Genomic DNA, 57,671 nt, shown 5'->3' with positions numbered 1-57,671 from the left:
GTTTTACGATAGGAAATCCCATGAACAAACCCAAAGTCCTGCTTAGCCGCCGGTGGCCGGCAAGTGTTGAAGCCAAATTGCAAGCGCTTTACGACGTCACACTGAATCTCGACGACCACCCCTTGAGTGCTGACGAATTTAGGTTAGCTTTACAAAATTACGATGCGGTGTGCCCCAGTGTTTGCGATTCCCTGCCGGCCGAGGTGCTGAATGTCGCGAACAAGCGCTGCAAAATCCTGGGTAATTTTGGCGTGGGTTATAACCATATCGATATTGCCGCCGCCAAACAACAGGGGCTAATCGTCACCAATACCCCGGGCGTGTTGACACAAAGCACGGCTGATATTGCGATGACTTTGTTACTGATGTCTGCACGGCGCGGCGCCGAAGGCGACAGACTAGTGCGCGCCGGCGCATGGGCCGGCTGGTGCCCAACGCATATGATGAGCAGTGACGTGACCGGCGCCACGCTCGGACTAGTCGGCTTCGGCCGCATCGCCCAAGCCATGGCGCGCAAAGCCCATCACGGCTTTGGTATGAAAATTTTGTATCTCAAGCCCAGTCCGGCAGACCCCGCCGTCGTTGACGAACTAAAGGCGGAGCGTTGCGATACGCTGGAAGCACTATTACCGCGATGCGATTACGTGTCGCTGCATTGTCCGGGCGGCAACGAGACTCGGCATTTAATCAATGAAAAAACCTTGAATTTAATGAAACCCACTGCGCATTTGATCAATACCGCGCGCGGCGATGTGGTAGATAGCAAGGCCTTGATCAAAGCCTTGCAAGAAAAACGCATCGCCGGCGCCGGCCTGGATGTTTACGAAGGCGAACCCAACATAGATCAGGGCTTTTTGGCGCTGGAAAACGCCACACTGCTCCCCCACTTGGGCAGCGCCACGATTGCAACGCGCACCGCGATGGGGGAAAAGGTGCTGGAAAATCTTAAGGCTTATTTCTCCGGCAAAGACATACCGGATCGTATAGCTTAGAATCAAATTATTTATTCTCGAAAGTAAAGTATCCTCCGGGAAAGCGCCCGTGGGGGCTGTTGTGAACGGCTAAAAGCGGTGCTCAGAGGTAGGTTTCCCTCGCGAGTATATGAAAGCATCAAATCACACTCAATTTTAGGCTGGTGCCGTCATTATCAAAATGCCATTGTCGACCTGTTGGTAGTTGAGGCAAAATCAGGTTGGCTTGGTTAAAATCATCCGTGCGAATGTCGTTAGCGGTGATTATGGTGAAACTGTTGCCTATATTAGGCATAAAGCCATTTTTCAGGCTGATGGCGATTTTGGCGCTACCAACAATATAAGCCTCGCCGTTAACGTGCAGCTTGCTGTTATTGTTCAAGCCACCAATTACAAAGTTCAGTGTACCGTCACCGAATACTGAATAACCCATTTCAGGGGTTAGCGTCAATTCACCGAAAGGTGATGTGGAATTGCCGGGCGATATACTAAAACTGGCGTTCCATAATTGTTCAGGAAACTTCAATATCGTACCTGTTCCGGTCAGAATTCCTCCCTGGAAGTCAAGTAAACGTGATCCGAAAGTACCGTTTACCTTAGTTTCGCCTTCAAATTGCTTGTAACTGCCAGATTTGGTAGATATGAAATTGCATGTGCTACCCTGAGCAATCTCAAAATATCCACGATTTTCTATCTCAGGCGCCTCAGAACCCTGCGATTGGCATAGATTTACTCCATTATTGCGGTCTATTATGAATTTGCCGGTAACCTTGTTATCAATTTTGCCCCAGAATATATATGTCCAAGGCATATAGTCCTTTGCTGGGCGAAGTTGTCCACCAATTGTTCGTGGATCTAAGGCGATATTTTCACCAACAGCGTTAGTTACAGCAATGGTACCGGAGTTTTCGATCAGCGCTTGGGCTCCCTGTTTGTAACAATCAAAATATCCGCCGATAGCAATATATCCCTTGGCATAGTTGACCAATTTTTGCCCAGGACAAGTTATTTTTGACGGCAAATAAATACTTCCATAGTTTTCTAGTAATAAAGGTAAGTAATCATCAGTTTCACCAATTACTAGTCCACGATTTATTATATTATCAAAGCCTGGGCTTGATAAACCAGTTATGGTTTGATTGGCTTCAATAGTATACGGTGATGCAAGAGCTTGGCTGCCGGACAATATTAAATTCGCAATTATTAACATTGATTTTATATTGTCATTTAAATGTTTTGATTTTTTCATTAAATTTTCCTTATTTATTGATTAAGCTCAGCTCTTGATGGGGGATGCATAGTTATGACTAAATGTGCATCCACTTACAGTGGCAGTTTAAAGGCTTGTGAAATTTAGGTATTGTTGGATTTCGCAACGAAACTTTTTTCTTTGCTACAAACTTGATAAATGAATAAGACGCAGATACAACTGGTCAGCAGAAGTTTGCCACTAAGTTAAAGCAATATTCAGGCCTATTCCGTTATAAGTTCTTGGCTGTGCAAACTTGCTTCCTTCAAACATACTTAGAGAGCGTTGCCATCCAAATGCAAGACAACATCATCAACTTTAGGTGCGGGTAATGCCCCAAAGTGCGGCAAATGCCTTAGAGATAGAAAGGGTTACTAGGTGTGTAAATACTCAATTCCAAGTCAACAAAATTCCATCGCTTTTTACTCACTGATGATCGGTATCGGAGTGGCGTAAAAACCGTGTGTTATTGAATGGCTGATCGTGTTTTAAAATGCCGTGAAATCGCATGCAGTAGTTTACGCATGATAGCGCAGGCGACTTGTAACGGCTTCCTGCCATTGTCGACCAAGTGCTGGAAATAAGCTTGACCTAGGGATCATCTTGTTTGGCGCTCAGAGCCGGCATATGCATGCCTAACCAATATGCCTGTTACCCACTTTGGATGGCGGCATTTTCTTGTGCATACTTTTGCCCGGTTCAAAGGCCTTGGGATCTAGCCCGGCAAACTGACCCACTCGCGCTAGGACAGGTTGGCCGGTAGTAACAACAGCTCGCCCATCAAAGCAATGGCGCTGGTTTGGTTAATGCCTGTTGCTGGTAACAAATTCAAAATACGCGATAGCTCCGAGTGAGCCTTGCCCCCAATCATCACTTCCGCAGCCAACGCAGTAATGCGTTTTTCCAATTTACTAATCGCCAGCTTGGCATCGCGCAGCAACGCCTTCGGTTTTTTTTGCGTCGCACTCAGCGCGTGCAGATGTTTTTTCTGACCGGGCAGAGCATCAATGCGACCAACAAACCCACGTAAAGTCAGGCGTTGATTGATGGTCGTGCCCAAGCGACAAAACCCATGCGCTCCACATATTTCATCAGGGTATTGGCATCGACAGCATCGGTTTACTGTTTTTCACTAATACCTTGGTAAAGTGTTGCGAGGCCTAGGGATTGCCCCAAATCTCGGGAATACCGGCGTCATGCGACGAAATCGCCAGATCGAAGTGGTAAATGCCGGCACATCCAGGCAGCCCTTGATACCGGCTAATTGACGCTGGACAATGCGTCACATCTGCCCCATCTGGGCAGCGCCACGATTGCAACGCGCACCGCGATGGGGGAAAAAGTATTGGCGAATTTGCAGGCTTATTTTTCAGGCGAGGAACTTCCGGATAGAGTGATCCAATCCGGCACAACAAACCATGAATCGGCTTATCCCTAACGCTTTAAGCAATCGTGGGCTGTTTACGTTTTTTAAAACCCAAAATTCCTAGCAAGCCTACTAAAAACGACCAAACCGCAGCGGGTAATGGCACTGGTGCAGCCAGCATAGTACTCGCAATTTTAACGTCAGCCGAAAGCGTTTCCGATTCACCGGGATTGAGTGAAAAACTAAATACTCCGGAACTGCCATTGACCGTAAACTGCTCGGAAAAAGGCACTGAAAGCGTGGCGTTAAGGCTATCGAAACCATTAAAAGTGTAGTCTGAGTTGTAATAATCAAGATAGACATCGCTGTCGGCAGTTTCACCGGCAACTGCAGCATGAAGTATATAGTTCAGCGTTAAATCCACATTGATTACAGCCGTGCTGGAATTAAAAAAATTCAAACTGAATACACCGTAATGCTGCGACTTAAACTCACCGGCATTGTCTTGACCGCTCACAGAAAAACTTAAGGGTGTGTCCAGAGTTAAAGGAAACAAACCGGCACCGTGGCTTGGCGTTACCGTACCATTGTCGGCAATCAAGAAAGAGTCTGGACTACCCAACATTTCAAAAGATCCGTCGATATCGAGTCCGTCAGCGCTCGAAGAAACACTGTAAGTAAGCGTGGCATAATTACTAAATACGCTTACCGCATGGGCCTGCTGCCCGTAAAACACCGACAATATTGCGACGACCGTCGGGTAAAAAAATCTAGCGCTTCCGTTATTTGCAAATCCCATGTTGAGAATCCTAAAATCTAAAGTTCAAATTGAATGTGGGCTAGCGCAAAATCTGATCGCCCCAGCCCACATCTTTAACACCTTGTTTACATACAGCTAAGGTGCCAAGTAAGTATCGAAAGGCCGAATCGGGTCTTGCAACCCATTCGCCCCCACTGCCGGTATGGTCATGGTTTCTTCTATCGCCAGATTGCTGTTCAATGGATTACCTGGAGTCACAGCGACATTGTCCCCGGCATGTCCGTGCGGTACGACAATTTCCGGATGATCGAACGGTGCTTTGTCGTAGCGAACTCGTTCATCGGTGAGCGTTTTCAGAAACTCAATCAAATCGGCTCGTATCGATGCGGGCTGGCCGGACAGAGCGATCTGATTGACAACGATATGCTTGTTATCATTGTTGAAGTTACCCTTTCTGGAATAAAACTCAAGGACTTGCTCCAAAGTAGACATGCTGCCGTTGTGCATATAGGGCCCAGTCAATTCAATGTTACGTAAAGTTGGGACTTTAAACGCAGCCTTGGTGGCAATACTCATTTTCTCTGTCGTCAAGTTCGCTAAAGCCGCAGCGGCTGTGGGAATGTAAGCCGAGCTGGCAACGGTACAGTTTTGGTTTCGCAGCAGCCCTTCTTTGCTACCATCTGCGATAATTCCATCAGCTACGCCAAACCAACGAGAAAACGGTATCGCGTTATCCGCCAAAGCTTTAATGAAGTCACAGGCTTGCAAAGTCGAGACTCCCGAATCCAGCACACCAGCTGGATTATCGAGCAAGTATTGGACATATTGCTTGGTAAATGACAAAGGATTACCAAAATCGTCCACGCCATCAACACCCACATCAGAGTCCGGGTCCGCTACGCCAGTGTTGGCAAAACCTAAGTCCATCAATTTGTAATAGCTGGTAGCGCCATTTCGAGTAGTGTCCCGAGTCACAACATTCGCGGCTGGTGTGATACCGCCGATTCTGCCGCCGTCACCGTCACCGATAGCATTCGGACCGTAAGGAATGGGTTGACTAAGCGGTCCGTAATTCATGCCCGGCGTAGGCGTCACCAAACTGGCATTGGTAGCTACCGCGGCAATGCTTAAGGTCGGCCCCCCATGGCACAGTTGACAATGGTTGCCGGTAAAAGCCTCAAACCCGCGTGTCAGGGTATCAATTTTTTCCTGATCGTACCCTAAGTTAGTCCAAATAGGCTCCAAGCTATCGGGATCGCGTGCGGTCAAATCGATTGGGGCCTGGTCCGAAATTAACGTGCCTTGGTATAACTGTAATGCGATACCGAAAAACATCGAAAAATTGGCTTCCATTTGGTCGTAAGGTACTTGTCCCTGACGCCCCCCGAAAGGACCGATACCGCTGTAGGACCAGTATTTCTGATTAAAAGCTTGCTTGATTAGTGCTTTATAAGTGGTATTTAGGCCGGGCCGCAAATTTCCAGCGCTGCTTAAACTATACGGACCAAGCACGCTATCTTCGTTGTGAACCTTTTGGTTCTGCAGCGGCTGCCTTAACAATAGTTTTCTTCCGATATCGGGCCAAACTCGCTGCCGGCATCCCATTTCCGAATCACTCAAAGGCGGAGCAACCGCAAGAGAGGCCAATGAAGAATTGACCAAATGTAAACGTGATTTTTGAACATTCCGCGCATTGACTTTCTCCCAGACACCGGCCGTTGGGTCACGGTCGCCCCATGGACTACTGCCGTTAAACACGTTATTGGCTCTGCCGTCCCAAAAATTGCGATGATTAAAAACCGCGTTGATCACGGTTGGCGCGTTACGCGGCTCAACCCGCCGCGTCCCAATACCATTCACGTGAAACACCGGATCAGCGCCTCTGCCGCATTGATCGTTATTGCCACTAAACTGTGGTGCACTAATGAAGGTTCCGCTAAAAGTACCTGCCGAAGACACTACATCGTCGGAATTAAAGGTGACCTGACTCGCTGAATTTAGCGGATCGCTATATCGACGTAGCGGAAAGTCGGCAACGCTGAGTTCGTGATTGGGACCACCCAAGCCGGTTGGCAACGCTTCGAAGGTCTGCCCGCTGGCTTGAGTACTTTTTTGACCAGGATTGATTTGATTTTTGACACGGCTATCCGCGCCGGCATGGAAATGACAAGAACCGCAAGCCATGCCATCGCTGCCGACGTTGACATCCCAAAATAACGCTTTACCTAAAGCGATCGCTTTATTCTTGTCCACAACAATTGGATTTGGACCATCGGTAAGTCCCGGCACGGGCGGAACCGGCACACGTTGCAGCGGCATAGGCATAGGCCCATGGGCAACTGCTGCCTGCGACACGACCAAACAACACATAATAACAATATCGGTTAATCTCATTTTTTGCCTCTAAATTAATCCTATCCGTCGCTTGATCAAGTATGCCGCAACATTGCCACCAACAGCCAACTCGCCAAGTCGCCAAGTCTCGTTGCAAGAGCGGCGAATTCACTCTTGCAACAGTAGCGTTTACCGTGAAAACTTACTCGAATTGCGCTTACCAAAGCCCAGCAAACCGACCAAAGCACTACCAAACAGCCAAACAGCACCAGGCAACGGGACTGGAGCGGCAGTGCTAAGATTCAATCGATACCCAGCGTGCGGGTTAAAGTTACCTTCTCCCGAGTTACCACCCAGATATATTGAATAAACCTGTCCGGCAACTGCGGTAAACACCAATGCGTTCGTAGCATCTACGGTCGCGTCATGCGTCAAATAGGTTAGGCCGGTGGTGCCCATGGGGTTGTCCGCGGTAAAACTGGTCTCGTTCCAACCCGCATGGTGGCTATAGTTGGGGGTTGTAGCCTTGGATGTATCCGTATCCATGCCGGTAAAAACCGTAACACCAAAATTGCTCCACGACTTATCGGGCTCAGAAACATTAAACAGTGGTGTTAACCTGATGGATACTTCGGTGGTAACGTCGGATTTGAACAAGCCTATATCGGTATTGTGCGCCCAGCCGGTAGAGCCATCGAACCAAGCACCTTTAGCAGTATCGATATTGGCCAAGTACGATGTACCCGCCACTGGACCCCATGCAGTCCCGTAGCGCGTCGCGGCATCGGCTTGCGAAATCTCCAAAGAATCTCCCGCAGCCGTGACATGCGCCGCCCAGTTCGCTATCGACAAACCTTCGTAGCCAAACGGCCTTACCGCACCAACTGTTCCCAACCAAGGCAAAGGGGTTCCGGTATTAGTACCATTATTATTGCGAGTCCAGCCGTCGGTAGATAAGGCCGCCGCATCGGTAGGATTACCATTGGTAATGGGCTTATTGGTGTTATACATCGTGGTGGAGGCTGAAGCATTTGATACGCCAGCGAGGGTTATTGCGCCGCCAGCGATAGCTAAAGAAATAGCTTTGGCAAGTGTGTTTCTTATCATCAGATTTATCCTAAAAAATATGTCCTAAAAAGTTACTACTGAACTAGACTGCTAATTACAAAAAGGTCATTGTTGATCCCTTACGCTAAGCATCAACCGAGAATTAGCAAAAACGATGCCATAGCGAAAAGCCTTATAAAGCCTCGCCTTAACCAACAATAATCAGACCCCAGGAAGAAAAAACAGGTTAAATCACTTATTTAAATACGGGAATTGGCGCCAAAGAGCGCCGGTGCGAACGCAAGACCAACACCGAAAGTATGGTCAGTCACTTGTGAACAAAATAATGCCGTTTTTGGTTAGATCGATAGCGGACCAAAAAACGTCCTTTGCGAATTAGACTTCATATTTTTCACAGTCAACGCGACAATTATAAGACTTTGGTCTAATTTACTTTTTACCAACAGGCGCGTTGTTGGTCGTAAATGTTCCATAAATTAATCTATGTTATATACAGCATAGATTTACTGGCATTTACCCTATTTTCGAGCTATTCAGGTAATGGCGAGCAAGCCATTTTCAGGGACTAATTTATAGCCACCACTTCCATTCCGCTACAAACAAAGAAGGGCAAGACGAACTCGCCTTGCCCTTCAGTTCAAGCAGAATTTCAAATAACCAGCTTAAATCATGGCTTTTCTGCGGCCTTGCGCAATCATGCCCAACAAAGCGGAACCGAACAACCATACCGCGCCAGGCACCGGCACACTTGAAACAGGCGCATCCAGAGTGATATCGTCAATACGAATATCCCAGTCCGGATAACTGCCCAAAGCATAGTTTACAGTTGGGCTATGATTAAAGCCCTGGAAAGTCAGCCAGAACGCACCTATATCACCCCAATCGGAATCGGCAGCCAACAGGTCACTTAAAGTGACGTTCTGATCGAAAGTACCATCGTTAGCTACGACATAGCTAGCGATAGGTGCAGTATTACCGCCTTCCGGGTCACTGCTTGAACCGGCACCGCCACTAGTTCCACCGGCAACAGTCAGCAAGCCGTTGTTGATAGCATTGCTGTAACCGTACAGCACGAAATTGCCACCCGCCTCGCCATTGGTTACGTTCAGGTAGATATTTTGCAAGCTGAAGTTGGAAAGATCGGCCATACGCACATATAGGCCGGTGGAATCCGGATGGTACTGCGCTTCGCGATCACCTGAAGTACCTTGACGATGATAATGAGCGCCGGAATCAGTAGGATCGCCCACAGTACCCACTACGATACCGTTTTGAGCGAAGCAATTGGAATCTGGACAGCCACCGATAAAAGCGCCAGTTGTTTCATTGGCGTTACCATAAGTAGCCGCTGTCATTCCTTGGAAATCGACAGTCGCCGCTTCAGCATTAGTCGCTAAAGCCGCCGTGCCAACCAAAAATAAACCACCCAAGGTCTTGAGTGTAAAAGCTTTGTTCATCATCGATAAAATCTCCATCAGATAAAATCTTACGCAACAGACCGATGGCCTGTCATTCAGTTTGAATGTCCGGATTTCGGGGGATTGGACATTTACATTCAAAAGCGCTGGTCAAATCTATTTTCCACTCCACCAACGGCAATCCATGGGAGGCTAAAACCTGGCTTACCGAATTCTTGAGGTGTACGACGATTTGTTCAGCACTTGCATCAGGGAATTCCGCCTAGAAAGCGGGCTTAGCCAGCAGATTTCCCGACAAAGCTAAAGCAGTTATCATGCCATCCTTAGGAAATCATATGTTCTGCGGGCTCCACGGCTTTCGCTCTGGCGAAAAAATCGAATAATTGAGCCATATCACTTATTTTCTGAAAAACCGAGGCAAAGCACTTACATATTTGCTGAGTGGCTAAATACCAGGCCTTTCTAAAACGCATAATTCCAAGTAGCCGACAACACACCTTCGCGCTCCAGCTGGAAACCGTTAAATTTGTCGGCGACAGGCTGCTGCCATTCCACACTAAAGTTGTGACCTGCCATCGCACCATCCGGCACGTTCAGATTTAGACCGAAGCCAACATCCCAGAATTTACCGCCGTAGTTGGCTGGACTGTCAACCGTCGCACCCGAAGAGCTTATTCGATTAAACGCACCGCGTATTTTGCCCTGGTCGGTATAAATACCGCGCAACGTGGCCGAGAGCCAAGTGGACACGCTATAGCCACCCCAAGCCGTGGCCTGAAACATGTCACCCAAGGCGTAACCCGATGGATTTCGGTCCTGTAAACGCTTGGTACCGCTAAGTTGAGCACCCCAACTCCAATCGCCAATTTGACCGGTATAAGTTAAACTGGGCTTGAAGTCCCAGGTACCGCTGCCAAGTTGCATGCCGTAATCTTGTAACTCGCTGTCCGGCTCGTCTCTACCATCCAGCGTCACGTCCACATCGCCGCTAGGCGCACTAACGCCCACGCCGGCATGCACATGATGACCGGGCGCATCGAACACCTTGACCATCGCCACCATCAGCGTGTCACCTAAACCGTGACTTTCGTGCCCGGACCCGTGTGCAGTCTCTGCAACCGCTCCCGGCAATTGTTCCAGGCTCATGTTCATATCCATCAACTGCGGCATCAGCATCAGATTCAGCCAATCAGTAGGTGCGTACATCAAATCAAGCATATGCATGTGCATACCCATTTCGGTCGGCCTCGAGATACAGCTGGTTGTACCGCAAGCATAATTCAACACAGCGCTGTCACCGGCGGCATGCGAGCCTTGATACATACCACCGGACTGATTGGCGTACATGTATCGGTAACCTACCATGATGTCGTCCGCACTATTCATCATATGCGCGAACATCACGCCAGCCGGGGCCGATGCGCCGTGATTATGGTGATGATGGTGATCGCCGGCGCCACCGCCGAAAATTTGTCCCGGTGCCGATAGCGCGATATTGAGTCCTGCATGCGCCATCCAATAACTAAAATCGGCGTAATCACTTTCGCCACCCCCACCCAATTTCAGATTACCTTGATGGGTGTAATACTCCATGCCCAATTCCAGTTTGATACCACGATTGAACTGCTTGGCTACGGTAACACCGCCGCTCAGGGCTCCATAGCCGGAAAGGCGGAAATCGCTGGAATACATCCCGTCGGCGCGTGGCGCCAAAAAATACGGCGCGAAAAAATCGGCCTGGGATTGCGAGTAATAGCGCAGACTAGGCGTAACAGTGAGACCGAAAGGCAGTTTTTGCAGCCACTTCATTTCCATAGTGTGGGAATCAATGCCCCAGTCATCCCGAAAATAACGATAATCCATGTGCAAAGCGGCGTCGACCGCCGGGATATATTGATTCAGCCGGGTAGAGAAAGAAAATTGATTCCTCAGATTTGGACGAACTTCTCGGAATAAATCGATACCGACAATTTCCAGATTTGTAATGCCACTCCAGTTTACGGTTTCCGGCGAATTAAACATCTCATAATATTCTTCGGCAGTAACTTCGCCACGTACGTACACATATTTATAAGGGTTGCTAAGGTATCCGCTTTGCCGGGTGTAGTTGGCCGAAAGTTGCAATAATGCATTCTTATTAAGCACTTGGGACAGACCAAGATTGAACCCATTGGACTCACTAGACTCATCAAGCTCAGGATAAATCGCCGGATTGTGACCCGGATCTTGTGAATGATGATCGCTGTGCCCACCACCGCTTCGCGTAACATCATTATGGGTGTAACTATAACCAGCCGAAACAGTGGTAAGTTTGTTATTAAACTCCTGCGAGAAATTAACCGAACCGAAGTTTGAGTTGAAATCGGGCTCGTTCGATTGACCGCCGGAAACCCCCAAAGTAGCGTCATCGAAATAATATTTGGCGCCGAATACGGGTTGCGTGCGGGTTTCTTGCGGCTGAGTCTGGAACGTTTGCTTGACCCGAGTGTTGGGCGGGACAACTTGGTTCAGAAAATTGCGGTATATACTGATTAAGGCGCTCTTTTCGAATGCCGCCTTTTGTGCAGCCGCATTATCAATAATAGCTTGTCGCTGAGATGCAGACGCCGTTTCAAGACTGCTCTGATATGCACTATAGGCCTGCAGCCATGCAATTTGTTCCGGTGTTGCGTTGGCAAATTGCGCTGGCGCAAGATTGATGTCGTCAACCCTCAGCTCAAAATCAGCGCCTGAATTTGTCACATCTTGTATATAACCCTTGTAATGAATCCACAGCGCATTAATATTCGAGAACGATGAATCAAGAGCCAAAATGCCGGTATGGTTGGTGGCAACTTGTTGATAAGCCACTCGATTCGCGTAATTTGCGCCATCACCCGTGCTCAAGTTTTGATTCACTGCCGAATTAAAACCGAGGATTTCCCAGACATCATTAACGCCTGAGCCATTTGCTTGCAGACTGTTAAAAAACATATTTGCAGCGCGAAAAGCCTTACCATCCAATTCGCGGATATAAATGCCCGATGAGTCGGCATGGTATTGGATTTCACGATCTGCAATTGTGCCTTGTCGATGGAGATGCCCGTCGGGATTTAGAGGATCGGAAATTGTGCCGACTACAATGCCATTTTGTTGATAACACCCCGCTCCACCCGGGCAGAACCCGCCAGTATTGGTATCAGCCTTACCGTAAACAGCCGCGTTTACTCCCTGAAAATCGATAGTAACTGCGCTGGAAATAGTCTGCCCCCAACCCGCCGGAAAACCGGGTGCTGGATTAGCAGCTTGATACTGGGTAAGCAGTTGATCGGTATTCGCCGTTATAGCAGCGGTACCCTGCTGGATTAAATTCAATTCGAGCTGTTGGCTTTGGGATCCTATGGCAGTATAGGCTTCGAATGGTTCTTTAAATGACATTACACCTTGATATCCGGCCAACTTGGTCGGATCTACTCCGCCCGAGGCAGCCGAAATCACATCGGCACGATTCTGGTTTTGATCTATTTTCGTTTGGTTCGCCATCACCTCGGGCATACTGAACGACGGTGTCGCCCCACTGTATGTATCCCGATCCACGCTGAAGGTAAACTCCAGGCGATCCGACATTGGAATCACAAAATCGCCGTGATATACCTCTACGCGCATTCGGTTATCGCTTTCCTGATAATAGCCGTACTGCGCGTTGGCCTCGGCCTGAGTCGTCGGCGTTGCCGCATGACTATCCAGCCCGGGCAATCCTAACGCTGCAGATGTCAGCGCAGCTAAAACCTTGTTTTTTTCGAGCTTAGTTGCAGCCACAGCCGCCTCCCGAACCGCCGTGTCCACCCTGCGAGGCTTCCTTGCTGGTAAAAATATGATCTCGAAAAGCTTCCCTGTTTGGATACGGCGTGATCGCCATTTCGTCTTTGGCAAGATTACCTCTTTCCCAAGGAGACACGGCGCTACAGCCAAAACATTGAGTCAATACAATCAGAGCCAGCCCTTTGCATATAAGCGAAACAATCCGATTGTTATCCAACAACATCTTATTCGCTCAATAACTGGGTAATCTGCTTGCGCAACCCTTCTTTGTCTTCGTCGCGAAATCCCAAATGAATCATCCGAATTCTGCCTTGTTTATCGACGATAAATGATGACGGCATGGCTGTTACTCCGAAAATGCGCGGACAGTCGCCTTCTGGATTAAACGACATCGGATAGTCGACTGCGGCGGACTTCAAGTATTCTTGCGCAGCCTCGATGTCTTCATCGACATTAATTCCTATCACTTCAAAGCCGTCCTTGAGTTGTTCATTACGTAATCCGTTCAAAAATGGCATCGCTTTTCGGCACGGGCCGCACCAGGTCGCCCAAAAATCTATCAATAACACTTTGCCCTTGTAAGCGGAAATATCTAGCCGATTAGTCCTATATGCGCTAGTTGCGGGGCAACTCGGCACCGAACTTCCTATCTCTGCGGATAACACCATACTGCAATGGGCTATGAGGCAAAACGCTGCTACAACTTTTAATTTCATGGTCTGGGTATGTCTATAATGTTGCTGTTATTGCAGTTTAGTTTTTTGAATCTGCAGTCACAACCTACGCCTCCCGGCCCAGGAAAAGACTACGGACTACTTTTGCAAGCAATACACAATCGACATCTTTCAAGATAAGCCAAGCTCATGCTTGCTGCTACACCCAATTTACAGCAAGTAATATGCCACAAATAATATTGCGCATTATAAAACTCTAAAAACCAGGCAACCGGTCCGGTTGCGGCACGTGAACATGTTACAAATACGCATATCGAAGTTCGTTAAAAACCGTAACAATCTGCCCAGTAAACCAGCAAAATCAAAGCGTTGCGGTGTTCCTATCGGAACCGCCTCCTAGATGCTGTACGGTTTTAATACGTTCGAATAGGCGCAATCAGCAATTCGAATAACGTTCATTTGCAGACATTGAGCTCTGCATTCAACCCAGATTGTCCATTAGAGGCTGAATCGCACTAATATCAACAAGTTACTCTAATGGCATCCATTAGAAATCGTCAGAATTCGGTGTATTTCTGGCGAATGGATTATTTGGGTTCTAGTTTAAACTTGCTTGGCATACTGGTTTATACGTTAGACGAAAAGCCTAAAATACCAGTAATCACCCGCAATTACGTCGATACGTAGCTATATAACATAGTTTAATTATTATCCTTTCAAACCTTTGCTGGCTGAATCACCTCATGCCCTCAGCCGACCCCTGATTCAGCCGTTTATAAGATTGTGGCCGACGAAATGTCTAACGAACATGGTACGGATATTGCGGCAGCTTTTGACGTATTGCCTATCCTACGTTGCGACCTATGACCCACTGTTTGATTCCACTGAGCTCTAGCCTTAAAACACATCAAGGACAGGCATGTTCTTTGATTTTCATGCCTCTAAAACTTTTCAAGGAAAAAATCACTATGCAGAAATCGATATTTCGCTGCCTGACTACCAGCAGCCTTATTCTGGCGAGTTCGCAGTCCTTGGCAGCAATTACGCCGCCCACCTTACCAACCGTGATTGGATTCAGCGCCTTAGGTACTGCAACTGCCGGCAAACCCGATCTTCCGGCAAACCCTGCAACAGGCGGCTGCCCAGGGCCCTCGGCTATTTACGGCACATGCTACCAGGAGGACGGTTTTCTGGTGGGAGTGGTTTACGAGGGAGGCGGCGAACATATTCATAGCGCGACAGTTAGCGGGAACAAACGCGCTCAATATCATGCCGATTCCACCGGCATATACATCAGGGCTAAAGACAGTTCCGCCTTTAGCCTAGATAGCATGGACTTCTTTGCCCCGATTAATGCCGGCAACCCTATTTACGGCGATAATCCAACTTATACCGCCTACGATGACGGCAATGGCGGACAGTACTTGGTACCCGAGCCAGTTTCTTCTAGCCCCGACGACACAGCCTTTCTAGGCGACAACGAATATTGGGAAATTCTGGGCTTTAATAACGCTGCGAATCCAGGCCTTGCCGGCGCGACCAGCGACGGCACCAATTACTCGACGCGCGTGGCGTATCAAACTGTCGCTAATGGCTTCCAAGGCAATTTACTGCTCAACGAAGACTTTCGAAATATCAATGCCTTCTGGATCCATTACCACGGCTTTCCCCGCGTTCCGGACATCGGAATCAGCTTCGGCATGCAATTAGACAACGTCAATATTTCCACGGCAGTGCCGATTCCAAGCGCAGCTTGGCTACTTATCACCGGCCTCGCAGGCATATGGACTGCTGCCGGAAAACTCCGTGACCGAAGTGAGGCTTAAGTAGGCTATCGGCATTTGTGAAATCTTTTACAACTCCCTCTTCCCCCAACCTGAAGATATTTATGAATAAAGCAAAACCGGCTTTAGCGGTAATTTGGTTAGCAATGCTTGCAGCAAGTAGCCATGCCGACGCGGCGATTACCGCCCCAACCTTCGTCGACTTCGGCGTAAAACCCGATAGAGCTTCGCCGAACCCGGTACTACCGGTTGGCGCCTATTACGGCCACGCCAACACCGCCCCCGGCGCCGATGGCACTTGCAATACCACGGCATGCATTTATCAGAATGGTCTTGTCGTCGGCACATTGTCGGAAGCAATCAATACCGGGGGGCATCTACATGCACTGAATTCCGTGACGGATTCCGAGTTGTCTTACCATGCTGATGCACCGGGTATCTATATAAGAGCCCTAGACTCGACCGCGTTTAGTCTGCACAGCATACAATTCAAAGCACCTTACGCCGCCGAAGGAAATCCTTATGCCGGCGGAACGCCAATACCGGAAAATTTTGATCCGGCAATTCATTTTTACGAAATCATAGGGTTTAGCAGCGCCTTGAACCCGGATTTGACCAATGGCGACGGCACCCACTATAGCAACCGAGTAGCCTATCAGACAGTTGAAAATGGCTTTTCCGGAACGCTGGCACTGAATCAAGACTTTGCGAATGTCGCGGCGGTCTGGATACATTTCCATGGCGCGCAAAGCGTTGAGGATATAATCGAAATCGGCGCGGAATTCAAAGTGCAAATTGACGATATTGCCGTAGATACACCAACAGCAGTCCCCCTTCCCGCCGCGAGTTGGATACTCGGCAGCGGACTGTTAGGCTTGATTTCGATTGCCAGAAAAAACCGGCAGCCAACATCACGCTAAGTATGCTCACAACCAGGTGATAATAGCTGGCGCGGCTAAGATATAATCAGCGTCAATAACGTATTGAAACCCCAGCGGCAGGAGGCCAAGACAAATTACAGCAAACCGCAATCCCCTAAAGCACCTCACGTAATTGATTTAAGCGAGTTTTGCAACTTCGCTTAACAATAAAAACGCCCCCTCAGACAACTGTCATTCGATTTTATAGCGATAAACACCATGCCCCCATTCATGCAACTCGGCCAGGCCGCCGTCCAACAAAAAAATTTCAGCGAAGCGGTGGTATGGTTTACCAAGGCAGCGGCGGAAAGCCCTAAAGATCCGCAAATCAAGGCCTGCTTGGGACAATCGCTATGCTGGCTCGGGCAGCGCGAGGAAGGCTTGGCGCACCTTCATCAGTCCGGGCAGCTGCTGTTAAAAAAATCCCGTAAAAGCCGCGACATTGGCCTGGCTCTGGATATGGTCGACCAATTGCAGTATTGGAACGATTTTCCCGGTGCACTGGCGCTATGCAAACAAGCCGTGCAAATTAATCCGGGGCAATTGCGCGGCTATCAATTGCTGGCTTTGACCTACTCTCGTCTAAATCAGAAAAAACCCGCCCTCGCAGCCGGTAGACAGGCATTGAAATTGGCGCCGAACAGCGCAGTACTGTCGATTTTACTCGCCACTCTGGAAGCTGCCGATGGCCTGAACCAAGAAGCCAAACAACGTTTGGAAAAGGTATTGCAAAACGCTTTATTGACCACCGAAGAAAGATTCCGAGCCAATAAAGAGCTGGCTCGGATTCTGGACAAGCTTGGACAATATGATCAGGTTTTCCCGCATTTGCATGCAGCCGCCGAACAGGCGCCGCGCCTACCGGAAGTAAAACGCCAAGACGCCAGCTTAGTTCCAAAAATGCTGGAAACACATAAGACGGAATTTGATAGCGAACTACTGGGACGCTGGACCCATACCGAGTTTCCAGCCGACCAACCCGCGCCGGTTTTTCTGTTGGGCTTTATGCGTACCGGCACTACCCTAACCCAGGAAGTGCTGGCCGCCCATCCGGAAATTTTTGTCGCGGACGAAACCGATCTGGTTATCTCGATGGCGAAGGAACTTAAGCGAATGTCGAATGGACAAGGTCACGTCGCCGAGCAACTGCGCAAACTTGATTTAGCAGGCGTAGAACACTTACGTGCGTTTTACTGGCACCGAGCCCGCGCCTTGTACGGCGATAAGATCGGCACCCGATTATTGCTGGATAAGACGACGATGAACACCATCGATCTGGGCTTGATCAACTGCATTTTTCCGGACGCCAAACTGGTATTTTTGCTGCGCGATCCGCGCGACGTTTGCTTGAGCTGCTTCATGCAAACCATGTTGCCGACGCCATCAACGGTGCAATTACTAAGCTGGGAAAGTACTGCCCGGTTTTATGCGCAAGTCATGGACTGGTGGCTGACTATCAGACCGAAATTAACGATGCGTTTTATCGAGTTCCGATACGAAGACGCGGTATTTGATTTCGAACCGGCATTCCGAAAGGTGTTTGATTTTATTGGTTTGGAGTGGGATCCGGCAGTCGCCGAATTCCATAAAAAAGCAGGCGGCAAGTACATCGCCAGCCCCAGTTTTAGCCAGGTCGCGCAACCTTTATATTCATCATCAGTTGGCCGTTGGCAGCATTATCGAGCGGAATACACCACCATCCTGCCTGAGCTGCAACCATTCATAAACGAGTTTGGCTACGAAAACTAGCTTAAATTAAGGGCTGGGAAACGGGATTCATGTCCCGAAACCCCGGCCTACTCAAAGCGATTAATTTTCCAGCCATTAATCGGGAACAGCCGATCCACGTCCACTGAACACAGTTGCGCCGCAAGCCACTCAGTCCGACCGCAGAACTTCCAGCATCTGTAATTTAAGGTAAATAACCCATTTTCCGACACGCTAAATAGCCAAAACGCGCCTACCGGAGGAGTCCACACCAAAAAACCGGAGGAATCATGCTGGAATTTGCAATACAAAAAAATATTTCCTGTCAAAAGCCTCTAAAACATACTGTTTAGCGAAAGCTTAAAGTACTTTCAGCGTCGACAATCTAAATGACTGTGTCATATAACACAGATATAAGGCATATGACCCATTTATCCGAAAGCTAGAAGTTTGACATATCGAAAAAATCATCTAGCGACCCGCTCATGCTTGTTCACGTCTGATAAAACCAGAACTCAACAAGCTCATATCATTGTTTTATATGGATTTTTTCTATCGGCTAACTATAAAACACAATCAGGCATAGCTATTGCTTTTGCCTGGGGGATGCCGCGCTGGAACACAATTTAATTGGTTACCATGATCAGAAACATCCGGAACCGTGCTTTCTATCAAATCCCGTCGTTGTCCGCCGCATCAGCCTTATTTAGCTCAACCCAGGATTATAAGCATGAAAAAACAATTAAAAATTCCTTTGGCTTTTGTCGCCGCAATCGCCTTGGGCTACGCTCTCACCCCCAAACCGGAAGCCCCTTTCACCGGCCACGGCAATGTCGATGCGTTAAGTAAAGTCTACGAGCGCTGGAAAAGTGCGCACGAACAACAAGGAAACTTAGAGGTTTTGCGTGTCGGCTTGGGTTTTTCGCGAGCGCAATCCAGGCAATTTACCGTTGCCAATGGTGAAGCGGCATTGAATCTGGTGAATGGCCAATTAAGAGTGGCGGTCAGCGGCTTATCCAATCAAGAAGAATACGATGTTTGGCTGCTGGATAATCACAAATCCGGCAATAACCTAAACGACAAAGCGGTCAAAATTGGCCCATTGTCAGCCCATGAAAATAAACACTTACTGACAACCCAACTGGACCGCGACCGCTTCACCGGCTTTACGATGGATGCCGTCGCGATTGCCAAGGCCGGAGAGACACCGCAAACCGGCGGCCTGTTATTCGGCTCGCCAAGCTTACTGCAACGGCTATATTACACCGAGCGCTATTGGCCGGCGGCAACGATTGGCTCCGTAACGACAGAAAAGAACGCCCGTCCCGCACAAGCGGCGTTCGAATTTTTATTACCCAAAACCGCGCAAGCGGCTGTGACTGCCTCGGCTGCCACCTCTCCAGAACAACTGACACAACTGATCGCCGCCGGGCAACAGCTGTTTACCGAACAAACCTTTAACGGCAACGGTCGTACCTGCGCCACCTGCCACAGGCCGGACAACAACCATACCATCGATCCCAGTTACATCGCCAAGCTGCCGAAAACCGATCCGCTGTTTGTAGCCGAAACCAATCCGGTATTAGCCGATCTGGAAAAACCTGCGCTGCTCAGACAGTTTGGCTTATTCGTGGCCAATGTCGATGGCTTCGATAGACCACCGGTACTGCGTAGCTCGTCGCATCTGCTGGGTATAGCCAACACCTTAACCTTTGAAAAAACCATCAACCCAGGCTACGGCAACGGCGAATTCACTCAGGATACGGATTATTTCAACGCTCACGACCCCGAAGCACAGCAATCCGGTACACATACGCATGCTATCGGTTGGTCGGGAGACGGCGCACCCGACGGCGGATCGCTGCGAGATTTTGCCAAGGGGGCTATCAAACAGCATTTGCCCAAAACCCTGATTCGCGCTGAAAACATCGACTTTAGAATGCCTACCGAAGCCGAGCTGGATGCGTTGGAAGCTTATATGCTGTCCCTGGGCCGCAGCGAAGAAATCAATCTTGCCAATATGTATTTCAAGTCGCCGCTAGTGCAAAACGGCTTGTTCTTGTTCAACACTAAAAACAATCCGAAACTTGCCGACGGTACGGTGTTATTCGGCACCACCGGCAACTGCAATGGCTGCCACTCCAACGCCGGCGGCATCAGCTCCACCACCAATGCCAATCCAACGCGCGACACCGGCGTAGAGCGCATGCGCGACCAGTTGCATCATTTGGCCGATCCTGATCTGGCATACGATGGCGGTTTCGGACAAACACTACAAACCGATTGTGGTCCGAACTTTAACGAAACCTGTTACAGCGACGGCAGTGTCGCACCCGCCGGCACCACTACTCGTCCTGCGGGTCATCACGGTTTGAATCGCTTCAATACCCCATCACTCATCGAAGCTGCCGATACCGCGCCGTTCTTCCACAATAACAGTGTGACCACGTTGGAAGAGACTGTGGCGTTTTACAGTTCCGATGCATTTAACAGTTCGCCGGGCGCATTCACCTCGAGTAAAGCCAACCGCCAAGGCAAACTGGATTCGTCGCAAGTGATTGCCGTCGCTTTATTCCTGCGCTCCATCAACGTGCTGGAAAACATCCGCAGCTCTAATCTTTTGGACCAAAAAGCGATGGCGTTGAGCGGCGATCAAAGCGTCAAAACCTTGAAACTGGCGATTGCAGATACTCAGGACGCTATCGACGTACTTAAGGAAGCTGTCATTAATCCCTATCCGGATGCGTTAGACAAACTGCAGCAAGCGCTCTATTACGAAACACAGGCAACGAACAAGCTTTATCCAAACCGCACAACGCTCATGCAAAACGCGATAAACCTAAAGAATCAGGCACGAAGCATGATAGTCAGCGGCGGTTAGCATCTGCGGGCCGGGACGGACATGTTCCAATCCCGGCATTTCAGCAAGCTGTTCGCCTAAGCTTTAAACAAAGCCTCTCCTGCGCTAGCCGACGCACAGGAGAGGAACCGGATTCCCGTTTTTACGGGCGTAGCAACGCCAGGGAATTTAAAGGCTGGATTAGCAAAATCCACTCGCCCGGCAACGCCCTACCCGCCGGGCCGGCGTAGTCTCTTTTTCAATATAAACCAGAACAACGATGAATAAGCAACTCAACAAACTTTTAAAAACCGGCCTGACCGTACTTATCCCATTATGTGCGGCCGGCAACGCCGAGGCCGCAATAGTTACTTTTAGTCTCGATTACAGCGGCTTAGCATTCGGAAACGCCGCCACTGCGCAAGGCCTTATCAGCCTGGATGAGCAACTCATTCCCAATCCAGGCTCGGCTTTTCTCGATTTCAGCAACAATGACGCAATCAAGGCTTTCACATTAACTGTGTCCAACGCCACGGGAGGCTTGGGAAACGGCACATTTCAGATGACGGATTTCGATTTTGCCACCTGGGATAGCGCAGGCGAAACACTGGACTTTAACCAACAATTGATAGGCCAGTGGACGCAAGGTGGCGGTTGGGGGAAAAGCGCTAGATGGGACGGCGGCGCGGGTGAGTTTAACCTTTACGCCAAAGCCGGCTCCTCCGCGCCGACCAGCTCCGGCTACTTTACCTTGGCGGCGAACAACGATTTTCTGAATGGCGATTTGTTGAAATTAGTGTCGTTTAAACCCGTGTCAGGCTCTGTTCAGCCAGTTCCGCTGCCCGCACCAATTTGGTTATTCGGTAGCGCTGTCGGCGTGTTCTTAAGCAGAAAAGCAGTGAAGAAAGACCATTAATTGCTCACTTGTTTATCAATCGTCGCTCCCGGGAAAGCGGGAGCTCAACGGCCATAATGATTCACTAAGCGATTTAAAAGCTCCCGCCATGCGGGAAACTAAAGGTACTCGGAGATTTTCAACAGACGTAAAAAAACCGGATGGAGAACGACTCCATCCGGTTTAAAAAGCTCAAAAATTTTTAAGCTTGAACGGCCGCTTTACGACGACCGGTATACAGGAAGCCCATCAAAGCACTTGTCATAAACCATACCGATGCAGGGAGAGGTACACTAGTGACAGGGTTTTGATTCGCAGCAGCTTTCAGATCGAATCCAAACAGAAAGCTCAAGTTGCTGGTGACTACGCCTGGTTTTACAAAGGTCAACAAGAACGTATTAGGGGCACCCAATTCATAGTTACCAGCTTCGCTAACCCAACCGCTCGCTGTCAACAGACCCAATTTGAAAGGGCTAGCAGAAGCAAACGTGCCTACACCGTTAAAGGTGTAAACAGGTGCATCAATAGCCAGATCAGCGGTAGCAGAAAAGATACCGAAGGTGTCACTTGAAGTAAATGGGAATGAACTAGAACCGAAGGAGATAAAATTGCTATCGCCGTCAGTAGATTCCCAAATGATGCCTGCCGAACTTACAGTCGAAACCGCAAATAGGCAAACAGCAAGCCAAAGTTTTAAAGATAAAAGCGTTTTCATGGATATTCCCCATTTAAATTAACGTTAACAATTGGTCATCCTTTTGACCACCTTACTCCTTAGTCAAAATTGTTCCTCAATCCCAACTAAGAAGGGGGGTGGATATATATAAACACCCACCCATACAGAATAAAGCAAATACAATGCCACAATTAATTATGTTTTTTTTCAATAAGTTATAAGAGCAAAAATTGCAAAGTGTAAATATTACCGACACGTTACGAGTGATTTTTGCCTTTTGCCTAAAAAAGTCACCAAATCGGTGCGTTACACCTTTTGAACTGCGTTAAAGTAATTTTTTCGGACATAAAAAAGCCGGATGAAACTAAATTAGCCTCATCCGGCGCAACGACCGTCATAGCGTCTGTAGCAAATGCGGCCAGCGTCTGGCGCCTATTTCAATGCATTGCCACAGTCTATATCGGCCACTCGTGTATAGCCAACATTCTTGAAAATAGCGCTCTGCCCCCCGACGAACCGAATAAACAATTCATCCCGGAGTTTATTGCGCTGCCTAATTTCCGCTTTGACGCCTTGCTCGGCCAACTGGTTTTTAAATAGCATAGCGCGCTGCCGCTCATTGAACACGCCGAGCGATATTGCCCCTTTGATATCACCATCGGTTACCGGCCAGACATCGTTAAATCCTTTGGCCTTTAGCATCATTTTATTGATACGGGTTTGTTCGGCATCTTTTCCAGCCGGGTAATAAACCTGAAAGTCCGAAGAAACCATAGTTGACTTGTTTACGGCTTTGAACTCAGTTAAACGCGCAGTATTGGCCCATCGCCGCAATGCGTCCTGATCGCTGAACGGCCCTGCCTCATAGCAATGATGGATCGCGGTTTTCTGCCTGTCTGAACCAGTTGGCTTAGGCGTATGAGGGCTTGTTTTAAAAACTAAAACAACTTGAGGCGGGTTTAAGCGCTGCAAAATATCCGCCACTTGCTTGGCTTGCAATTCAGCGGCAGCATTGTCCAGATAAGCAGAAATTTGTGCTCCACGCCGTGCCAATTGTCTCTCTCTGACCGTTAGCAAGGCCGGAATATTAGTGACCGGCTCGACTGATGGCGTCAGCGCACCAAAATGTAGCTTCCAGAAAAAAAACAACACATTCAGCAGACATAACAAAAAAAACAGCACCTTCATAAGGCTTTGTCGTTTTGGCAATAATTGAGCAAGCCTTTAAAGACCAAATCGCCGTCTACAATGCTTGGAACGGCCAGATGCCGCGCTAACATCTCCCCATCGCCGCCACTCAACACTAACTGATAGGCTTTGGGCTGACGCGCCAAGGCCGCCTCTATCAGACCAGCCGCGGCTAACAAGGTACCGTTATTGATAGCCGCCGCCGTGACAACCGCCAAACTTGTCTCTGCCTGGTCTTCGCTAAACGGCAGCGCAGCGGTATTGTTTGCCAAGGATTTTTTCATCAGCAACAACCCCGGACTGATTAAGCCGCCCAGATGCCTGCCATCGCTCTCGATGAAATCTATTGTGATGGCGGTGCCACAATCGACAACACAGGTATCCCCAGGATAATAACGATGCGCAGCCTGCAATGCCAACCAGCGGTCCACCCCCAACTTCTCCGGCTCAGCGTATGCATTTTTGACGTTAAAAGCTGTTTGCGAAGACTGCGGCATGATCAGCTCTACACCGGGCCATAGTCCCCGCGCCATGTCGCCCAATAAAACGGTCAGAGCATTTTCCGATACCGACGCCATAGCCACTTGCTTGGGTGCGGGGATACTCAGCCAAAACTCACGCAAACGTTCCGGAAAATCCGCTTGGCGATAATCCATAAACATCGTCGGTTTCAGCACACCGGCCTCTGCCTGGGTCCATTTCAGACGTGAGTTGCCAATATCGACCAGTAAAATCATAAGCGCCGAAAACTGACTTCGCCGGACGCAAACACTCGGGTTTCGCCGTCGGCGAGTTCCAGCAACAACAGACCTTGATCGTCGATGCCCGCCACCACGCCGCTAAAGCTCTGCTCGTGCATAAAAATATCGACCTGTTTGCCTTGCATGCAATCGTAGCTACGCCATTCGTCGAGATAATGCCCCAGTGCACGGGTCTCGTAATCCGCCAGCACCGGTAGCAACTGATTCAATAACTCGCCCACCAGCCGATTGCGCTGACCATGAACCGACTCGGCCAAAATACCGTGCAAATCGACCCAATCCTGTTCGATGGCCTGACCTTCATGCACCGGCAAATACACATTTAAACCCAAACCTATCACCGCATGGCAAGGCCCGCTACTTTCCCCGGACACCTCAATCAAAATCCCCGCCAATTTACGTTGTCGCCAATAAATATCGTTCGGCCACTTCAAACCCACATCAACAATCCCGAAACCTCGCAACGCGCGAATTACCGCTACCCCAACCGCCAGGCTCAATCCGCTGATCGCAGCCGGCCCACCCTGGAAACGCCACAAAATTGATAAATAAATATTGTGACCAAACGGCGAAACCCAATACCTACCGCGCCGCCCTTTCCCCGCGGTTTGCCGTTCGGCCAAACAGACCGAGCCGATGCCGGCACCCAGCCGCGCCCTATCCAATAAATAAGTATTGGTAGAGTGAATCTCGTCGTGAATTTCCAGTTCACCCAGCAAGGATCGAGCATGGCCACCCAAGTGCTGATCAATCTGTTGCTCGTCCAACAACTGTAAAGGGCTTTGCAAACGGTAACCTTTGCCCGATACCGCTAGTAACTCGATACCGAATTCGGACAACGCACTTAAGTGTTTCCATACCGCCGAACGACTCACGCCCAGAAAGCCCGCCAATTCGGTCCCCGAGTGAAATTGGCCGTCCGCCAGGACATGTAAAAGTTGTTTAAGTTTAGGAGAGATCAATCGCCAACCTGTCGAACGCGCAGTAAAGCCGGACTACGCCGCTAAAACTCGTTTTTATCACGCAATTGTTGCAATTGTTTCTTGACGACATGCTTGATTAACAGCTCTCTATCGTCTTCTTTGAGATTGACGTACTCAACACAGATAAAGAACGGCCGCTCCGGGCTTTCGCCGGAAATATCCTTGCACTGGACGACATTCGCGTAGGCCACGATCACCGCCATACACGAGGTCAGCAGCATCCGCAATTCCAGCAGTTCGCCAACCGCTATAGGTGTTTCATTGCTAAAAGCTAACCCAGTGGCGCTGAGACTGACGTCTCGGGTATCGTGTTCGGAAAACTCTTCGCTCTGTGCGCTGATCGCCTGTGCAATCAAGTTGATTTTGGTGTCGATGATCTTCAGATATTCAAACATTTCCGGATCGCGCCTTTCCAGGCGCGGCGACAACATGCGAGCTTCCTGCGCCAACACGTCCAAGGCAGAGGTCAATGAACAATTGCCCAATACATCATTAGAGACATGACTCAAGGCGTCGACATTTTTTTTGTCGATGACTTTGTGCAGCAGATTTATCGTGTCGTTGACTCGAAAATAACGCCTTTTTTCTTCAATTTCATCCGCCATGGTGTGCTCGTCCTCGGTCTACTTAAGTGGGGTAAATATTACGAATAAAGAATTTTAGCTTAAGCGGCTTCAACTGTTTAACTCCGCAGCGTTAATCGGAAATAATAAGGTCGTAACGATGCATCAAGCGGCTAACTTCGACACGCGGCAGACTGACGACAGGCAAGATTAGATCGGTGGATGTGAGTCCGGCCAGTTGCAAGGATTCTTCCTCTACGTACAAATCGTTAACGTCGTATATTTGCAAGGCCTGAAAAATTGCCGAGGTATCCTTTAAATCTAATCCGCCAGGTTGCTGCTGATTTTTTAATTGCCACACGGCATCGTCGACAAAAAGCAAGGCGACGTGCTGATCAAAGGCCGCAGCAGTCAAAATGGCATCCAGAGTTTCTTGCAGATGCCCCCCGCTGTAAGGCAAGCGGCGCATGATAAATAGATAGCGTTTCATGGCACAGTTAACCGAAGACAATACTGCGGTCAGCCAGCAGAGTCGCCTCCAGCCACTGTCCTAAACCGGCTATCCGAAACCCCGGCGCCGTATCGTCATCCTGCTTACCCTGACGTGCAGCCTCATCAAGACACAACAACCCCCGGCGCTGCGCCGCCGAGATGCATACCACTAAATCCACACCATATTGCTCAGCCAAAGCCGACCAATATCGAGTAATCGAAAATTCATCCTCAGGAGGCTGGGCATAACGGAAAGCATGATAGACACCTTCCTTGTAAAAAAATACTCGCAGAATTTGGTGCTCGGCCGCCAACGCCGCTTGAATGAACCGACAGGCGTTCAGGCCGGCATTGCTGGCGTAAGGACTGGCATTAACTTGTACGGCATATTTCATCGCGCTGTAGAATAATCGTTAAATTCAATATTCGGCCTATTTTAATACGAGCACACTCAAGCTGCCCGTTTTTGCCGCGCATTGTTTCGCCATTGAACCAAATTTACTGCTTCCAGTCCGAGCTTCCATGACAATTAAGCCTCTTATTTTCAGCCTTGGCCTGATCCTGTTCTGTCCGTCGCCGCGAGCCTTGGACATCGAAAAAATCCAACTGCCGGACATGGGCGATTCAGCAGGCGCCATCATTTCCCCCGCTCAGGAAAAGGAATTCGGCGAAGCATTTTTTCGTAATTTGCATCAACAAGCCGAAATTAATCAGGATGTGGAAATCCAGCAATACATCCAGAACATAGGTCGGCAATTAGCGTCCCACAGCGACACGCCGTCGAATCCCTTCCACTTTTTTGTCGTGATGGACCCCAATATCAACGCCTTCGCCGGCCCGGGCGGATACATCGGGGTCAATTCCGGCTTGATTCTGTTGACCGAAGCGGAGAGCGAACTGGCGTCTGTAATGGCTCACGAGATTGCCCACGTTACTCAACGCCACTTATACAGATCGATTGAAAAAGCCAGTAAATTGTCGATCCCAACCGTCGCCGCCACGTTAGCGGCCATTTTAATCGGCACCCAGTCACCCAATATGGGTCAAGCGGCTTTAATGGCAATCCAAGCCGGCAATATTCAGTTTCAAATCGACTTTACCCGCGACCACGAAAAAGAAGCTGACCGGGTGGGCATGCAAACCCTGGCAGGCGCCAATTACGACCCGCGCAGCATGCCGACTTTTTTCGAACGCTTACAGCAATCCACCCGTTATTACGGCAAAGGCGTACCTGAATTTTTAAGAACCCACCCGGTATCGGAAAATCGGGTGGCCGACACCCGCGGCAGAGCGGAAATCTATCCCTACCGGCAATATCCGGATTCATTAGCGTATTTGTTGACGAAGGCCAAGCTTACCGTGCTGACTGCGCAGGACAAACGCACCGCGCTACAGCATTTCACCACGCTCGAAATGCAAGGCACGCCGGAACAAAGAGCTGTCGCCCGCTATGGCATGGGCTTGGTATATTTGGAAAATCAACAATACGCCGCAGCCAGCGAAATTTTTCAAAAACTCACCGAGCAATATCCGTCGCAACCGCAATATATCTCCGCGCTGGCCCGCACAGCGATGGATGCGCACGACTACGAAAAAGCCGGCAAATTATTTGAGAAAGCAATTAACACCTTCCCCAGCAATGACGCCTTAAAAATTCAATATACCCGCAGCCTGGTCAAGAACGCTCAACCGCAACGCGCAAAACAAGTGTTACAAAGCTTGTCGGATAGCGAGAAAGACCAGGCGTATTATTACGAACTACTCGCACAGATTTTCGCCGACCTCAAACAGCCCGGGGAATCGCATCGCTACATGGCCGAGTACTATTACGCTAGCGGCGAAACCGAAGCGGCGATCATGCAAATCAGATTGGCAAAACAACAGACTGATCTCAGCTTTCAGCTACAAGCCATCCTCAACGAACGGCTAAATTTCTTTCTCAGCGAGGAAGAATCGCGCCGAATGGAACGCTAATTTCAAACATTAGAAAAACCTGATACGAGCTAAGTTTTTGTTTAAGAAAATTAATTTCGGGGCAAAACCATTTCCCGAAATAAAACTGATTTTTTTGTTGGACACCCGGTTTTTTTTAAAATACACTGCGCCCACCTTGAATACGGAGTGCATTCAACCTTAACGGGTTGCATCTTTGAGGGGGGAGGGAAACAGCCTGTAAAACGGCTGATAATAATAACTATAAAATAGTAATTGCTTGACTAAACTGCCCTAAGGCAGGCGTCCAACACAATAACAATAATAATTACAACAAACAGGACGGGCCCGCGTATAGCGGGCTTTTTATTGCCTGTCGTTTTACTTTCTCCACCTAGCCGCTTGCAGCCTCGATTGGCCTAAGTGCGCCATTTATCTTATAATTCAGCCTTGTCCGCTCGATACTGTTACAGTCTACCGGGCAAAGATCCCCCGCAAACTCAGATAAGGTTTAATAATGGCACGCGTTACCGTTGAAGATTGTTTGGAAAATGTTGAAAACCGTTTCAAATTGGTGTTACTCGCCAGCAAAAGAGCACGGCAGTTGGAAAAAGGCGCCGATGAATTCGTTCCACGCGGCAAAGATAAAGACACTGTGCTGGCACTTCGTGAAATAGCCGCAGGCTTTGTCAACGAAGAAAATATCGACCGTTTGCATCGCGCAGGTTACGTTTCGGAAACCCATCTGGAAATCTAACACCCATGCCCGAGATAGCTGTCAAACCCGCACCAGCGCTACCTGCTATCGAGCATCCTGAAGAAAAACTTCTTCACCAGCTCTGCGAGATCCTGCGCAGCTATCTCGACCAAGAACAAATCAACGATGTGATCCGCGCCTACCATTTCGGTGCGGCCGCGCATTCCGGGCAATTCCGCAGGAGCGGCGAAGCCTATATCTGTCATCCGGTATCCGTGGCGATCACACTGGCCAGCATGCACATGGATCACCATGGCATCATGGCGGCCATTCTGCACGATGTCATCGAAGACACCCCTATCAGCAAGGAACAACTGGGGGAACAGTTTGGCGTCGAAGTGGCTGAACTGGTTGATGGCGTGACCAAACTCTCCAAGATCGACAGCCGTTCCCGCGCCGAAGCGCAAGCGGAAAACGTCAGAAAAATGTTCCTAGCCATGGCGCAAGATCTGCGCGTAATCGTGGTAAAACTCGCCGACCGTTTGCACAATATGCAAACCATGGGCAATATGCCGGTCGATAAAAAACGCCGCATCGCCAAGGAAACGCTGGAAATTTACGCCCCTATAGCCAATCGGCTGGGCATGAACGATGTCAGGCATCAGCTGGAATCGTTGGGCTTTAAAGCGCTCTACCCCAACCGCTACACGGCCATCAATAATGCCGTGAAAAAATCGCGCGGCAACCGCAAGGAAATCATCGACACCATCCAGAATGCCATCCAAAATCGTCTAAACGAATCCAACTTGGACGGTGCAGTGGCGGGCCGCGAAAAAAACATCGCCAGCATTTATCAAAAAATGCTCAGCAAACGGATTTCCTTTACCGACGTTTTTGATGTCTACGCTTTCCGCATTTATTGCCATCAGGTCGACGACTGTTACCGGGCTTTAGGCTGCGTGCACAATTTATATAAACCCGTTCCCGGCCGCTTCAAGGACTACATCGCGCTGCCGAAAGCCAACGGCTATCAGTCGCTGCACACGATATTGATAGGCCCTTACGGCGTACCTATCGAAATTCAGATTCGCACCCACGAAATGCACCGCCTTTCGGAATCGGGGATTGCCGCGCATTGGCTATATAAATCCGACAACGATAAAAGTGAGACCATCCAGGCGCGCGCTAACGAGTGGCTGCGCGATTTACTGGAAATCCAAAAATCCGCCGGCGATTCGCTGGAATTCATCGATAACTTAAAAGTCGATCTGTTCCCGCAAGAAGTTTTCGTATTTACCCCCAAAGGCAAAATCATCAAATTGCCGCGCGGCGCGACCATCGTCGATTTCGCCTACCTGGTACATACCGATGTCGGCAACGCCTGCATTTCGGCACGCATCGACAAGAAACTGGTGCCGCTGCAAACCAAACTAGAAAACGGTATGACGGTGGAAGTCATCACCGCCACTTGGGCCAGACCGAATCCCCTTTGGCTGAACTACGTCACCACCGCCAAGGCACGCAGCTGCATCCGCGCCTATTTGAAAAACTTCAACCAGCAGGAAGCGATCAATCTGGGCCGCCGCCTGCTGGAAAAAGAACTGCAGAGCCTGGGTATTCAACTGGAAAATGTCGATAACACCCGCATCATCCAGGTGTTACAGGTCTTGAAAAAGCACTCGATGAACGAGTTGCTGGAAGACATCGGCTTGGGTAACCGCATGCCCTTCCTGGTGGCCAAACGCATCAGCCAAACCGACGTGAACGCCGCCGTCAAACTCGACGACAACGAATCGACGCATAAAACGCCTTTAATTATCAAAGGCACCGAAGGCATCGTCGTCAGCCTTGCCAAATGCTGCCGGCCGATTCCCGGCGACTCGATTATCGGCTTCTTCAACCCCGGCAAGGGCATCGTCGTTCATCATCACGAATGCCGTAACAGCAATGAAGTCAGAAAAAAACAGACTACCTGGCTGGATGTGGAATGGAGCCCGGAAGCCAGCGGCGAATTCCCCGCCGAAATCCGTATCGAATTGTTAAACCAACGCGGTTCGCTGGCCACCATCGCCTCGACCATCTCCAGCATGGATTCCAATATCGAAAACATTACCGTGGTCAGCCAGGACGACCGGGTCTCGGTGGATTTATTAACCCTGGCCGTGAAGGACCGCGTGCATTTGGCCAATATCATCCGTAAGCTGAAAAAACTTTCCATCGTTTTAAAAATTACCCGCATCAAGGCATAGCATGAACAAGGAAATCATCTCGACACCTCTGGCCCCGCAAGCAATCGGCACTTATTCGCAAGCCGTCAAAGTCGGCGAGACGGTTTATTTATCCGGACAAATCCCGCTTGACCCCGAAACAATGCAAGTCGTGGATGGCGACATCGCCGTACATATCCGCCGGGTATTCGATAACCTGAAAGCCGTCACCGAAGCCGCTGGCGGCGACTTCAACGACATCGTCAAACTCAATGTCTTTCTGACCGATTTAAGCAACTTCCCTATCGTCAACGAAATCATGGCCGAATACTTCAGCCAACCCTACCCCGCTCGTGCGGCAGTAGGCGTGGCGGCATTACCCAAAGGCGTTGGCGTGGAAATGGACGGCGTGATGGTATTGCGCAACGAATACTACTGATCAAAACAACGAGGCGTTTTATTTCGCCTTATCTGTTGATTCATGAGTCATCTGGAACCGCATAAACAGCCTGTCACCACCTTGACAGGCATCGGTTCCCAATCCGCCGCCCGCCTGGAAAAACTGGGCATCCATACCCTCCAAGACCTGTTGTTCCACCTACCCTTGCGATACCAGGATCGCAGCCGTATCGTACCCATTTCCCAGTTGATGCCGGGTATGACCACCTTGGTTTGCGGCACCGTCGAATTTACAGACAGCATCCAGCGCGGACGTCCCAGCGTAATTTGCCGCATCGCCGACGCCAGCGGCAGCTTGTCGATCCGGTTTTTCCATTTCACCGTGCAACAAAGTCAGCAGCTAAAGCCGGGCACCCTACTCGGCTGTTTCGGCGAAATCCGTTACGGTTACAACGGCCTGGAAATGGTGCATCCGGAATACAAAATCGTTTCCGCCGCCGAGCAACTACTGGAAACCACGTTGACGCCGGTCTATCCGTTAACCGAAGGTATTTCCCAATCCGCGCTCCGCAAAGCTATCAAACAGGCGTTAACCCTATGTTTAACCAGCGACAGCGCGATTACGGACTGGCTACCGGCTAATTTGTTGACCGAGCATGGTTACCCTTCGCTGAACGACGCTCTACAAACCCTGCATAATCCACCGCCGCATTTGTCGGCGGAGATCATCAACGGTGGCTCCTTGCCCGCCTTAAAACGCCTGGTTTTTGAGGAGTTTCTGGCCCACCATTTGGCACTATTGCAAGGCAAGTTAGCTTATAAAAGCTGGCAGTCGCCGGTTTTTGACATAAACCAGGCTGCCAAACAGGCCTTCCTGGAAGGCTTGCCGTTTCGACTGACAGGTGCGCAACAGCGAGTTAGTTCTGAAATCGAAAGCGATTGCCGTCAAGCGCAACCCATGCTGCGCCTCGTGCAAGGCGACGTTGGCTCCGGCAAGACCGTGGTAGCCGCTCTGGCAAGCTTGTTGGCGCTGAACTCGGGTTATCAAGTCGCGATCATGGCCCCCACGGAATTATTGGCCGAACAACACTTTCGTAACTTCAGCATATGGTTTGCCGAAACCGGCCACCAAGTCTTATTTCTGACCGGCCAATTGAAAGGTAAAGCCCGGCAAGCCACATTGGGTGCGCTCGCCGACGGCTCCGCCAATATAGTGATTGGTACGCACGCGCTATTTCAAGACAGCGTGCATTTTCACAAGCTGGGTTTGATCGTCATCGACGAACAACACCGCTTCGGGGTTCATCAGCGCCTGGCCTTGCGCGAGAAAGGCCAGCACGGCGGCTTAAGGCCCCATCAATTGATCATGACCGCCACGCCCATTCCGCGCACCCTGGCGATGTTGCAATATTCCGACCTGGACATTTCCATCATCGACGAGCTGCCGCCCGGCCGTAAACCCATCGCCACCAGCGTAATTTCCTCGGAACGCCGCGAAGAAGTCATCGGCCGTATCGAACATTGGGTGGCGCAGCAACGCCAAGCGTATTGGGTCTGCACCTTGATCGAGGAATCCGAGGCTCTACAATGCGAGGCTGCCGAGAAAACCGCAGCCTATCTATGCCAAGCCTTGCCGAACGTGCGTGTCGGCCTGGTGCATGGCCGGATGAAAGCCGCGGAAAAAGACGCGGTGATGCAAGCCTTTAAAAATCGCGATTGCGATTTATTGGTCGCCACCACGGTGATTGAAGTGGGTGTGGACGTACCCAACGCCGGCCTGATGATCATCGAAAATCCGGAGCGTTTGGGCTTGTCGCAGCTCCACCAATTGCGCGGCCGCGTCGGCCGCGGCGACCAGGACAGCTATTGCCTGCTGCTGTATCAATCACCGCTCTCGCAAGCCGGCAAGCAACGCCTGGCTATCCTGAAAGAAAGCAACGACGGCTTCGTCATAGCCGAGAAAGACTTGGAATTGCGCGGCCCCGGCGAAGTGATGGGCACCCGCCAAACCGGGCAGATACAGTTCAAAATCGCCGACCTAGAGCGCGACAGAGACCTGCTGGAACTGATCCCAGCCGCCGCGCAATTGATCCACAGCCAACACCCCAATGTCATTCAACCGCTGATCCAACGCTGGATCGGCCATAGCCGCCATTACGCCGAGGTTTAACGCTTGCCCGACAAAAGTTTTCTATTCAGCCGCCCGCCCATCTGGAAAAGCCACGAACCAAGCAGCCAACGGCAACTGCCGAACGATCTGCAATCCTGGCTCAATGAAACCGGCTCGCTGACCAAACGTCTGCGCGGCATCCACGGCAGCCGCTTCGGCGTAAAAGTGTTATTCCACCGCTGGAAGCCGGCTTTCATAGACGAATGCCGACTATTGGGCTTGCCGCCCTGCCGCTACCAATTGATCCGGGAAGTGTTACTGCATGCCGATGGCGAGCCCTTGGTACTGGCCCGCACCATCCTACCGGAGCCGACCATCGAAATCGCCCACCGTAATTTATCCCATCTCGGCACCAGGCCCTTGGGTGAAGTGATTTTCGCCTATCCGGATTTGGAGCGCCGCCAGAGACAGTTCAGTCGGGCTGATACAGGCATTTGGTCGCCAGGTTTGCAAACGGCGGTTGGTGTAGACGATGCTATTTGGGGGCGGCGAACGGTTTATGCGATCCATCGGCAACCGTTGTTGGTCGCGGAGTTTTTTCTGCCGGGGGTGCTGAATGTGTAATCGAGAACCGGCTCAAGCCGCCTTTTCTACCATGCGTCATAGTGGCGCTTTTTCGGGAAAATTGACACGCTTGACCGCTTCCCGATCCAATCGTATCGGCGTGTCGCGCAGATACAAATAGGTTCGGCCATCGTGCCGGTAGTGCTGATAAGTTTGCGCTAATCGAAACGGCGAATTCGGCTGTTTCAATGCCGAAAGCAACAAATCAGAGTGGGCAAAATGCGGTTCGATTAACGGGCCTTCAGCAACTACCACAGCACTTGCCGAAACCTGATCCAGCAAATCCAACACGGCTTGCGGCGACTCCGTTCTTAGGGCGTAGCGTTTACCCATGAAGTCCGATTTTGCCAACAACTGCGAACTTCGCACCACGTAGCACTGCAAAAACTTGTCGCGTAACGCCAATTCGGCAGCGAACGCACCCTCCGTACCCGCATGCCCGTCGACAATCGTCACCGTACCCGGCGCCTGGCTGATAATTTGTTCGGCTACCAAATCCATGCGCAAATCAAACCTTGGCGCGCGGTCGACAAGAAAAAACCAGCCGGGAGCGCAAAACACAAAGATCAAGACTGTTGCCACCAGCCAAGGCCTAGCAAATGCCCACTGCCAACGCCGTACTGCGGCTGCGGCACCCATGCTGATAAAAATCGCCATATAAGGCATGGCGGACGACATATACCGCTGATCCAAATCCACCGGCACGATGGCATGAAAGATAATAGTGGCAAGCACCATGGCCAGGCCGGTAAGCCCCGCCTCCCTTATAGCAGGATCCGCCCTGCCGCTCACACTGACGACTACCCCGACTAGCGCCGCGATTGTCCCTATCGGCCCGATATTGGCGTATATGGCTGGAAGGAACGCCGATAAAGCCAAAACAAAGTAATCCATACCCCAAGCGTAATTGAAACCATCGCTGGATATTTTGTAGGTGACTACCGTCCAGGCCCCCACGACAGCCAACGCCGCGAAACCCGATACGTATGTACGCCAATTCAGCAGTATCTGCCAACGTCCCGTCAGAGCAATATGGAAAAATGGGAATACGCCCATTAACCAGCCGTTGCCTTTTACCAGGATAGCGGCTGACGTTAAAGCCGCGTAGGTCAAACCTCTGCGTAAGGTGGGCTGTTGGGTGTAACCACTCCACTGCATGGCCGCCAACACGCACAAGCCAACCAAAGCCTGATCCAACATTAATCGCAAGGTGTTATTAATGGTGACGGGCATGCAGACATAAGCAATCGCCGCCAAAAGCGCCCAAGGCATACCCAGAACTTGCCTGGTAATACGTGCCACCAATAAAGCTGGTAGCGCCCCTATCAGCAAATTGACCAGCATGAACGGAAAGGTAGCATGCGGCAGGATGAAGAAGAATAATGACAGAAACGCATAGTACAGCGGCGGCCAATGCCCAATCGAAATCTTGGGGTAATGCACGTAAAAATCGGTGGCGTACTGCATGGGATTCTGCCCGAATGCTGTGGTGACATACGACCAGATCAGATACGCATTCAAAAAATGAGACCCCTCGTCGCTGCCGGTCAAGCCACTGTCCAAGCCGCGCAAAACTATCATTGCCGCCGCGAGAATCGCGGTGGCAATACCAAATACAGCCAAATCCGGATACCAAGAGCTTGCCCTAACAAAGCCCTCCAAACTTGTTCCGCTAGATAATTTCTGCCGCAAATCGCTGTTTGTATTACCGGCGGCGGCATCACTGAATACGAAATAACGATAGGCGTGAAAACTGAGAATGGTCTGACAAGCGGTTGCCAAGGTCACCGCCAACATCGGCAACAAGCCATAACTAACCAAAACCAAGTAAATCAGGTAATTGATTAAAGCCATGCTCAATGCCACCAGCATATAGCGCCCGCCTTCGCGGATAGAACGGGAATGTTCGACTTGGTAGGTAAAACACCGATTGGCCAACCACGTAAATAGCATTGCGGAAAAAATAGCCGGAATACGCGCCAACCAAGGCGCCAAGCTAAGCTGTATCAGCAAAAAAGTCAGACCGGCATCGATACAAAAGCCGGCTCCGCCGACGAGCAGGAAGCGAATAAACATCCGGATTACAACCTATGCCTGACTTCTGCTGTTTGTCATATACCACATGCGCTTTTGTTCGAGGCGGCCGCGGGCGACGCTATCCAGAATCAAACCGCAAACCGTGAATATGCCAGCCAATAGCACTATGCCTGTTGCCAGAATAGCGGTGGGAAATCTCGGTACCAAGCCAGTATCTAAATATGTCAGCAATAGCGGCAGAGCCAGAACCAGCGCAATCAGAATCAGGCCCATCGCAAGCACGCCAAAAAAACGCGCCGGACGAATTTCTTTGAACAATATCAGAAAGGTAAACAGTATTCTGAACGCATCCCGAACCGTACGCAGTTTGCTGGCGGAGCCCTCTAGGCGCGCGCCGTAATCGGTGGGCATTTCCGCGATGGGCATGCGCAATTGACTGGCATGAACGGACATTTCGGTTTCTATCTCGAAACCGCTGGATATCGCCGGAAAACTTTTTACGAAGCGCCGCGAAAAAACTCGATAGCCGGAAAAAATGTCCGTAAACAGCGGCCCGAATAGACTGCGGTACATCGCATTAAACAGCCGATTACCAAAACCATGGCCGGCCCTATGGGCATTTTCGAATACGTTACGCCGGGTACCTACAACCATATCCAAATGTTCGTCCACCAAACGCTGTATCATTTGCCCGGCAACTTTAGAATCGTAAGTGCCGTCGCCGTCGGCCATGATGTAGATATCGGCATCGACATCCGAAAACATGCGCCTGACGACGTTGCCTTTCCCCGGCCACGGTTCTGATCTCACCACCGCGCCCGCTAGAGTGGCCTCTGCAATTGTGTTATCGGAAGAACGATTGTCGTAAACGTAGACGGTAGCATCCGGAAGCTCTTTACGAAAATCGTCAACCACTTTTCTGATCGACAGCCCCTCGTTATAACAAGGCAAAAGTACGGCAATTTTGCCGATTTTGGAACCGTCCTGAGCATAACTATTCATCAACCATCCTTACTCGCTAAATATTGTTCTTGGGCATTTTCCGAGCTGTCAGAGCCGGACATTTTTGTTATTGCAACACCGCGGATGGGTGTCTTTTGGTTTTTTAACGCGAATTCGAAACCCAACCTCAATCGAGGCATTTTAGGGCCCGACTTATCGAATAAGAATATGGCGGCACGGCGATTTTAGCAAGGCAAAGCACTCACACAGAAATCCCGATTGAAAATAGCGCAAAACCGACCTGCTTCGGCGTTATTCAAAAAAATCACAGCCCAAGTACAACCGGCGACACTAAAGTTACTCAAAAATCTTGAATATCACTTCGGCGACCGACGCCACTAAATCGCCGTCGATGCTTTGTTCGCCATAGCTTTGTTGCGGGCGGGAATAGTCTTTCCGAAAGGCCTTTTTGAATTGCTCGGAGCTGGCTTTTTCTTGTTTGGCAGTGATTTTTTGCTGATTCAAAATCTGGCCGCCGGCTTTTTTCCATTCCAGCAGATGACTGATTTGTCCACCATCCAACCAGATGCCATGGCTTCTGCATTGGTCGATAATCACTCCGCTGCGATAGCCGTAGATCACCCGATTCATTAACACTTGGCACACCGGGCATTTAAGATATTTCACGGTGGCATTTTTCGGGTAGCGGTCCTTATTAATATTGCCCAGTAGTTCCAGGTTGACGGTAACCACAGGCGCCACTGCGCTATCCAGCAAGGTTTCTATTTCACCGGGATCGAAAAATAAGCCATAGCAGTTGGCGCACCGCTCGATATGTAGGGAACCGGCGGCATCCAGACTAATGGTTTGCAGACTTTGCGCGCATTCCGGGCAAACTCGCTCGCTGGTGGCATCGATGACTTGATAGTCGTGCTTGCCTAGCAAATCGATGTCGTTGCGGACGCCGCAATAACTGCAATACTGTGTGTTGGCAGGCAAGGGTGCGGAACAACTCGTGCAGTTGGCCATGCTAAAACTTATCCAATATTTGTTGTTTCTTGGCGGCGTATTCGGTCTCGGTTATTAGCTGCGCTTCGAATAGCTGCTTCAATTCGGTCAACTTGGCGACGGTTTGATTGCTATCGGCAGCAACCTGATTAGTCGTCGCGCCCAGCGACTGGGCCATACCTTGCCCCAAGCCGATGCCCGCGCCCATCCCCATCCCAAGCCCGGCGCCGCCGCCTTCGTTACGGGCTGCATCGCGCAAAGCGTCCAACTGCTGCACCTTGGCGTAATCCAAACCCACCGCTTGCGCGGCTTGCGCTTCAGCGGTCAGGTCGGCAATACGGTTAATGCGGCGCAAAGTGTCTTCATCAAAATCTGTACCTTCGATACGAAAATCACTAATGCTAAAACCCAGCTTGCGAAACACGATGGCCAGCTTAATGGCTATGCCACGGGCTATTTCGTCGCGGTTGGCGTCGATGTCGGCAAAGCTATACTGACATTCCGCCAGATAATCGGAAATGGGATTAATGATCCGCGCCGAAAGAATGTTGCGGAAATCGTCAATGCGCATCTGGTTATGGCTGCCGACGATATTGACGAAAAAATCGTTGGCATCGGCTATTTGGTAGCTGTAGTTGCCGTAAGCTTTTAAAGCGACCGGGAAATGATATTTCGGGTCCTGATATTTAATTGGCGAAGTGGTGCCCCATTTCTGATCGAGAATCTTGGTTTTACGGAAGAAATAAATTCCCACCTTATGTTCGCTCTCGAAAAACTGCATGAATTTCTTGATCGTAGTCCAAAACGGCACGTTATCGGTTTCTAAATTGATCATGCATTGTTCTTCGATCACCGCTTTGACCTGGCCCTGATACACGAAAATACAGCCCTGCCCCGGACCGACGATTAATTTGGAGGCATTTTTGATTTCGTCGCCGTTTTCAGTCCATTGTGCCAACAACAGATCTGGATCGGGGTTTTCCCATTCGATCACCGAACGTAGTTGCCGTTTGATACCGTCTATAAATGCCATTACTAGCCTCGCTGGACTGGAGAAGAATCGATTAATTGCGTAACATCGCGGTTTAAGTATGGCAAAAAATGGGAGTTGCGGTGGCAATCAGAATATATAAAGGCAAACAACCCAAGGTCGGCAAAAACGTGTACATCGACGAAGCAGCGGTCGTGATCGGCGATGTGAGAATAGGCGACGATGTATCGGTGTGGCCGACCACGGTGATACGCGGAGACGTCGAAGCTATTACCATAGGCGAAGGCACCAACGTTCAGGATGGCTCGGTGTTGCATGTTTCCCACGCTGGCGACTATTCGCCGCAAGGCCATCCGTTGACAATCGGTAAGGGCGTCACTATCGGTCATCGCGCCGTGGTGCATGCCTGTACGATAGGCGATTATTGTCTCATCGGCATAGGTGCAATTGTGATGGATGATGCCGAGCTGGGGGATTATGTGATGCTGGGTGCTGGTGCTTTAGTGCCGCCCGGCAAGAAGCTGGAAGGCGGTTATTTATATGTCGGTACACCCGCCAAACAAATGCGGGCTTTGACCGATGAAGAAAAAGCTTTTCTGGAATATTCGGCCAAACATTATGTGAAGTTGAAAAACGACTATTTAGCTGAATTAGCGTAAATTTCATACTCTCTAGGCTGTATCGGCGCTTTGCATCCGACAGCCTATCGTTTAAATAGCCGGCGTCATCTAAAACCGGCTAGACCCTTCAGGGAAGAGCTTAATGAATATGCACTTCCCGAGATTTTGATTTATCGCTTCTTGCCAGCGTGTAATCGTCCTGGTCGCCGAGCATGGGCGTACCGTCGCTATTCAGGTGTATCAACGTTCCTTCGTCTTTGATGCTGAATTTGCGATTCAGATCGCCTTTATTGGAGGTTAACGACAGTATGTGAGTTTTGTCATCCCAGTCGTACTTGCCTTTCTCGTAAAACTCTCTGGAAGAGGCTTTTGCGTATTGAGTGACCAATAAGTAATTGTTCTTTTGTTTCAAAGACAAGGTCATTTTGAAACCATCACAATCTTTTTCCTTGCAGGGCAAATAACCGTAAAACACGCCGCGAAATCCCTCGGTTTTGTCCGCGAGTTCCGCATGGGCGGAATGATCCATGTCTTTCTGATGAATCAATTCCCGCGCTTTAAGCGTTTTTTCCTGGAGTTGCTTATCGGATTCCGCCCAAGCCGGGTTTAGCGCCGGAAGCAATGCACCTAAAAAAATCACCGTCACATATTTTTTAATTTTTCTAGTCAATGTTTGCATATGAGATTTTTCTATTTCTGTGAGTAAAGTAATTAGACAAGAACAGCATCGAAGACTACCAGGATAATCGCCAATTTCAACTTCGCGAATATTTTATCGCCGGTAGATGCTGCTTTTTCCAGACTTTTCAAATAAAGCGCCGTCGGCTTTTTACGCCAAATCGCGCCTGATCAGATTGGGGAGAGCAGATAATAGTGCAAAATCCAAACACCACTTGCAGACAGTCTTTGCGAAAACAACGGCAAACGTATAATATTGATACGATATTTGTTTGACAAGCCCGCGCATTTCTTTTATTGTTTCGATTCGCTACCATGAAGCAGCTCAGAAATGCCTAAATCAGGTGTTTTCAATCCGTAGCTGCTTACATGGAGGTGTAACGCAATTCCTGGCTGATGCATTCAATGCTTTCAGCGAAATATTCGATCTGGCTCGACGGCGCGAGCATGCTATAGGTATCGGAGAAATCGCTAAGATTGACGTCAAATCAGTGCCGGCCCCGTTAAAGGGCGAACAGGTTTTTCAATACAAATTCGGTTCGGCACTGGCCGATTTATTATTATAAGAGGTAAAACCATGACAGAAGTAAAACAAGAAAAAGATAACTTCGTGTTGTATTTGGTGCTGGCTACCGCAGTTGTTGTTGGCGCCATCCTGGCGGTAAAAATGAGCGAAAACGAAAAATTTGCCCCCATCAAGGATCAAATTGCCGAAGAGAATCGCTTAATGAACATCCGAGTCATCGGCAACCGCGAGGATTAATATGATGAAAACCACTTTTATCGGCACCTTGTTAGCCTCTTTATTGTTAGCTAGCCCCGTCCAGGCTACCGAATATATTTATCGAGACATAATGGCGAACACTCTGGCCCCCGAGCACTGCCAAGTTGAGAGCAAAGCCAAGGAAAATGCTGCCAAAAACTACAATATCGACAGATTCAGCAAAAAATTCTGCCAGTCCCAAGGTTACGGCTGGCATGTCGACGAGGTAAAAAGCACTGGTAACACAGTTTGCGACACCTGTAGCAACCCACAGGAAGCAAAATGCCGTCAGGAAGATGTCGTAGTGAGTTGCAAACGAATTAAACCGGGTACGGTAGGTATGTTGCCCGGCAAAGGATAAGCTAAAGTCCACCCAAGGGATCGGTAATCCCGGCTTTTCCACACCTGAAGCCGCCGGAAAACGAAGTTGACCGGCGGCCCAGCCAGCCTGAATCAGGGCTGCAACCATTCGATAATATGATCTTCCAGATCGGTAACCTGCGACTCTTTAACCGCATAACTGCTGATAGACACCCCCGCCTCTTTCACCGACTCGCGAGTCCCGGTGATCAAGGGATGCCAGCTAGGCAACGATTCACCGTCGGTTAACAAGCGGTATGCACAGGTTGACGGCAACCAGTTGTATTCGGCAAAGTCATGTTGCTTCAAGTCGATGCATTCCGGCACCAGCGTGCAACGCTCGCTATAACGAGTGCAACGACAGGTTTCTAAATCGATCAAATCGCACGCCACGCTGGTAAAAGCAATTTCTCCGGTGTCTTCGTCTTCCAGCTTGTTCAAACAACACTTGCCGCAGTTATCGCACAGCGACTCCCACTCTTCCGTGCTCATTTGCGCCAGGGTCTTGGTTTCCCAAAAATTCATAGGCTTATTGCGGTTTTAGTTGCCGCAACTGATAGTGCAACACCGCCCAGGAACCAAGTACCGCCAGCATGGACGAAATCATCAATAGCAAAATAAACTCCGAGAAACTCAAAAACAGTAAGTCGAATGAACTGTTATACAAGGTCGATAGTTTCTCCACCGGCGTTTCCAGGATCAACAGCATGATCGTCATGATCAGCCAGCCGAGAAAACCCGAGATAAAACCCAGCCAAAAGCCGGTATACAAAAACGGCCGTTGAATAAAAGCATGGGTAGCGCCGACCAGTTTGGAAATAAACACTTCGTCCTGGCGATTCTGCAACTCCAGACGAATGGTATTGCCGGTAATGAAGGTTACCGCGAAACCCAGTAGCAGACTGACTAACATCACACCGCGGCTGGCAATCAGCATGATGGTTTGCAAGCGCGCCACCCATTGCATATCCACCTGCACGAAATCGACTTGCGGGAATTGTTTAAAATCGGACATCAGTTTCTCGATGTCTTCGTTGCTTTCCAGCGCATTTTTCGGCACTACTTGAATCACGCTCGGCAAGGGATTGCGTTCCAGCGCATTCAACGCATCGCTGAAACCGCTATTGGCTTTGAACTCCTCCAGCGCCTGTTTCTTGCTGATAAATTTAACTTCCATGACGCTACCGTTTTGCTGGATTTGCTCGGCGAGCTTCTGGCCGGCCGCGTCGGTAATGTTGTCGTGTAAAAACAAGGACATCTGATTGCTGGACTCCAGATTGCCGGTCAATTGCTGGATATTGGCGACCACGATATAAAAACTGCTGGCCAAGGAAATGGCGATAGCCAATACCAGAATGGTCATGGTGGACGTAAAAGGCGTGCGGCTCAGCCGGCCTAGACTGGAGAACAGTCCATGGGCATGGTTGAGCATATAGGCATGGAATAATTCCAGCAGCCTGCTACCGGTTTGTCTGCGGTGATTGCGTTTCATCGTCAACTCGCTATCAAATGGCCTTTATCGAGCGTCAATACTCGATGGCCGAGATGATTAATCAACTCTATATCGTGGCTGGCTATCAACACCGTCACCCCGACCTGTTTGAATTGCTCGAACATGAACATCACTTCGGCGGACAGATCCGGGTCCAAGTTGCCCGTCGGCTCGTCAGCCAGAATCAGCTTAGGTTTATTGACAATGGCTCGGGCGATACCTACGCGCTGTTGCTCCCCACCGGACAGGGCCAAGGGATGTTTCCTTTCCTTGCCTAACAGACCCACTTTATCCAAGGATGCCCGCACCCGCCGCGCCACTTCCTGATGGTTATAACCCGAGACCACCAATGGCAGGGCCACGTTATCGAATACCGTTCTATCGTTCAGCAGTTTGTAATCCTGAAAAATCAGGCCCAGATTACGACGCATGTAGGGGATCTTCCGTTCGCCGATGCGCGTAATATCCTGGCCATCCAGCAACACGCTGCCGCGCGTGCATTGCTCCATCATCGCGATCAACTTCAGCAAGGTACTTTTACCGGCACCGGAACGGCCGGTTAAAAATGCCATTTCGCCGCGATGCAAATGAAAGCTGACATCGGTCAAGGCTTCGCCGGCATCGGGATAGCGTTTGCTTACGTGTTCGAATCTCAACATGGTATCTGGCTACTGCGCATCACTCTTGAACAAACAGGGCATCGACGAAGGTTTGCGCATTGAAATCCTGCAAATCGTCAATCTGCTCGCCCACACCGATAAAACGAATCGGAATATGCAGTTGATTAGCCAGCGCGAATATAATGCCACCCTTGGCGGTGCCGTCCAGCTTGGTCAAGGCAATGCCGGTCAGTTCTACCGCTTCGTTGAATAGTTTAGCTTGCGACAAAGCATTTTGCCCGGTGCCCGCATCCAGTATCAGCAATACCTCGTGCGGGGCTGACTCGTCCAGTTTGCCCATGATCCGTTTGATTTTTTTCAATTCGTCCATCAAGTTGGACTTGGTATGCAAACGTCCGGCGGTATCGGCGATCAATACATCCACCCCTTTGGCTTTGGCTGACTGTAAGGCATCGAAAATCACCGATGCGGAATCGGCGCCGGTATGCTGTGCCACGACTTGAATATCGTTGCGCTCGCCCCAGGTTTGCAATTGCTCGACTGCGGCGGCCCTGAAAGTATCGCCCGCCGCCAACATGACGCTATGGCCTTGTTGCTGCAAGCGTTTAGCCAGTTTACCGATCGAAGTTGTCTTGCCGGCACCGTTAACACCCACCACCAAAATTACGAACGGCCCATCTTGTTTGGGAATTTGCAACGGCAGGCTGCAAGGTTCCAGCATCGCTAATAAATTTTGCTTCAAGGTTTGGCTCAATAATTGGCCGTCGCTGAGTTGATCGCGCTCCAAACTATCGGTCAGCTGTTTAATCAATTGCGTGGTGGTTTCGATGCCCAAGTCGGCCATCAATAATTGGGCTTCAATGTCGGCCAATAACTCCTTGGTCAGCGCCTTTTGCCCGAATGCCAAGCTGCTCAGTACCCCGCCCAGGCCGGTTCTGGTCTTTTTCAGCTGAGTGGTTAAACGCAAATATAAAGAATCTTCGCTGCTAACCTGAGTTACTTCCGCGGGCACCTGTTCGGTTGCAACAGTCTCAGAGGCTTCGAAGGCTACACTTTCGTCCTCGGTTCCCGTGCGATAACGGCTGTAAAATAGAATCCCCAGCAACGGCAACATCAGCAACGCAGCGACCGCATTATGCGCAACGGCCAACGCCAGAGGCAGCTGGTACTTGACGCTAAAAATCCCTAGTGCGATCTGCAGTAATAACAGCATACTGAGGATATTTCCCGCCAACCGCACCGGTTTTGGATGGCGTTCCGAAGTTGCGGACAACATCAAAGCGCTGAGCACCAGGAAAGTGAAAGCAGCCAAAACGCGATGCAATGCCTGTATCGCCATTTTCGCATCGGCGGAAAGACCGCTGTCCCTAAACAGATCCAAAATACTCAGATAATTGCCGCCCGGTAACCATTCGCCGTTACAACGCGGAAAATCGCTACACGCTAGGCCGGCATAGTTGCTACTGACCCACCCGCCCAGCACAATCTGCGCAAGCAAGACCAGTATCGCCAAACCGGTAAATAGGATGGGGCCGGAACGAACCGGCCTTGCTTCGGCAGCCGGATTAAGCCGCAAATAGCTCCAACCTAAAGTCCAAAACGTAAAAAAACCCAACAACAGATGCGCTGTTACGACGCCGGGTCGCGTGCCGGATGTCACCGTCCACATGCCCAAACCGGCTTGCCCGGCTATCAACAGCAATACCAGAGTGGTCAGCATGACTGCAGGCGAACGCGGTTTTTCCCTCCACGCCAATCCAAACCAAACCAACACCAATAGCGCCAAGCCGCCAGCCAAATAGCGGTGGGCCATTTCTTTCCAAGCTTTTGCGGTATCCAAGGCATACTGCGGAAAGACAGCAGCCGCATCGGCTTTAAATTCCGCGCTGTCACTGACGAAAGCCTTGCCGTAACAGCCAGGCCAGTCCGGGCAACCCAAGCCGGCGTGGGTTAAGCGCACATACGCGCCGACGATGATGACTAGCAGCGCCAACAACGCGCAGCACAGAGTTAGTTTTCTGAACATATTTCTAACCGATTTGTGAAATTCTGAGTAACTTGCTTAAGTCGCTTTTGACTTGGTAAGGATCGTAGCCCGGAGCGTATTGCATCATCAGATTTCCTAGTGGGTCCATGATGATCAGCATGCCTTCCGGCAAGGGCTGCGCGTTTAATTGTGTTAACTTTTCCTTTAAGGAGACGGCTGGCAAGGCTTTTAATAAGCGACCGTCATCGCGCCATTCCGCCGGCAGCTGATAAGTTTTTTCAAACAACACCGCCAAGCGGCGAATCCGGGCAATATCCTTACCCATCATCAATGTCAGTTGATGGGTTTTATACAAGGCATCGCGACAGGTTTCCCCGCAGTCCCTCGGCACAGGATTGACCAACACCCAATGGCCTTTCAACTCCTGCATATTTTGCGCAGAAAATGTGTCGTAACCGGAAAATTCATCAGCCGAGGTTACTTGCGGTGGAGTGATCAGCACGCCATTGTTGGTGCCTAGCCTAACGATGTCCGGATTTTTCGCCAAAAACCACGCAAACCCAAAGGGCACGATGGACATGGCGAATATCACTACGATGGTGATGCGGTTTTTTTTATATTGATTATCCACGGTGTATTTTTCGACTGCTAATCCAAATAAATAGGGCTGTTAAGGTCAGCGCTAAGCCGAACCATTGTACTGCATAGGCCCTATGTTTTTCAGGTGGGATTGCCACAGCAATCTTCCATTGCCGTTGATAGCCATCGGGCTGCGCCGAGTCGAGTTCGATCTGATAATCGGCCAACGCATATCCCAACCTATCCGCCAAGAGTTGGCCATCTATTACTTGTACTCTGACCGGCCAAGTTTCCCCCGGAATTTCCGCACCTTTTAATTTCAGACCTGGCTCAGGAAAACGGTTAATTCTGCCACGTACTTGCTGCGTCACAGTGCTGATACCAATGTCCGGCAAAACTTCGCGGGAAGCGCCTAACGGAATCCAACCACGGTTCACTAATATGCCAGGCTGACCGCTATCGGGCAAAAACGGCGTTAAAACCAGGTAGCCGGGTTTGCCGTTTAGCGTTTGGTTATCGATCAAAACCTGATGGTTAATATCGTAGTGCCCAGTCACTAAAACCGGCCGATAGCGCAAAACATCCTTATCTATTCCGGTTTGAGGCGTTAAATCCAAGGCTTCCGCATTGACAGCATCTTGCTGTTGCGCCAGTAAAACCGACTTCTGTTCGCCGCGTCCCAATTGCCAAACCCCCAAACCGCACAACAAACCGAATAACAGCAGGTATCCGCTTAAGGCGAGTAATGAACAACGGAATTCGATACCCCGCATACTAAATTTGATCATCGGTGACTGCTCCTGGGTGGATATGTGCTATTGGCAAGCGTACCTGAATCGCCGAGAATGCAGGTTTTTATTTATTATTGCCGCCATGCTCATCAAAACGCTCACTATCGTCGCATTCCTGGCCATCGTCATCAGCCTCGGGTCCGCGCTGTTTCATATTGTCAAACACAAGGAAGACAGCGATTCGGCCAAGACCGCCAAGGCTTTAACCATGCGTATCGGTCTCTCGCTGGCCTTATTCGTCCTACTGTTCATCGCGTACGCCACAGGCATGGTTCAACCCCACGGCATCGGTGCCCGCATGCATGCCAACCAAAATCCAGCAACTGCAACGTCAAACCCTTAAAAATCGACAAAAAAAAAGCGCGATCCGTAAAGACCGCGCTTTTTCCGGTTTGATTAACAGCTGTTACATCATGTAAACAAACACGAACAGACCCAACCAGACCACGTCGACAAAATGCCAGTACCAAGCGGCTGCTTCAAAGGCAAAGTGGTTTTCCGGGGTGAAATGACCTTTCCAGCTTCTGAACAACACGACCGATAAAATAATTGCACCGACACAGACATGGAAACCGTGAAAACCGGTCAACATAAAAAAGGTTGAACCGTAGATGCCCGAACCCAGAGTCAAACCCATTTCATGGTAGGCTTCGTAATACTCGGTCGCTTGGAATGCTACGAACAAAAAGCCCAAACCAACAGTAGCGATCAAACCTTTGATCAGTTGATCGCGATTTTTTGCTAACAAACCGTGATGCGCCCAAGTACAAGTTACACCGCTGGACAACAGCAACAAGGTATTCAGAAACGGTAAACCAAACGCACCCATCGGTTCGAAATCACCACCTACTTTACCGGGACCGTTGGTAGGCCAAACTGATTGAAAAGCCGGCCACAAAGTATCGTGTGTCGAACGGCCCGGCCCGCTTGGAAAGCCGGTTTCACCCAGCCAAGACACGGACAAATTACGTGTGTACCAAAGTGCACCGAAGAAAACGGCGAAGAACATGACTTCGGAAAAAATGAACCACATCATGCCCATACGATAAGAAATACCGACACCGTGGTTGTACATACCGGATTCGCTCTCCGTAGACTGCAACGCAAACCACAAACCAAGCATCACCAAAAATATCACAAAACCCGTCAGCATCATGCCGGAACCGATCGACGAACCGTTCAGATGATTAGCAAACCCCGCCAGCGTCATCATCAAACCGCCGGTAGCCAAAACCGGCCATACGGCTTTATGCGGTATGTAATAACTATCGTGTGTAGACATATCCTTCCCCTCTATTTTTTACTGATGTTAGTGTTATCAAAAAAAGTGTATGCAAGCGTGACGGTTTTATAGCGTTCGGGTAACGCCGGCTCCACAACGAAACGAACCGGCATGGTTTTTTCTTCGTTTGCTGCAAAAGTTTGTTCAGAAAAGCAAAAGCACTGAGTCTTTTTAAAAAACTCTGCCGCCAAGCCGGGGGTAATACTAGGTATCGCTTGGGCAATCATAGGCTTGTTAGTGGTATTTTTGGCATAAAAATTAACGGTGTAGTATTCACCGGGATGCACTTTCATGCTTTTCACTTCTGAACGGAACAACATCGGAGTGGACTCGTTTAAGGACGTGAGAAACTCGACAGTCACCTCCCTATTTTTATCCACCTGATACGCCGCCTCCTGAACCAATTGACCTTCAACTTTACCGTTCAAACCGGTTAAATCGCAAAGCACATCGTAAAGTGGCACCAGAGCATAACCAAAACCAAACATGGCAATTGCGACAAGCGCCAGCTTACGGACCAACTTGATATTTTTTTGCCCAATATCGTCGCTCATTGCGAGATAGCCTTAATAACCGCAAATACGTATATCGTAAAGGCCACCGCAAACAACACCAAAGCGGTCAAAATGTTTTTCTTTTTTGTATCCATTTCATTACCCAATAAGCCATGTCAAATGACATGGCTTATTTCAGTCACTCATTTCAAGCCTTAAAAATGCTCGGTAGGGATTCTCGCCGGCGGTGTGCTGAAGGTGTGATAAGGCGCAGGCGAAGGCACGGTCCATTCCAGACTGTGTTTGCTGGCATCTTCCCAAACCTCGTCACTCACTTTTTCGCCGGTTCCACCGCGGATGGTGTCGATGACGATGTAAACAAACAACAGCTGGCTAAAACCGTAGATGAAAGCACCAATACTGGACACCATATTCCAATCAGCGAATTGAATCGCATAATCGGGGATACGACGCGGCATGCCAGCCAAACCCAGGAAATGTTGCGGGAAGAACAAGATGTTTACCGATACCGCTGACAACCAAAAATGCAGCTTGCCGATTTTCTCGTTGTACATATTGCCGGTCCATTTAGGTAACCAGAAATAACCGGCAGCCATCAGAATGAAAATAGACGCAGGCACCAAGGTGTAGTGGAAGTGGGCAACGATGAAATAGGTATCGTGGTATTGAAAATCCACCGGCGCTACCGACATCATCAAACCGGTGAAACCACCCATCGTAAACAGCACCACAAACGCAATCGAAAACAGCATCGGCGTTTCGAAGGTCATAGAGCCCTTCCACATGGTTGCGGTCCAGTTGAACACTTTCACTCCCGTTGGAATCGCAATTAGCATGGTGGCGTACATAAAGTACAACTCACCGGCAACTGGCATACCCACGGTAAACATGTGGTGGGCCCAAACGATGAAAGACAAGAAGGCAATCGCACCGGTCGCATACACCATAGAGGCATATCCAAACAGCGGCTTACGGGCAAATACCGGAATGATGGTCGACGCCACACCGAAGGTCGGCAGAATCATCACATACACTTCAGGATGTCCGAAGAACCAGAAGATATGCTGATACAACACGGGATCACCGCCGCCGGCTGCATCGAAGAAGCTGGTGTCGAAGAATTTGTCGGTCAACAGCATAGTTACCGCACCGGCAAACACCGGCATGATAGCGATCAACAAAAACGCAGTGATCAACCAAGTCCAGACGAACAATGGCATTTTCATCAAGGTCATGCCAGGCGCGCGCATATTAAAAATGGTGGCGATCACATTGATAGCACCCATGATGGATGAGATACCCAACAAATGCACAGAGAAAATAGCGAACGGGAAGGATTTACCGTTTTGGAAAACCAAGGGCGGATAAAAAGTCCAACCACCCGATGGCGCGCCACCTTCCATGAACAAAGTGCTGGCCAACAACAATACGCCTGCCACCAACATCCAGAAGCTCATGTTGTTCATCCGTGGCAAGGCCATATCCGGCGCACCGATCATCATCGGAATCATCCAGTTGGCCAAGCCAACGAACGCCGGCATGACGGCGCCGAACACCATCACCAAAGCATGCATGGTGGTCATGGAGTTAAAGAAGTTTGGATCGACAAATTGCAGGCCAGGCTCGAATAATTCAGAGCGTATAACCAATGCCATGGCACCACCGACAAAAAACATTGCCAGACCGAATACCAGATACAAGGTGCCTATATCTTTGTGGTTGGTGGTAAATATCCACCGTAAAACGCCCTTCTCAGGGCCGTGATCGTGGTGATCGTGATGATCATCATGTTCAGCTACGACAGCAGTCATACTTTATACCTCAGCAAAAATTAGAAAATGAGTTCATTGCGAAAATCAGTGAATTACTCATCATCGTCCCATTTAGGTGTGATTTTATTAGGCTGAATCTCATCACCCACGTTGTTACCCAATGCCGGCGCGTTTCTGATGTAAGTGATCAGTTCGGCCAATTCGTCATCCGGCAATTTTTTGAAGGCCGGCATTTTGCTCGTACCTGCCTGAATAAAACCAATCAGCTGATCCATATTGCCGGTGACTTTCGCGCTGCCTCGCAAAGCGGGGAACCAACCGGAGATGCCGTTACCATCGATCTGGTGGCAAGCCACGCAGTTTTTCAGATAAACAGACTCACCTTTTGCCATCAGCGTGTTGCGGGTTTGGTCGCTCAAGTCAGGTGCTTGGTTCTGTTTCTCCAGAGTCGCTTTCACCCAGGCGTCGTATTGATCCTGCTCCATCGCCACTACCACCACAGGCATGAAGCCATGGTCTCGACCGCATAGCTCGGTACATTGGCCGCGGTAAGTGCCTGGTTTATCAACTGAAGTCCAAGCTTCGTTGATAAAACCGGGGTTGGCGTCTTTTTTCCAGCCCAGATCAGGCACCCACCAGGAGTGAATCACGTCGCCAGCAGTAAACAGAAAGCGGATTTTCTTACCAACCGGCACCACCAGCGGCTTGTCCACATTCAACAAGTAATTGGGCACGTTACGCGGGTCCATGGAACTGACCCTATGAGTTTTTTCGCTGGCCTCGTCTAAATGGCTTTCGAAATGCACGCCGCTATCCAGGTATTCATACTCCCAATACCATTGTTTACCGGTGACTTTAATGCTCATCTCTGAGTCCTGCACCTTGTCCAAATCGATTACGGCTTTGGTGGCAGGAATCGCCATACCCACCAGAATCAGGGTGGGTATGATGGTCCAGATGATCTCAACAGTCGTATTCTCATGAAACTGCTCGGCTTTATGGCCCTTTGATTTACGATGATGATAAATCGAGTAAAACATAGTGCCGAACACCGCGATCCCAATAAACACGCAGATCCACAGAATCAGCATGTGCAAATCGTAGAGCTCGTTACTGAGTTGCGTCACGCCCTTCATCAGGTTGAGTGTATAGTCCGCATGCGCAGTCCCCAAGCCTAAAGCCATCAGGACTAAACAAGCGAGCAGTTGCTTTGTTTTCTTCACGGAGCAGCCTCCCCATTGGTAGTTATAAACTTGTATGCGTTATATCTTCGTAATATCGTCGCAAGACCCTTTAACCGGCGAACAATTCCATTTACTGATAATTATCATAAATTAACTGGGCAATTTTAACCCATGACTCACCCACAAACCAGAAGAGGTTTTCCCGTTTGTAAAAAATACACATAAAAAAGGCTTGGGAACATCGCTGCTCGCAAGCCTTTTGTTGCGTAATAGAGACAGATTTATGCTGTCATTACTTCAATGCTTCAGAATACGCCATGTCGAATTTAGGAATATGGCTATCCAACCAGCTTTTGACCAATTGCCCCACGTCTTCGGTGACTTCGGCTTCGCCAGCATGAAATTTTTTCTGTAAATCCGCGCAGATACCGATCAACGCTTCGTGCTCGGCTTTGTGCCTATCATAACCAGCAAAGCCCTTTGCCACCATTTCCTTTTCTTCGTGAGCAAAGTGATCAACCACATAGGCAATCAGTGCATCCAGCGAAGCGCCAACGGTTGCGCGCGCGGCGCCGCCCGTGGCTTCATCGTACAGTTTATTCAGCAAACCGAACAAGGTTTGGTGCTCTTGGTCGGCAAATCCGACATTAGTGCCATATTGAGCCGCAGTCCAAGTAATTAAAGCCATATAACGTCTCCTGGTTGTTTTTGTAATGGAGTCGTCATTTTGAACATCTGGCCTTCATTTTTTTTGATTTACATCAACTTTTTGCCAGTTTGGCAAACTCAATTTAGCCGCCAACAACTCAAAATCACCGGCAGCCGAAAACGGCAAAATCCCCAATAGAGGCGCATCCAGACGCTCACGTAAATACGTTAGATTACCGTCAAAACCCGGCATAGCCTGATCAATTTGCACCGCCACCCAACCGGCACAAGACAAGCCGGCCTGATGTATGGCCGACATAGTCAAGCGCGCGTGATTGATACAACCCAGCCTGACACCCACCACCAGAATCACCGGCAAACGCAAGGCTTGCGCCAGACCGGCGTTGTCCAAAACCCCGCTCATTGGCGAATACCAACCGCCTGCACCCTCGACCAGCACCACATCAGCCCGTTGTTGTAAGCGGGTAAATCCATCCGAAATAACATCCACTGAAACATCCACACCACCGCAAGCCAAATGGGGAGATATTGCCGCTTCAAAAGCGTAGGGGTTGATTTGCCGGTATTCCAGTGACACCGAAGCGTATTGCTGCATCAGTAGCGCATCGGAATTTTTCAGCATTCCGTTATGCCATTCACAGCCGGCGGCCACCGGCTTCATCCCCACCGTACTCAAGCCTTGCATTTGCAGGTAGCGCATCAAGGCAATCGTCGCCCAGGTTTTGCCGACGTTAGTATCCGTACCGGTAATGAAGAACGCGGATTTCATAACCTTGCCCGCACGACAATAATTTCATAGCTGGCCACTACTTCACCGCCTACCATACTGTTCTCGTAGCGCCGAATCATGCGCTGCAATTGCGAACGGGTGGTGGGTCGCCGATTTCTGGCATCGCTAACATTATGCGCCCCCAGGTCTTTTAGCTCATGCATCAAAGCCAGTACCGTGGGGTAAGATAAACGATACATCACAGTATCCACATCAACCCGCCCAAAACCAGCAGCCCTTAAAAAACCGCCAATCTGCCCCGCACTATAAAAATCGTTAACATGAACAAAGTCGTCGACACCGGTCCAAGCGGCTTTCAATTCTTTTAAGGTTTCCGGACCGAAGGTTGAAAATACCAGCTGCCCATCCTGACGCAATAATCGCCGCACATCGGCAAATACCGCCGGCAAGTCCTGACACCACTGCACGGCCAGATTCGAATAAACTTGTTGCAGACTGTTATCCGCAAAAGGTAGTTTTTCGGCATCGGCACAAACATATTCTACCGATACAGCACCGTTGTTCCGTCGCGACGCTTGCAGCATGGGCAATGCAATATCCAATGCCAAACAAGACTGATTCAGCCCATCTAACGGCAAACATCGCGTCAAAAAACCGGTGCCGCACCCAATATCCAGCACCCAGCCCGGTGCGGATTGCAACGGATATTTTTGCAGCAGGGCTAATCCCACCTGGCGTTGCAACATCGCCGCCGAATCATAACTCCCAGCCGCCGCCGCAAACGAATGCCTAATTTTGGCTTTATCCAACACGGCAAAACTCATTCAGCCGCAGCAACGATGTCGCATAACTGCTGGGCGTGCGATAAAAAAGGCACATGTCCGGCATTTGCCAGCAGATGCAGTTTGACGCGCGAATTTAAAGTTTTTACAGCTTGCCCGGTTTGTACCGGAATCAAAGTATCTTTATCGCCTTGCATGACCGTGGTCGGACAGTGCAAGCCCACCACGGACTTGCGCAAATCGCTATTTTTCAGAATTTGCAAACCACCCTGCAACGCATCACACGCCGGCGCATCGCACTCCTGCACGGCCAAGCGCAATTGCTGTAATAACTGCCGGCTTTCCGGCAAGCCCTGAACTTGCAAACCCAAAAAGCGCTGCAAGGTCAATTTCGTGTCATCGCTAAGCTGGGCGACAAAACCATCCAACACTTCCGGCCTCACTCCCGGCCAATCGGCAGTTTTGACAAATTTAGGATTGCCGGACAGCAAAAACAACGACCGCACTCGGTCCGGACGGCGCGCCGCCATATCCAAAGCCACCGTCGCGCCCAGCGACCAACCCAACACGCTAAAGCGATTGACCGGAATCGCATCGAATAAAGCGGACGTAATAGCCGACAGGTCATATGCATCCAAACCGGCACTGCGGCCGTGACCGGGTAAATCCAGGCAAATCACCTGGCGATGCCGAGCCAGTTGCCTGGCAAACTCGCGCCAAATACCGCTATGCATCGCCCAACCGTGCAGCATGACCAACGGTAATCCCCGGCCGTATATTTCTCTATGAATACCGGTCATGGCAAAGCCTTGGCCAATGCATACAGTAACGCATCGACCTTCTGTTCTGTGTGATTGGCGGAAAAAGTGATCCGCAAGCGCGCACTGCCGGCCGGCACGGTCGGCGGCCGAATCGCACTGACCCAAAATCCTTGCTCCAGCAAGCGCTGGCTGGCCGCCACGGTTTGGCCGCTGTCGCCAATCAGAACAGGTTGAATCGCGGTAAAAGAGTCCATTAGTCGCAGGCCTTGTTGTTGCGCACCTTGCCGGAAACGGGAGATTAGATTTTGCAGCTGTTCGCGGCGCCAGGACTCAGCTTGCAGCAAACGCAGACTGGCGCGAGTCGCCTCGGCAACAGCCGCCGGCAAGGCGGTGGTGAAGACATAACTCCGAGCTTTTTGAATCAGCATCTCGATCAAATCCTCGGAACCGGCCACGAAGGCGCCGAAGGTCCCAAATGCCTTGCCCAAAGTCCCAATCAGAATGGGTACGTCATCCTGACTCAAACCGAAATGCTCGACAATGCCGCCGCCGTTTTTACCGAGTACGCCAAAACCATGGGCATCGTCGATCAGTAAGCCGGCATGATGTTGTTCGGCCAACTCGACCATCGCCGGCAGCGGCGCCAAATCGCCGTCCATACTGAATACACCGTCGCTGACCACCAAAGCCTTGCCGGCGGCAGTAGACAACTTGGCTCGTAAGTCCTCGACCTCCACGTGTCGATAGCGCTGAAAACGCGCCCGTGACAACAGACCGCCGTCCAACAGAGAAGCGTGATTCAAACGGTCCTCCAGCACTGTATCGCCGCGACCCAACAATGCCGAAATCACGCCGAGATTGGCCATATAACCGGTCGAAAATAGCAAGGCTCGTTCCCTTCCGGTAAATGCCGCCAATTCTTCTTCCAAACCATGATGCGCGCTACTGTGACCGCAAATCAGATGCGCGGAACCGCTGCCAACTCCGAAGTGATCGACACCAGCTTTAAACGCTGCAGCAACCTCGGGATGATTGGCCAGCCCCAGATAATCGTTACTGCAAAAATTGATCAGCTGCCGGCCATCGACATTCAGCGTAATGCCTTGCGGACCATCGACTACCCGGCGGCGCCGATACAGGTTATCGCGCTCCAGTTGCCGCAGTTGGCCGGCAAAATCGTAGAAATTATTGGCCATTAGGCGTAGGTGGAACCGCCCATTTTAACGCCCAAGCGCTCAAACAACTGCTGGTCGTGGTTAGTCATCGGGTTATCGGTGGTCAGCAGTTTATCGCCATAGAAAATCGAGTTGGCGCCGGCCAGGAAACACAAAGCCTGCATCTCGTCGCTCATCGCTTTCCGTCCCGCCGACAAGCGTACCCGCGACTGCGGCATTAGAATTCTGGCCACGGCGATGGTACGCACAAACACGATAGGATCCAGCGCTTCGGTGCCGTGCAGAGGCGTACCTTCCACCTGCACCAACATATTGATAGGGACGCTTTCCGGATGCTTGGGCATATTCGCCAGTTGCAACAACAATTTGGCGCGGTCGGTTGCCGACTCGCCCATCCCGACAATCCCGCCGCAACACACATTGATGCCGGCGTCGCGTACCCGTTCCAAAGTATCCAGGCGATCCTGATAAGTGCGAGTAGTGATGATTTCGGAATAGTAATCTTCGGAGGTGTCCAGATTGTGGTTGTAATAATCCAGGCCGCCGTCCTTCAAAGCTTGCGTTTGTTTATCGCTGAGCATACCTAGCGTTACGCAAGTTTCCATACCCAGCGCTTTCACGCCCTGCACCATTTCCACGACTCTTTCGATGTCTCTGTCCTTCGGACTACGCCAAGCCGCACCCATGCAAAACCGCGACGCGCCCTGCTCCTTGGCTTGCTGCGCGGCTTTTAAGACGGCGTCAACCGGCATCAAAGCTTCCGGATTTAAATCGGAGTCGTAGCGCGCACTTTGCGGGCAATAGCCGCAATCCTCGGAGCAGGAACCGGTTTTGATGCTCAACAAACTGCTCACCTGGATCTCGTTGGGATCGAAATACACCCTGTGCACGCTTTGCGCCTGAAAAATCAAATCGTTAAACGGTAGCGCCAGCAAAGCTTCGACTTCGTGTAATTGCCAATCGTGACGGATGGTGGCCTTTGATTCCAAGGGTTTCTGGCTTGCAGACATTCTGATAATCTCCGAAAAGTGAGGACAAAACCGGCGTCGGACACCGACTCATCAACCTGTATTTAAAATTATGGTAAACAACTGGCTGAACATTATACAGAAGAAATTGCTGCCGCCACGTTGCGTGTTATGCGCAAGCCCGGGATGCGGCGATTTAGATTTGTGCCTGGGCTGCTTGACCGACCTGCCGCGCAATCTTTCGTGCTGCTACCGTTGCGGAGAACATTTCGAGACCGCGATTGATATGCCGCAACTCTGTGGCCGCTGCCTGAAAAAATCGCCGACCTTCGACGAGACCTATGCGCCGTTTTTATACCAAAGCCAGATGCGCTATTTGATCGGCCAATTAAAGTTTGCCAACGATTACAAAAACGCCCGCTTAATCGCGGCCCTGCTGGCCGAGCATATTGCCGATAGCGCGGAGCTGCCGGATTGTCTGTTACCCGTACCGTTACATCCCAAGCGTTACCGCGAACGCGGCTTCAATCAATCGATAGAAATTGCC

General features: G+C 50.1%; 56 protein-coding genes (1 of these 56 only partly in view). 18 read left to right on the top strand and 38 right to left on the bottom strand.

The window, feature by feature from the left end:
- Positions 1–20 precede the first annotated feature (20 nt).
- Positions 21–992, top strand: a complete 972-nt coding sequence (locus CWO84_RS05340; RefSeq protein ID WP_033156538.1) for a D-glycerate dehydrogenase — start codon at positions 21–23, stop codon at positions 990–992.
- Between the two features lie 118 nt (positions 993–1,110).
- Here CWO84_RS05340 and CWO84_RS05335 read toward each other — a convergent pair whose 3' ends face one another.
- Both CWO84_RS05335 and CWO84_RS05330 read right to left on the bottom strand, forming a co-directional pair.
- Positions 1,111–2,220: a hypothetical protein gene (locus tag CWO84_RS05335; RefSeq protein WP_101051967.1), complete on the bottom strand. Its 1,110-nt coding sequence runs from the start codon at positions 2,218–2,220 to the stop codon at positions 1,111–1,113.
- A 742-nt stretch (positions 2,221–2,962) separates the two neighbouring features.
- Positions 2,963–3,280 carry a hypothetical protein gene (locus CWO84_RS05330; RefSeq protein WP_033156540.1) on the bottom strand — a complete coding sequence of 106 codons (318 nt, stop codon included), beginning with the start codon at positions 3,278–3,280 and terminating at the stop codon, positions 2,963–2,965.
- Positions 3,281–3,484: 204 nt separating this feature from the next.
- Here CWO84_RS05330 and CWO84_RS05325 point away from each other — a divergent pair, with 204 nt between their 5' ends.
- Complete coding sequence (locus CWO84_RS05325) at positions 3,485–3,658, top strand: hypothetical protein (protein ID WP_225893087.1); 174 nt, start codon at positions 3,485–3,487, stop codon at positions 3,656–3,658.
- Positions 3,659–3,662: 4 nt separating this feature from the next.
- Here CWO84_RS05325 and CWO84_RS05320 read toward each other — a convergent pair whose 3' ends face one another.
- The 7 genes from CWO84_RS05320 to CWO84_RS05290 form a co-directional block, all read right to left on the bottom strand.
- Positions 3,663–4,385, bottom strand: coding sequence for a hypothetical protein (locus tag CWO84_RS05320; RefSeq protein ID WP_101051966.1), 723 nt, complete (start codon positions 4,383–4,385; stop codon positions 3,663–3,665).
- Between the two features lie 96 nt (positions 4,386–4,481).
- The gene (locus CWO84_RS25150; protein ID WP_101051965.1) at positions 4,482–6,740 is read right to left on the bottom strand and encodes a cytochrome c peroxidase; all 2,259 of its coding nucleotides are present in this window, start codon (positions 6,738–6,740) and stop codon (positions 4,482–4,484) included.
- Positions 6,741–6,869: 129 nt separating this feature from the next.
- Complete coding sequence (locus tag CWO84_RS05310) at positions 6,870–7,787, bottom strand: hypothetical protein (protein ID WP_133120650.1); 918 nt, start codon at positions 7,785–7,787, stop codon at positions 6,870–6,872.
- A 623-nt stretch (positions 7,788–8,410) separates the two neighbouring features.
- The gene (locus CWO84_RS05305) at positions 8,411–9,205 is read right to left on the bottom strand and encodes a hypothetical protein (protein WP_205800345.1); all 795 of its coding nucleotides are present in this window, start codon (positions 9,203–9,205) and stop codon (positions 8,411–8,413) included.
- A gap of 423 nt (positions 9,206–9,628) precedes the next feature.
- Positions 9,629–12,964 (bottom strand): DUF3570 domain-containing protein, encoded by a 3,336-nt coding sequence (locus CWO84_RS05300; protein ID WP_240617969.1) that lies wholly within the window; start codon positions 12,962–12,964, stop codon positions 9,629–9,631.
- On the bottom strand, positions 12,951–13,064 hold the full coding sequence (locus CWO84_RS24810; protein WP_230410270.1) for a DUF4266 domain-containing protein: 114 nt from the start codon (positions 13,062–13,064) through the stop codon (positions 12,951–12,953). Before CWO84_RS24810 ends, CWO84_RS05300 begins: the two co-directional genes overlap by 14 nt.
- A 127-nt stretch (positions 13,065–13,191) precedes the next feature.
- A complete protein-coding gene (locus CWO84_RS05290) occupies positions 13,192–13,635 on the bottom strand; it encodes a TlpA disulfide reductase family protein (RefSeq protein ID WP_225893110.1) in 444 nt (147 codons plus the stop codon).
- A gap of 869 nt (positions 13,636–14,504) precedes the next feature.
- On the opposite strand from CWO84_RS05290, the gene CWO84_RS05285 reads away from it, so the two are divergent.
- From CWO84_RS05285 to CWO84_RS05265, 5 genes are all read left to right on the top strand, one after another.
- Positions 14,505–15,467, top strand: coding sequence for a hypothetical protein (locus CWO84_RS05285; RefSeq protein ID WP_133120648.1), 963 nt, complete (start codon positions 14,505–14,507; stop codon positions 15,465–15,467).
- Positions 15,468–15,529: 62 nt separating this feature from the next.
- Entirely contained in the window at positions 15,530–16,345 is an 816-nt protein-coding gene (locus CWO84_RS05280) for a VPLPA-CTERM sorting domain-containing protein (RefSeq protein WP_033156547.1), read from the top strand.
- Between the two features lie 219 nt (positions 16,346–16,564).
- On the top strand, positions 16,565–18,094 hold the full coding sequence (locus tag CWO84_RS05275) for a sulfotransferase (RefSeq protein ID WP_240617967.1): 1,530 nt from the start codon (positions 16,565–16,567) through the stop codon (positions 18,092–18,094).
- 688 nt (positions 18,095–18,782) lie between these two features.
- A complete protein-coding gene (locus CWO84_RS05270; RefSeq protein ID WP_101051959.1) occupies positions 18,783–20,933 on the top strand; it encodes a hypothetical protein in 2,151 nt (716 codons plus the stop codon).
- Positions 20,934–21,171: 238 nt separating this feature from the next.
- Positions 21,172–21,807: a hypothetical protein gene (locus CWO84_RS05265; RefSeq protein WP_033156549.1), complete on the top strand. Its 636-nt coding sequence runs from the start codon at positions 21,172–21,174 to the stop codon at positions 21,805–21,807.
- Between the two features lie 181 nt (positions 21,808–21,988).
- Here the strand turns inward: CWO84_RS05265 and CWO84_RS05260 are convergent, their stop codons facing one another.
- The 7 genes from CWO84_RS05260 to tusD form a co-directional block, all read right to left on the bottom strand.
- Positions 21,989–22,501, bottom strand: coding sequence for a hypothetical protein (locus CWO84_RS05260; protein WP_033156550.1), 513 nt, complete (start codon positions 22,499–22,501; stop codon positions 21,989–21,991).
- A gap of 393 nt (positions 22,502–22,894) precedes the next feature.
- Positions 22,895–23,650, bottom strand: coding sequence for a hypothetical protein (locus CWO84_RS05255; protein WP_033156551.1), 756 nt, complete (start codon positions 23,648–23,650; stop codon positions 22,895–22,897).
- Complete coding sequence (locus CWO84_RS05250; RefSeq protein WP_033156552.1) at positions 23,647–24,387, bottom strand: type III pantothenate kinase; 741 nt, start codon at positions 24,385–24,387, stop codon at positions 23,647–23,649. The genes CWO84_RS05255 and CWO84_RS05250 overlap by 4 nt, the downstream gene beginning before the upstream one ends.
- On the bottom strand, positions 24,384–25,373 hold the full coding sequence (gene birA / locus CWO84_RS05245) for a bifunctional biotin--[acetyl-CoA-carboxylase] ligase/biotin operon repressor BirA (protein WP_033156553.1): 990 nt from the start codon (positions 25,371–25,373) through the stop codon (positions 24,384–24,386). The genes CWO84_RS05250 and birA overlap by 4 nt, the downstream gene beginning before the upstream one ends.
- A gap of 41 nt (positions 25,374–25,414) precedes the next feature.
- Positions 25,415–25,999, bottom strand: a complete 585-nt coding sequence (locus CWO84_RS05240; protein ID WP_033156554.1) for a PilZ domain-containing protein — start codon at positions 25,997–25,999, stop codon at positions 25,415–25,417.
- 91 nt (positions 26,000–26,090) lie between these two features.
- Positions 26,091–26,447, bottom strand: a complete 357-nt coding sequence (gene tusC / locus CWO84_RS05235) for a sulfurtransferase complex subunit TusC (protein ID WP_101051958.1) — start codon at positions 26,445–26,447, stop codon at positions 26,091–26,093.
- Positions 26,448–26,454: 7 nt separating this feature from the next.
- A complete protein-coding gene (gene tusD, locus CWO84_RS05230) occupies positions 26,455–26,844 on the bottom strand; it encodes a sulfurtransferase complex subunit TusD (RefSeq protein ID WP_101051957.1) in 390 nt (129 codons plus the stop codon).
- A gap of 127 nt (positions 26,845–26,971) precedes the next feature.
- Here tusD and CWO84_RS05225 point away from each other — a divergent pair, with 127 nt between their 5' ends.
- The 6 genes from CWO84_RS05225 (at position 26,972) to CWO84_RS05200 (ending at position 34,418) form a co-directional block, all read left to right on the top strand.
- Positions 26,972–28,423, top strand: coding sequence for a M48 family metalloprotease (locus CWO84_RS05225; protein WP_165786269.1), 1,452 nt, complete (start codon positions 26,972–26,974; stop codon positions 28,421–28,423).
- Between the two features lie 475 nt (positions 28,424–28,898).
- Positions 28,899–29,138 carry a DNA-directed RNA polymerase subunit omega gene (gene rpoZ, locus CWO84_RS05220; RefSeq protein ID WP_033156558.1) on the top strand — a complete coding sequence of 80 codons (240 nt, stop codon included), beginning with the start codon at positions 28,899–28,901 and terminating at the stop codon, positions 29,136–29,138.
- Positions 29,139–29,143: 5 nt separating this feature from the next.
- Complete coding sequence (locus CWO84_RS05215) at positions 29,144–31,327, top strand: bifunctional (p)ppGpp synthetase/guanosine-3',5'-bis(diphosphate) 3'-pyrophosphohydrolase (protein ID WP_020482114.1); 2,184 nt, start codon at positions 29,144–29,146, stop codon at positions 31,325–31,327.
- 1 nt (position 31,328) lies between these two features.
- Positions 31,329–31,724, top strand: a complete 396-nt coding sequence (locus tag CWO84_RS05210) for a RidA family protein (protein ID WP_033156559.1) — start codon at positions 31,329–31,331, stop codon at positions 31,722–31,724.
- Between the two features lie 42 nt (positions 31,725–31,766).
- Positions 31,767–33,854, top strand: a complete 2,088-nt coding sequence (gene recG / locus CWO84_RS05205) for an ATP-dependent DNA helicase RecG (protein WP_033156560.1) — start codon at positions 31,767–31,769, stop codon at positions 33,852–33,854.
- Positions 33,855–33,857: 3 nt separating this feature from the next.
- Positions 33,858–34,418 carry a chorismate lyase gene (locus CWO84_RS05200; protein ID WP_051669950.1) on the top strand — a complete coding sequence of 187 codons (561 nt, stop codon included), beginning with the start codon at positions 33,858–33,860 and terminating at the stop codon, positions 34,416–34,418.
- 36 nt (positions 34,419–34,454) lie between these two features.
- Here CWO84_RS05200 and CWO84_RS05195 read toward each other — a convergent pair whose 3' ends face one another.
- From CWO84_RS05195 to CWO84_RS05180, 4 genes are all read right to left on the bottom strand, one after another.
- Positions 34,455–36,494: a GtrA family protein gene (locus CWO84_RS05195; protein ID WP_101051956.1), complete on the bottom strand. Its 2,040-nt coding sequence runs from the start codon at positions 36,492–36,494 to the stop codon at positions 34,455–34,457.
- A gap of 12 nt (positions 36,495–36,506) precedes the next feature.
- Positions 36,507–37,457 (bottom strand): glycosyltransferase, encoded by a 951-nt coding sequence (locus CWO84_RS05190; protein ID WP_051669954.1) that lies wholly within the window; start codon positions 37,455–37,457, stop codon positions 36,507–36,509.
- Positions 37,458–37,754: 297 nt separating this feature from the next.
- Positions 37,755–38,426 (bottom strand): zf-TFIIB domain-containing protein, encoded by a 672-nt coding sequence (locus tag CWO84_RS05185; protein WP_101051955.1) that lies wholly within the window; start codon positions 38,424–38,426, stop codon positions 37,755–37,757.
- A gap of 1 nt (position 38,427) precedes the next feature.
- On the bottom strand, positions 38,428–39,438 hold the full coding sequence (locus CWO84_RS05180) for an SPFH domain-containing protein (protein ID WP_033156562.1): 1,011 nt from the start codon (positions 39,436–39,438) through the stop codon (positions 38,428–38,430).
- Positions 39,439–39,518: 80 nt separating this feature from the next.
- Between CWO84_RS05180 and CWO84_RS05175 the strand changes: the two genes are divergently transcribed.
- Positions 39,519–40,055, top strand: coding sequence for a gamma carbonic anhydrase family protein (locus tag CWO84_RS05175; protein WP_033156737.1), 537 nt, complete (start codon positions 39,519–39,521; stop codon positions 40,053–40,055).
- Positions 40,056–40,155: 100 nt separating this feature from the next.
- On the opposite strand, the gene CWO84_RS05170 is transcribed toward CWO84_RS05175, so the two are convergent.
- A complete protein-coding gene (locus CWO84_RS05170; RefSeq protein WP_033156563.1) occupies positions 40,156–40,695 on the bottom strand; it encodes a copper resistance protein NlpE in 540 nt (179 codons plus the stop codon).
- A 271-nt stretch (positions 40,696–40,966) separates the two neighbouring features.
- Here CWO84_RS05170 and CWO84_RS05165 point away from each other — a divergent pair, with 271 nt between their 5' ends.
- Both CWO84_RS05165 and CWO84_RS05160 read left to right on the top strand, forming a co-directional pair.
- Positions 40,967–41,260 carry a hypothetical protein gene (locus tag CWO84_RS05165; RefSeq protein WP_101051954.1) on the top strand — a complete coding sequence of 98 codons (294 nt, stop codon included), beginning with the start codon at positions 40,967–40,969 and terminating at the stop codon, positions 41,258–41,260.
- 11 nt (positions 41,261–41,271) lie between these two features.
- The gene (locus tag CWO84_RS05160) at positions 41,272–41,457 is read left to right on the top strand and encodes a hypothetical protein (protein WP_033156565.1); all 186 of its coding nucleotides are present in this window, start codon (positions 41,272–41,274) and stop codon (positions 41,455–41,457) included.
- 46 nt (positions 41,458–41,503) lie between these two features.
- Here the strand turns inward: CWO84_RS05160 and CWO84_RS25240 are convergent, their stop codons facing one another.
- Genes CWO84_RS25240 through CWO84_RS05125 form a run of 7 tightly spaced genes read right to left on the bottom strand, consistent with a single transcriptional unit; the run spans position 41,504 to position 47,283 of the window.
- Positions 41,504–41,926 (bottom strand): hypothetical protein, encoded by a 423-nt coding sequence (locus CWO84_RS25240; protein WP_165385948.1) that lies wholly within the window; start codon positions 41,924–41,926, stop codon positions 41,504–41,506.
- Positions 41,911–42,342, bottom strand: coding sequence for a YcgN family cysteine cluster protein (locus CWO84_RS05150; protein ID WP_033156566.1), 432 nt, complete (start codon positions 42,340–42,342; stop codon positions 41,911–41,913). The genes CWO84_RS25240 and CWO84_RS05150 overlap by 16 nt, the downstream gene beginning before the upstream one ends.
- A gap of 4 nt (positions 42,343–42,346) precedes the next feature.
- Positions 42,347–43,309, bottom strand: a complete 963-nt coding sequence (gene ftsX / locus CWO84_RS05145) for a permease-like cell division protein FtsX (RefSeq protein WP_033156567.1) — start codon at positions 43,307–43,309, stop codon at positions 42,347–42,349.
- Positions 43,310–43,311: 2 nt separating this feature from the next.
- On the bottom strand, positions 43,312–43,968 hold the full coding sequence (gene ftsE, locus CWO84_RS05140) for a cell division ATP-binding protein FtsE (RefSeq protein WP_033156568.1): 657 nt from the start codon (positions 43,966–43,968) through the stop codon (positions 43,312–43,314).
- Between the two features lie 19 nt (positions 43,969–43,987).
- Positions 43,988–45,955 (bottom strand): signal recognition particle-docking protein FtsY, encoded by a 1,968-nt coding sequence (gene ftsY, locus CWO84_RS05135; RefSeq protein WP_033156569.1) that lies wholly within the window; start codon positions 45,953–45,955, stop codon positions 43,988–43,990.
- A gap of 4 nt (positions 45,956–45,959) precedes the next feature.
- Positions 45,960–46,547: a hypothetical protein gene (locus CWO84_RS05130; protein ID WP_033156570.1), complete on the bottom strand. Its 588-nt coding sequence runs from the start codon at positions 46,545–46,547 to the stop codon at positions 45,960–45,962.
- Positions 46,540–47,283, bottom strand: coding sequence for an SURF1 family protein (locus CWO84_RS05125; RefSeq protein ID WP_033156571.1), 744 nt, complete (start codon positions 47,281–47,283; stop codon positions 46,540–46,542). The genes CWO84_RS05130 and CWO84_RS05125 overlap by 8 nt, the downstream gene beginning before the upstream one ends.
- On the opposite strand from CWO84_RS05125, the gene CWO84_RS05120 reads away from it, so the two are divergent.
- Positions 47,276–47,629, top strand: a complete 354-nt coding sequence (locus tag CWO84_RS05120; RefSeq protein WP_308441641.1) for a twin transmembrane helix small protein — start codon at positions 47,276–47,278, stop codon at positions 47,627–47,629. The two genes, CWO84_RS05125 and CWO84_RS05120, sit on opposite strands and share 8 nt — an antisense overlap.
- A 63-nt stretch (positions 47,630–47,692) precedes the next feature.
- On the opposite strand, the gene CWO84_RS05115 is transcribed toward CWO84_RS05120, so the two are convergent.
- From CWO84_RS05115 to bioB, 10 genes are all read right to left on the bottom strand, one after another.
- Positions 47,693–48,568 carry a cytochrome c oxidase subunit 3 gene (locus CWO84_RS05115; protein WP_033156572.1) on the bottom strand — a complete coding sequence of 292 codons (876 nt, stop codon included), beginning with the start codon at positions 48,566–48,568 and terminating at the stop codon, positions 47,693–47,695.
- An 11-nt stretch (positions 48,569–48,579) separates the two neighbouring features.
- Entirely contained in the window at positions 48,580–49,122 is a 543-nt protein-coding gene (locus CWO84_RS05110; protein ID WP_033156573.1) for a cytochrome c oxidase assembly protein, read from the bottom strand.
- A 155-nt stretch (positions 49,123–49,277) separates the two neighbouring features.
- Entirely contained in the window at positions 49,278–50,894 is a 1,617-nt protein-coding gene (gene ctaD / locus CWO84_RS05105; RefSeq protein WP_033156574.1) for a cytochrome c oxidase subunit I, read from the bottom strand.
- Positions 50,895–50,947: 53 nt separating this feature from the next.
- Positions 50,948–52,078 carry a cytochrome c oxidase subunit II gene (coxB, locus tag CWO84_RS05100; RefSeq protein WP_033156575.1) on the bottom strand — a complete coding sequence of 377 codons (1,131 nt, stop codon included), beginning with the start codon at positions 52,076–52,078 and terminating at the stop codon, positions 50,948–50,950.
- Between the two features lie 253 nt (positions 52,079–52,331).
- Positions 52,332–52,727, bottom strand: a complete 396-nt coding sequence (locus CWO84_RS05095; RefSeq protein WP_033156576.1) for a bacteriohemerythrin — start codon at positions 52,725–52,727, stop codon at positions 52,332–52,334.
- A gap of 54 nt (positions 52,728–52,781) precedes the next feature.
- A complete protein-coding gene (gene bioD, locus CWO84_RS05090) occupies positions 52,782–53,477 on the bottom strand; it encodes a dethiobiotin synthase (RefSeq protein WP_033156577.1) in 696 nt (231 codons plus the stop codon).
- Positions 53,474–54,262, bottom strand: a complete 789-nt coding sequence (gene bioC, locus CWO84_RS05085) for a malonyl-ACP O-methyltransferase BioC (RefSeq protein ID WP_033156578.1) — start codon at positions 54,260–54,262, stop codon at positions 53,474–53,476. The genes bioD and bioC overlap by 4 nt, the downstream gene beginning before the upstream one ends.
- Positions 54,259–55,020, bottom strand: a complete 762-nt coding sequence (gene bioH / locus CWO84_RS05080) for a pimeloyl-ACP methyl ester esterase BioH (protein ID WP_033156579.1) — start codon at positions 55,018–55,020, stop codon at positions 54,259–54,261. The genes bioC and bioH overlap by 4 nt, the downstream gene beginning before the upstream one ends.
- Positions 55,017–56,177: an 8-amino-7-oxononanoate synthase gene (gene bioF / locus CWO84_RS05075; RefSeq protein ID WP_033156580.1), complete on the bottom strand. Its 1,161-nt coding sequence runs from the start codon at positions 56,175–56,177 to the stop codon at positions 55,017–55,019. Before bioF ends, bioH begins: the two co-directional genes overlap by 4 nt.
- Entirely contained in the window at positions 56,177–57,166 is a 990-nt protein-coding gene (bioB, locus tag CWO84_RS05070; protein WP_033156581.1) for a biotin synthase BioB, read from the bottom strand. Before bioB ends, bioF begins: the two co-directional genes overlap by 1 nt.
- A 70-nt stretch (positions 57,167–57,236) precedes the next feature.
- Here bioB and CWO84_RS05065 point away from each other — a divergent pair, with 70 nt between their 5' ends.
- Positions 57,237–57,671 carry the 5' portion of a ComF family protein gene (locus CWO84_RS05065; RefSeq protein WP_101051953.1) on the top strand. It continues 267 nt past the right edge of the window, so 435 of the gene's 702 nt are visible here — the first part of the coding sequence; it begins with the start codon at positions 57,237–57,239; the stop codon falls past the right edge of the window.

It is taken from the genome of Methylomonas sp. Kb3, from assembly GCF_002834115.1.
GTDB classification, from domain to species: Bacteria; Pseudomonadota; Gammaproteobacteria; order Methylococcales; family Methylomonadaceae; genus Methylomonas; species Methylomonas defluvii.
Note: the sequence above shows the minus strand (reverse complement) of the source record. Positions and strands in the feature narration are given on the sequence as shown.

Excerpts from the sequence above, each read along its gene's own strand:
- CWO84_RS05340 (WP_033156538.1), top strand. The coding sequence starts at position 21 with ATGAACAAACCCAAAGTCCTGCTTAGCCGCCGGTGGCCGGCAAGTGTT.
- CWO84_RS05335 (WP_101051967.1), bottom strand. The coding sequence starts at position 2,220 with ATGAAAAAATCAAAACATTTAAATGACAATATAAAATCAATGTTAATA.
- CWO84_RS05320 (WP_101051966.1), bottom strand. The coding sequence starts at position 4,385 with ATGGGATTTGCAAATAACGGAAGCGCTAGATTTTTTTACCCGACGGTC.
- CWO84_RS25150 (WP_101051965.1), bottom strand. The coding sequence starts at position 6,740 with ATGAGATTAACCGATATTGTTATTATGTGTTGTTTGGTCGTGTCGCAG.
- CWO84_RS05310 (WP_133120650.1), bottom strand. The coding sequence starts at position 7,787 with ATGATAAGAAACACACTTGCCAAAGCTATTTCTTTAGCTATCGCTGGC.
- CWO84_RS05305 (WP_205800345.1), bottom strand. The coding sequence starts at position 9,205 with ATGAACAAAGCTTTTACACTCAAGACCTTGGGTGGTTTATTTTTGGTT.
- CWO84_RS24810 (WP_230410270.1), bottom strand. The coding sequence starts at position 13,064 with ATGGCGATCACGCCGTATCCAAACAGGGAAGCTTTTCGAGATCATATT.
- CWO84_RS05290 (WP_225893110.1), bottom strand. The coding sequence starts at position 13,635 with ATGGTGTTATCCGCAGAGATAGGAAGTTCGGTGCCGAGTTGCCCCGCA.
- CWO84_RS05285 (WP_133120648.1), top strand. The coding sequence starts at position 14,505 with ATGACCCACTGTTTGATTCCACTGAGCTCTAGCCTTAAAACACATCAA.
- CWO84_RS05280 (WP_033156547.1), top strand. The coding sequence starts at position 15,530 with ATGAATAAAGCAAAACCGGCTTTAGCGGTAATTTGGTTAGCAATGCTT.
- CWO84_RS05275 (WP_240617967.1), top strand. The coding sequence starts at position 16,565 with ATGCCCCCATTCATGCAACTCGGCCAGGCCGCCGTCCAACAAAAAAAT.
- CWO84_RS05270 (WP_101051959.1), top strand. The coding sequence starts at position 18,783 with ATGAAAAAACAATTAAAAATTCCTTTGGCTTTTGTCGCCGCAATCGCC.
- CWO84_RS05265 (WP_033156549.1), top strand. The coding sequence starts at position 21,172 with ATGAATAAGCAACTCAACAAACTTTTAAAAACCGGCCTGACCGTACTT.
- CWO84_RS05260 (WP_033156550.1), bottom strand. The coding sequence starts at position 22,501 with ATGAAAACGCTTTTATCTTTAAAACTTTGGCTTGCTGTTTGCCTATTT.
- CWO84_RS05255 (WP_033156551.1), bottom strand. The coding sequence starts at position 23,650 with ATGAAGGTGCTGTTTTTTTTGTTATGTCTGCTGAATGTGTTGTTTTTT.
- CWO84_RS05250 (WP_033156552.1), bottom strand. The coding sequence starts at position 24,387 with ATGATTTTACTGGTCGATATTGGCAACTCACGTCTGAAATGGACCCAG.
- CWO84_RS05240 (WP_033156554.1), bottom strand. The coding sequence starts at position 25,999 with ATGGCGGATGAAATTGAAGAAAAAAGGCGTTATTTTCGAGTCAACGAC.
- tusC (WP_101051958.1), bottom strand. The coding sequence starts at position 26,447 with ATGAAACGCTATCTATTTATCATGCGCCGCTTGCCTTACAGCGGGGGG.
- tusD (WP_101051957.1), bottom strand. The coding sequence starts at position 26,844 with ATGAAATATGCCGTACAAGTTAATGCCAGTCCTTACGCCAGCAATGCC.
- CWO84_RS05225 (WP_165786269.1), top strand. The coding sequence starts at position 26,972 with ATGACAATTAAGCCTCTTATTTTCAGCCTTGGCCTGATCCTGTTCTGT.
- rpoZ (WP_033156558.1), top strand. The coding sequence starts at position 28,899 with ATGGCACGCGTTACCGTTGAAGATTGTTTGGAAAATGTTGAAAACCGT.
- CWO84_RS05215 (WP_020482114.1), top strand. The coding sequence starts at position 29,144 with ATGCCCGAGATAGCTGTCAAACCCGCACCAGCGCTACCTGCTATCGAG.
- CWO84_RS05210 (WP_033156559.1), top strand. The coding sequence starts at position 31,329 with ATGAACAAGGAAATCATCTCGACACCTCTGGCCCCGCAAGCAATCGGC.
- recG (WP_033156560.1), top strand. The coding sequence starts at position 31,767 with ATGAGTCATCTGGAACCGCATAAACAGCCTGTCACCACCTTGACAGGC.
- CWO84_RS05195 (WP_101051956.1), bottom strand. The coding sequence starts at position 36,494 with ATGTTTATTCGCTTCCTGCTCGTCGGCGGAGCCGGCTTTTGTATCGAT.
- CWO84_RS05190 (WP_051669954.1), bottom strand. The coding sequence starts at position 37,457 with ATGAATAGTTATGCTCAGGACGGTTCCAAAATCGGCAAAATTGCCGTA.
- CWO84_RS05185 (WP_101051955.1), bottom strand. The coding sequence starts at position 38,426 with ATGGCCAACTGCACGAGTTGTTCCGCACCCTTGCCTGCCAACACACAG.
- CWO84_RS05180 (WP_033156562.1), bottom strand. The coding sequence starts at position 39,438 with ATGGCATTTATAGACGGTATCAAACGGCAACTACGTTCGGTGATCGAA.
- CWO84_RS05170 (WP_033156563.1), bottom strand. The coding sequence starts at position 40,695 with ATGCAAACATTGACTAGAAAAATTAAAAAATATGTGACGGTGATTTTT.
- CWO84_RS05160 (WP_033156565.1), top strand. The coding sequence starts at position 41,272 with ATGACAGAAGTAAAACAAGAAAAAGATAACTTCGTGTTGTATTTGGTG.
- CWO84_RS25240 (WP_165385948.1), bottom strand. The coding sequence starts at position 41,926 with ATGGTTGCAGCCCTGATTCAGGCTGGCTGGGCCGCCGGTCAACTTCGT.
- CWO84_RS05150 (WP_033156566.1), bottom strand. The coding sequence starts at position 42,342 with ATGAATTTTTGGGAAACCAAGACCCTGGCGCAAATGAGCACGGAAGAG.
- ftsX (WP_033156567.1), bottom strand. The coding sequence starts at position 43,309 with ATGAAACGCAATCACCGCAGACAAACCGGTAGCAGGCTGCTGGAATTA.
- ftsE (WP_033156568.1), bottom strand. The coding sequence starts at position 43,968 with ATGTTGAGATTCGAACACGTAAGCAAACGCTATCCCGATGCCGGCGAA.
- ftsY (WP_033156569.1), bottom strand. The coding sequence starts at position 45,955 with ATGTTCAGAAAACTAACTCTGTGCTGCGCGTTGTTGGCGCTGCTAGTC.
- CWO84_RS05125 (WP_033156571.1), bottom strand. The coding sequence starts at position 47,283 with ATGATCAAATTTAGTATGCGGGGTATCGAATTCCGTTGTTCATTACTC.
- CWO84_RS05115 (WP_033156572.1), bottom strand. The coding sequence starts at position 48,568 with ATGTCTACACACGATAGTTATTACATACCGCATAAAGCCGTATGGCCG.
- CWO84_RS05110 (WP_033156573.1), bottom strand. The coding sequence starts at position 49,122 with ATGAGCGACGATATTGGGCAAAAAAATATCAAGTTGGTCCGTAAGCTG.
- ctaD (WP_033156574.1), bottom strand. The coding sequence starts at position 50,894 with ATGACTGCTGTCGTAGCTGAACATGATGATCATCACGATCACCACGAT.
- CWO84_RS05095 (WP_033156576.1), bottom strand. The coding sequence starts at position 52,727 with ATGGCTTTAATTACTTGGACTGCGGCTCAATATGGCACTAATGTCGGA.
- bioD (WP_033156577.1), bottom strand. The coding sequence starts at position 53,477 with ATGAAATCCGCGTTCTTCATTACCGGTACGGATACTAACGTCGGCAAA.
- bioC (WP_033156578.1), bottom strand. The coding sequence starts at position 54,262 with ATGAGTTTTGCCGTGTTGGATAAAGCCAAAATTAGGCATTCGTTTGCG.
- bioH (WP_033156579.1), bottom strand. The coding sequence starts at position 55,020 with ATGACCGGTATTCATAGAGAAATATACGGCCGGGGATTACCGTTGGTC.
- bioF (WP_033156580.1), bottom strand. The coding sequence starts at position 56,177 with ATGGCCAATAATTTCTACGATTTTGCCGGCCAACTGCGGCAACTGGAG.
- bioB (WP_033156581.1), bottom strand. The coding sequence starts at position 57,166 with ATGTCTGCAAGCCAGAAACCCTTGGAATCAAAGGCCACCATCCGTCAC.